The organism is Dissulfurimicrobium hydrothermale, assembly GCF_022026155.1.
Classification (GTDB): Bacteria; Desulfobacterota; Dissulfuribacteria; order Dissulfuribacterales; family Sh68; genus Dissulfurimicrobium; species Dissulfurimicrobium hydrothermale.
Genome location: NZ_CP085041.1, coordinates 1,841,643 through 1,899,313, shown reverse-complemented (window position 1 = coordinate 1,899,313; position 57,671 = coordinate 1,841,643). Strand labels below are relative to the sequence as shown.

Annotated in this window: 52 protein-coding genes and 1 tRNA gene (2 of these 53 cut by a window edge); 26 read left to right on the top strand and 27 right to left on the bottom strand. The window is 51.3% G+C overall.

What is annotated here, in order from left to right; all coding sequences use genetic code 11:
• Both LGS26_RS09030 and LGS26_RS09025 read left to right on the top strand, forming a co-directional pair.
• A protein-coding gene (locus LGS26_RS09030) for a sulfite exporter TauE/SafE family protein (protein WP_237888543.1) crosses the window boundary here: on the top strand, positions 1-1,064 show its 3' portion. It extends 31 nt beyond the left edge of the window; the window shows 1,064 of its 1,095 coding nt (coding positions 32-1,095); the start codon falls outside the window, past its left edge; the stop codon is at positions 1,062-1,064.
• Between the two features lie 63 nt (positions 1,065-1,127).
• Entirely contained in the window at positions 1,128-1,979 is an 852-nt protein-coding gene (locus LGS26_RS09025) for a universal stress protein (RefSeq protein WP_237888542.1), read from the top strand.
• A 235-nt stretch (positions 1,980-2,214) separates the two neighbouring features.
• Here LGS26_RS09025 and hypB read toward each other — a convergent pair whose 3' ends face one another.
• The 11 genes from hypB to mobB all read right to left on the bottom strand — a co-directional run bounded on the left by hypB (position 2,215) and on the right by mobB (position 12,936).
• Positions 2,215-2,916, bottom strand: coding sequence for a hydrogenase nickel incorporation protein HypB (hypB, locus tag LGS26_RS09020; RefSeq protein WP_237888541.1), 702 nt, complete (start codon positions 2,914-2,916; stop codon positions 2,215-2,217).
• Between the two features lie 259 nt (positions 2,917-3,175).
• On the bottom strand, positions 3,176-3,523 hold the full coding sequence (locus tag LGS26_RS09015) for a hydrogenase maturation nickel metallochaperone HypA/HybF (RefSeq protein WP_237888540.1): 348 nt from the start codon (positions 3,521-3,523) through the stop codon (positions 3,176-3,178).
• A complete protein-coding gene (locus LGS26_RS09010) occupies positions 3,511-4,047 on the bottom strand; it encodes a HyaD/HybD family hydrogenase maturation endopeptidase (protein ID WP_237888539.1) in 537 nt (178 codons plus the stop codon). Before LGS26_RS09010 ends, LGS26_RS09015 begins: the two co-directional genes overlap by 13 nt.
• Entirely contained in the window at positions 4,047-5,072 is a 1,026-nt protein-coding gene (gene hypE, locus LGS26_RS09005; protein WP_237888538.1) for a hydrogenase expression/formation protein HypE, read from the bottom strand. Before hypE ends, LGS26_RS09010 begins: the two co-directional genes overlap by 1 nt.
• On the bottom strand, positions 5,069-6,157 hold the full coding sequence (gene hypD, locus LGS26_RS09000; protein WP_237888537.1) for a hydrogenase formation protein HypD: 1,089 nt from the start codon (positions 6,155-6,157) through the stop codon (positions 5,069-5,071). Before hypD ends, hypE begins: the two co-directional genes overlap by 4 nt.
• 6 nt (positions 6,158-6,163) lie before the next feature.
• Complete coding sequence (locus LGS26_RS08995) at positions 6,164-6,409, bottom strand: HypC/HybG/HupF family hydrogenase formation chaperone (RefSeq protein ID WP_237888536.1); 246 nt, start codon at positions 6,407-6,409, stop codon at positions 6,164-6,166.
• Positions 6,378-8,726 carry a carbamoyltransferase HypF gene (hypF, locus tag LGS26_RS08990; protein WP_237888535.1) on the bottom strand — a complete coding sequence of 783 codons (2,349 nt, stop codon included), beginning with the start codon at positions 8,724-8,726 and terminating at the stop codon, positions 6,378-6,380. The genes LGS26_RS08995 and hypF overlap by 32 nt, the downstream gene beginning before the upstream one ends.
• The gene (cybH, locus tag LGS26_RS08985) at positions 8,726-9,379 is read right to left on the bottom strand and encodes a Ni/Fe-hydrogenase, b-type cytochrome subunit (RefSeq protein ID WP_237888534.1); all 654 of its coding nucleotides are present in this window, start codon (positions 9,377-9,379) and stop codon (positions 8,726-8,728) included. The genes hypF and cybH overlap by 1 nt, the downstream gene beginning before the upstream one ends.
• A 76-nt stretch (positions 9,380-9,455) precedes the next feature.
• Positions 9,456-11,156 carry a nickel-dependent hydrogenase large subunit gene (locus tag LGS26_RS08980; RefSeq protein ID WP_237888533.1) on the bottom strand — a complete coding sequence of 567 codons (1,701 nt, stop codon included), beginning with the start codon at positions 11,154-11,156 and terminating at the stop codon, positions 9,456-9,458.
• A 1-nt stretch (position 11,157) separates the two neighbouring features.
• Complete coding sequence (locus LGS26_RS08975; protein ID WP_237888532.1) at positions 11,158-12,267, bottom strand: hydrogenase small subunit; 1,110 nt, start codon at positions 12,265-12,267, stop codon at positions 11,158-11,160.
• A 168-nt stretch (positions 12,268-12,435) separates the two neighbouring features.
• Positions 12,436-12,936 (bottom strand): molybdopterin-guanine dinucleotide biosynthesis protein B, encoded by a 501-nt coding sequence (gene mobB / locus LGS26_RS08970; RefSeq protein WP_237888531.1) that lies wholly within the window; start codon positions 12,934-12,936, stop codon positions 12,436-12,438.
• 226 nt (positions 12,937-13,162) lie between these two features.
• Between mobB and LGS26_RS08965 the strand changes: the two genes are divergently transcribed.
• Both LGS26_RS08965 and LGS26_RS08960 read left to right on the top strand, forming a co-directional pair.
• Positions 13,163-13,642: a UvrD-helicase domain-containing protein gene (locus LGS26_RS08965; protein ID WP_237888530.1), complete on the top strand. Its 480-nt coding sequence runs from the start codon at positions 13,163-13,165 to the stop codon at positions 13,640-13,642.
• Positions 13,643-13,685: 43 nt separating this feature from the next.
• The gene (locus tag LGS26_RS08960; RefSeq protein ID WP_237888529.1) at positions 13,686-14,717 is read left to right on the top strand and encodes an ATP-dependent helicase; all 1,032 of its coding nucleotides are present in this window, start codon (positions 13,686-13,688) and stop codon (positions 14,715-14,717) included.
• 15 nt (positions 14,718-14,732) lie between these two features.
• Here the strand turns inward: LGS26_RS08960 and LGS26_RS09765 are convergent, their stop codons facing one another.
• Positions 14,733-15,536 (bottom strand): septal ring lytic transglycosylase RlpA family protein, encoded by an 804-nt coding sequence (locus LGS26_RS09765; protein ID WP_330873289.1) that lies wholly within the window; start codon positions 15,534-15,536, stop codon positions 14,733-14,735.
• A gap of 71 nt (positions 15,537-15,607) precedes the next feature.
• On the opposite strand from LGS26_RS09765, the gene LGS26_RS08945 reads away from it, so the two are divergent.
• The 8 genes from LGS26_RS08945 (at position 15,608) to LGS26_RS08910 (ending at position 24,315) form a co-directional block, all read left to right on the top strand.
• A complete protein-coding gene (locus tag LGS26_RS08945) occupies positions 15,608-16,750 on the top strand; it encodes a cysteine desulfurase family protein (RefSeq protein WP_237888528.1) in 1,143 nt (380 codons plus the stop codon).
• Between the two features lie 11 nt (positions 16,751-16,761).
• Positions 16,762-17,898 (top strand): DegT/DnrJ/EryC1/StrS family aminotransferase, encoded by a 1,137-nt coding sequence (locus LGS26_RS08940; RefSeq protein ID WP_237888527.1) that lies wholly within the window; start codon positions 16,762-16,764, stop codon positions 17,896-17,898.
• A gap of 48 nt (positions 17,899-17,946) precedes the next feature.
• On the top strand, positions 17,947-19,248 hold the full coding sequence (gene purB / locus LGS26_RS08935) for an adenylosuccinate lyase (RefSeq protein WP_237888526.1): 1,302 nt from the start codon (positions 17,947-17,949) through the stop codon (positions 19,246-19,248).
• Complete coding sequence (gene pyrE, locus LGS26_RS08930) at positions 19,245-19,817, top strand: orotate phosphoribosyltransferase (RefSeq protein WP_237888525.1); 573 nt, start codon at positions 19,245-19,247, stop codon at positions 19,815-19,817. Before purB ends, pyrE begins: the two co-directional genes overlap by 4 nt.
• 59 nt (positions 19,818-19,876) lie before the next feature.
• Positions 19,877-20,101, top strand: a complete 225-nt coding sequence (locus LGS26_RS08925; protein ID WP_237888524.1) for a NifU family protein — start codon at positions 19,877-19,879, stop codon at positions 20,099-20,101.
• A 191-nt stretch (positions 20,102-20,292) separates the two neighbouring features.
• The gene (gene selA, locus LGS26_RS08920) at positions 20,293-21,678 is read left to right on the top strand and encodes an L-seryl-tRNA(Sec) selenium transferase (RefSeq protein WP_237888523.1); all 1,386 of its coding nucleotides are present in this window, start codon (positions 20,293-20,295) and stop codon (positions 21,676-21,678) included.
• Positions 21,679-21,703: 25 nt separating this feature from the next.
• Positions 21,704-23,677 carry a tetratricopeptide repeat protein gene (locus LGS26_RS08915; protein WP_237888522.1) on the top strand — a complete coding sequence of 658 codons (1,974 nt, stop codon included), beginning with the start codon at positions 21,704-21,706 and terminating at the stop codon, positions 23,675-23,677.
• Between the two features lie 269 nt (positions 23,678-23,946).
• Positions 23,947-24,315, top strand: coding sequence for a hypothetical protein (locus LGS26_RS08910; protein ID WP_237888521.1), 369 nt, complete (start codon positions 23,947-23,949; stop codon positions 24,313-24,315).
• 84 nt (positions 24,316-24,399) lie between these two features.
• On the opposite strand, the gene LGS26_RS08905 is transcribed toward LGS26_RS08910, so the two are convergent.
• Genes LGS26_RS08905 through LGS26_RS08895 form a run of 3 tightly spaced genes read right to left on the bottom strand, consistent with a single transcriptional unit; the run spans position 24,400 to position 28,497 of the window.
• Positions 24,400-27,504, bottom strand: a complete 3,105-nt coding sequence (locus LGS26_RS08905; RefSeq protein WP_237888520.1) for a type I restriction endonuclease subunit R — start codon at positions 27,502-27,504, stop codon at positions 24,400-24,402.
• Complete coding sequence (locus tag LGS26_RS08900; protein ID WP_330873288.1) at positions 27,497-27,865, bottom strand: four helix bundle protein; 369 nt, start codon at positions 27,863-27,865, stop codon at positions 27,497-27,499. Before LGS26_RS08900 ends, LGS26_RS08905 begins: the two co-directional genes overlap by 8 nt.
• Entirely contained in the window at positions 27,862-28,497 is a 636-nt protein-coding gene (locus LGS26_RS08895; RefSeq protein WP_237888519.1) for a restriction endonuclease subunit S, read from the bottom strand. The genes LGS26_RS08900 and LGS26_RS08895 overlap by 4 nt, the downstream gene beginning before the upstream one ends.
• 33 nt (positions 28,498-28,530) lie before the next feature.
• On the opposite strand from LGS26_RS08895, the gene LGS26_RS08890 reads away from it, so the two are divergent.
• A complete protein-coding gene (locus LGS26_RS08890) occupies positions 28,531-28,779 on the top strand; it encodes a hypothetical protein (RefSeq protein ID WP_237888518.1) in 249 nt (82 codons plus the stop codon).
• A 536-nt stretch (positions 28,780-29,315) separates the two neighbouring features.
• Here LGS26_RS08890 and LGS26_RS08885 read toward each other — a convergent pair.
• The 3 genes from LGS26_RS08885 to LGS26_RS08875 form a co-directional block, all read right to left on the bottom strand.
• The gene (locus LGS26_RS08885; protein WP_237888517.1) at positions 29,316-32,117 is read right to left on the bottom strand and encodes a TrlF family AAA-like ATPase; all 2,802 of its coding nucleotides are present in this window, start codon (positions 32,115-32,117) and stop codon (positions 29,316-29,318) included.
• Entirely contained in the window at positions 32,110-34,245 is a 2,136-nt protein-coding gene (locus LGS26_RS08880; RefSeq protein ID WP_237888516.1) for a type I restriction-modification system subunit M, read from the bottom strand. The genes LGS26_RS08885 and LGS26_RS08880 overlap by 8 nt, the downstream gene beginning before the upstream one ends.
• A 267-nt stretch (positions 34,246-34,512) precedes the next feature.
• Positions 34,513-34,588: transfer RNA gene (locus LGS26_RS08875), tRNA-His, on the bottom strand.
• Between the two features lie 237 nt (positions 34,589-34,825).
• Here LGS26_RS08875 and LGS26_RS08870 point away from each other — a divergent pair.
• The 9 genes from LGS26_RS08870 to LGS26_RS08830 all read left to right on the top strand — a co-directional run bounded on the left by LGS26_RS08870 (position 34,826) and on the right by LGS26_RS08830 (position 45,374).
• The gene (locus tag LGS26_RS08870) at positions 34,826-35,545 is read left to right on the top strand and encodes a 4Fe-4S dicluster domain-containing protein (protein ID WP_237888515.1); all 720 of its coding nucleotides are present in this window, start codon (positions 34,826-34,828) and stop codon (positions 35,543-35,545) included.
• A 6-nt stretch (positions 35,546-35,551) separates the two neighbouring features.
• The gene (locus LGS26_RS08865) at positions 35,552-36,055 is read left to right on the top strand and encodes a (Fe-S)-binding protein (protein ID WP_237888514.1); all 504 of its coding nucleotides are present in this window, start codon (positions 35,552-35,554) and stop codon (positions 36,053-36,055) included.
• Positions 36,055-39,099 carry an FAD-dependent oxidoreductase gene (locus LGS26_RS08860; RefSeq protein WP_407932013.1) on the top strand — a complete coding sequence of 1,015 codons (3,045 nt, stop codon included), beginning with the start codon at positions 36,055-36,057 and terminating at the stop codon, positions 39,097-39,099. The genes LGS26_RS08865 and LGS26_RS08860 overlap by 1 nt, the downstream gene beginning before the upstream one ends.
• Before the next feature lie 66 nt (positions 39,100-39,165).
• Entirely contained in the window at positions 39,166-39,612 is a 447-nt protein-coding gene (locus LGS26_RS08855; protein ID WP_237889927.1) for a hydrogenase iron-sulfur subunit, read from the top strand.
• A gap of 6 nt (positions 39,613-39,618) precedes the next feature.
• On the top strand, positions 39,619-40,653 hold the full coding sequence (locus LGS26_RS08850; protein ID WP_237888512.1) for a 4Fe-4S dicluster domain-containing protein: 1,035 nt from the start codon (positions 39,619-39,621) through the stop codon (positions 40,651-40,653).
• Positions 40,650-41,699, top strand: a complete 1,050-nt coding sequence (locus tag LGS26_RS08845; RefSeq protein WP_237888511.1) for a 4Fe-4S dicluster domain-containing protein — start codon at positions 40,650-40,652, stop codon at positions 41,697-41,699. Before LGS26_RS08850 ends, LGS26_RS08845 begins: the two co-directional genes overlap by 4 nt.
• A gap of 3 nt (positions 41,700-41,702) precedes the next feature.
• Positions 41,703-42,542: an FAD/NAD(P)-binding protein gene (locus LGS26_RS08840; RefSeq protein ID WP_237888510.1), complete on the top strand. Its 840-nt coding sequence runs from the start codon at positions 41,703-41,705 to the stop codon at positions 42,540-42,542.
• Between the two features lie 163 nt (positions 42,543-42,705).
• The gene (locus LGS26_RS08835; RefSeq protein WP_237888509.1) at positions 42,706-43,662 is read left to right on the top strand and encodes a sigma-70 family RNA polymerase sigma factor; all 957 of its coding nucleotides are present in this window, start codon (positions 42,706-42,708) and stop codon (positions 43,660-43,662) included.
• Positions 43,659-45,374 carry a tetratricopeptide repeat protein gene (locus LGS26_RS08830; RefSeq protein WP_237888508.1) on the top strand — a complete coding sequence of 572 codons (1,716 nt, stop codon included), beginning with the start codon at positions 43,659-43,661 and terminating at the stop codon, positions 45,372-45,374. Before LGS26_RS08835 ends, LGS26_RS08830 begins: the two co-directional genes overlap by 4 nt.
• Positions 45,375-45,405: 31 nt before the next feature.
• Here the strand turns inward: LGS26_RS08830 and LGS26_RS08825 are convergent, their stop codons facing one another.
• From LGS26_RS08825 to LGS26_RS08785, 9 genes are all read right to left on the bottom strand, one after another.
• The gene (locus tag LGS26_RS08825; protein WP_237888507.1) at positions 45,406-45,774 is read right to left on the bottom strand and encodes a response regulator; all 369 of its coding nucleotides are present in this window, start codon (positions 45,772-45,774) and stop codon (positions 45,406-45,408) included.
• Positions 45,767-47,029: a sensor histidine kinase gene (locus LGS26_RS08820; RefSeq protein ID WP_237888506.1), complete on the bottom strand. Its 1,263-nt coding sequence runs from the start codon at positions 47,027-47,029 to the stop codon at positions 45,767-45,769. The genes LGS26_RS08825 and LGS26_RS08820 overlap by 8 nt, the downstream gene beginning before the upstream one ends.
• 160 nt (positions 47,030-47,189) lie before the next feature.
• On the bottom strand, positions 47,190-48,344 hold the full coding sequence (locus LGS26_RS08815) for a GspE/PulE/PilB domain-containing protein (RefSeq protein WP_237888505.1): 1,155 nt from the start codon (positions 48,342-48,344) through the stop codon (positions 47,190-47,192).
• A 56-nt stretch (positions 48,345-48,400) separates the two neighbouring features.
• Entirely contained in the window at positions 48,401-50,035 is a 1,635-nt protein-coding gene (locus LGS26_RS08810; protein ID WP_237888504.1) for a DUF202 domain-containing protein, read from the bottom strand.
• 17 nt (positions 50,036-50,052) lie between these two features.
• A complete protein-coding gene (locus LGS26_RS08805; RefSeq protein WP_237888503.1) occupies positions 50,053-50,793 on the bottom strand; it encodes an ATP-binding protein in 741 nt (246 codons plus the stop codon).
• Positions 50,794-50,863: 70 nt separating this feature from the next.
• The gene (locus tag LGS26_RS08800) at positions 50,864-51,208 is read right to left on the bottom strand and encodes a ComEA family DNA-binding protein (RefSeq protein WP_237888502.1); all 345 of its coding nucleotides are present in this window, start codon (positions 51,206-51,208) and stop codon (positions 50,864-50,866) included.
• 4 nt (positions 51,209-51,212) lie between these two features.
• Positions 51,213-52,805 carry a citramalate synthase gene (cimA, locus tag LGS26_RS08795; RefSeq protein WP_237888501.1) on the bottom strand — a complete coding sequence of 531 codons (1,593 nt, stop codon included), beginning with the start codon at positions 52,803-52,805 and terminating at the stop codon, positions 51,213-51,215.
• A gap of 16 nt (positions 52,806-52,821) precedes the next feature.
• Positions 52,822-54,051: an aspartate kinase gene (locus LGS26_RS08790; RefSeq protein ID WP_237888500.1), complete on the bottom strand. Its 1,230-nt coding sequence runs from the start codon at positions 54,049-54,051 to the stop codon at positions 52,822-52,824.
• Between the two features lie 3 nt (positions 54,052-54,054).
• Entirely contained in the window at positions 54,055-54,363 is a 309-nt protein-coding gene (locus tag LGS26_RS08785; protein ID WP_237888499.1) for a J domain-containing protein, read from the bottom strand.
• A gap of 352 nt (positions 54,364-54,715) precedes the next feature.
• Between LGS26_RS08785 and LGS26_RS08780 the strand changes: the two genes are divergently transcribed.
• The 4 genes in view from LGS26_RS08780 to LGS26_RS08765 are tightly spaced (at most 21 nt apart) and all read left to right on the top strand, a layout consistent with a single transcriptional unit that may run on beyond the window.
• A complete protein-coding gene (locus tag LGS26_RS08780) occupies positions 54,716-55,225 on the top strand; it encodes a hypothetical protein (RefSeq protein WP_237888498.1) in 510 nt (169 codons plus the stop codon).
• Positions 55,226-55,240: 15 nt separating this feature from the next.
• On the top strand, positions 55,241-56,188 hold the full coding sequence (locus tag LGS26_RS08775; RefSeq protein WP_237888497.1) for a sulfite exporter TauE/SafE family protein: 948 nt from the start codon (positions 55,241-55,243) through the stop codon (positions 56,186-56,188).
• Between the two features lies 1 nt (position 56,189).
• Positions 56,190-57,017, top strand: a complete 828-nt coding sequence (locus tag LGS26_RS08770; protein WP_237888496.1) for a TIGR02186 family protein — start codon at positions 56,190-56,192, stop codon at positions 57,015-57,017.
• Between the two features lie 21 nt (positions 57,018-57,038).
• Positions 57,039-57,671 carry the 5' portion of a PEP/pyruvate-binding domain-containing protein gene (locus tag LGS26_RS08765; protein WP_237888495.1) on the top strand. It continues 1,959 nt past the right edge of the window, so 633 of the gene's 2,592 nt are visible here — the first part of the coding sequence; the start codon lies at positions 57,039-57,041; its stop codon lies off the right edge, out of view.

Genomic DNA, 57,671 nt, shown 5'->3' with positions numbered 1-57,671 from the left:
TTATAGAGCTTAACTGGATAATCGTGACCTATCTGTTTTTTGTGGGGTTTGTCGGTGGTCTTGTAAGCGGTTTCATAGGATCTGGCGGCGCCTTTGTGCTTACGCCTGCGATGATGAGTCTGGGCGTCCCAGGGCTCGTCGCGGTTGCAAGCAACATGTGTCATAAATTCCCGAAGGCGCTTGTGGGTGCTATAAAGCGTGCCAAGTATGGTCAGGTGGATCTGAAGCTGGGACTCATCTTCGGTATATTTGCCGAGGCTGGCGTCATGTATGGCGCCCATGTGCAGGAGGTGATCAAGAATACCTTTGGCAACGATGGCTCAAACCTTTATGTCAGCGTGATATTTGTGCTGGTTCTTGGGATAGTCGGGACATACGTCTTGAAAGATGCATATGGCACCTACAGATCAGGGACTACTGAGGCGAAGGAAAAGACGACAAAGATCGCAAGGTGGGTTCAGTCTGTCAACATACCGATCCCGGGCACGATGATATATTTCAGGTCGCTCAATGCAAAGATATCGATATTATTTATCATACCTCTGGCGTTTGCAACCGGCCTGCTTGCAGCAACAATCGCGGTAGGCGGGTTTATTGGCGTGCCTTCAATGATCTATGTGCTCGGCGCGCCCAGCATCATGGCGTCTGCAACAGAGCTGGTTGTGGCATTTGTTATGGGGTTTGGTGGGTCTCTCAAGTATGCCATACACGGGCTTGTCGATATAAGGCTCGCCATGATCATACTTGCCGGCTCTCTTTTCGGTGTCCAGCTCGGAGCTATAGGAACAACCTATGTAAAGGCGTATATGATAAAGGTCGTCATGGGGCTAATAATGGTCATTGTCCTATTCAGCAGGGGCCTGATGGTCCCTGTCTATATGTCACATCTTGGCCTGATTCAACCCATAACGGAAGGCACGCAGAAGATATTGAAGAATACAAGCTTCGCTATAATGCTCTTTGCGTTGTTTCTTGGCGCCTTCATAGTTTTAAAGGCCATATGGCAGGGACTTCGCGAGGAAAGAATGGCTGCAAAAGAAGTGATGTCTCCCGGTAAGATCTAAGGATCTAAAAATCATTTTGTTATCCTTTTTTGCAGGCGAAGGGGCAGCAAGCAGGGGTGAGGTATGGGAACGTATAAAAAGATGCTTGTATGTTTAGATGGTTCGGAATCGGCCTTTCATGTCTTGAAAGAGTCTCTCGGGTTTGCCTCAGACGAGAAAAGCTGGATCACCGTGACATGTATTGCGCCGCCCCACGATGGAGACATCGGCCTTGCCATATTCGGCGATTTGACGGCCTCTATGAGGCGGTCGTGCGAAGATGCGCTTTTAAAGGCAAGGGAGATGGTTCAGGCTGAGAGGGTGTTGGCAAAGATGGTCCTCGAAGAGGGAGAGGCGCACGAGAAGATCATCGAGCTCGCAATATCTGAAAACTGCGAGCTGATCGTCATGGGAAGAAGAGGTCTGTCTGACCTCGAAAGGATGTTCGTGGGTAGCGTCACGGCGAGGGTCATTGGGCATAGCCCGATAGATGTCCTTGTTGTCCCTGAGGGGGCCAGGATAGGTTGGGGCAAGATCCTTGTGGCTGTTGACGGCTCAAAATACAGCAATGTTGCGGTCTTAAGGGCGATAAATTTTGCAAGGTCCTACGGAGGCGAATTGAAGGCCGTCTCCGTTGTCGATGTACCTCCTGAACTTTACGAAAGGGCACTTGGGGCCGTTGATGATCTGGTAAAAAAGGCGAGGACATATGTTGAAGGCGCTGTAAAACTTGCCGAAAATGAAGGTATAAAGGCCGAGGCTATTGTCAAAGAAGGCACGACCTATAAGGTAATACTTGAGACCGCAAGGGAGCTGGGTGTAGACGCTATAGTGATGGGCTCTCATGGAAGGACAGGGCTAAAGAGACTCCTTATGGGGAGCGTCACTGAAAAGGTCATTGGCTATTCAGACCGTCCAGTCCTCGTAGTAAAATAAATATAAAAAGATATTGGGTCTCTTTGATCCAGTGTATTGTGCTGCATCCTTTGTCAATGAGGCGTACAGGAAGTATGCCTCATTTGTCAGGCCCTGCAGCCTTGCATTTGACGATTTTCGCTTAGCATCGTATATAATTTTTACAAGACCATCAAATTTAAATCGTTTGATTTGATGCGTAACGGATCTAGTCTATAACCTTGGCCTGCTTAAATCCGCCTCAATGAGATTTATTTTATATTATATTTTTACGACGAATCCGTTGCAAATACATCATCCAATCGTCCATGCCGAGGCCAGTTACGGCCGAAAGGGAGATGATCTTTAGGTGGGGATTCAGCCGTAAGGCCTCTTTTTTTGCCTCTTCCTGGGAAAAATCAGGGAAATACGGCAGGAGGTCTGTTTTGGTGACCAAAAAGACCTGGGAGTTCAGAAAGACCGTCGGGTATTTGGCTGGTTTGTCTGAACCCTCGGGGACCGATAACAAAACGGCCCGTTCATGTTCCCCAAGGTTGAAGGCCGCAGGGCAGACGAGATTGCCTACGTTTTCTATGAAGATGATATCAAGGTGGGCCCCATCGAGCTGTTCCTCGAGCTCGTGGAGTCCGCGGTGTACAAGCGGGGCGTCGAGATGACACGCCCCGCTTGTAGTCAGTTGGATTGCAGGTATCCCTTTCGTCCTTATGCGCTCTGCATCCCGCTCGGTCTCTATGTCGCCTTCTATAACCCCGATTTTCATTACGCCGTCCAGCATATCTATTGTCTTTTCAAGGAGTGTGGTCTTGCCTGAGCCCGGGCTACTAATAAGATTTATAGCCACTGCGCCCATGGCCTCGATATGACGCCGGTTTATCCGAGCTTGGGCCTCGTTCGCCGCAAGAATGACCTTGTTCACATCCACTTTTTTTGCGCCTGGGCAGCCACAGGTCTCACACATGTCCTTTCCTCCTATCCCAAGTGTACTGTATTCATCGCTTCGCCTTCGCATCCTGTCTTCAAAATATCATTGCACATAATTCATTTATGGTCTGGTTACGCTTTGGTCCGGCTACCGTGTCTAATATGTCGATAAGGAGGCCATGGATGGTCTCGGCCTGGTTGTGGGCGCTATGTCCAACGTCAGAAAAAGGGATGCCGAATCTGGGTTTGGTCAGACCATTTATGTATGAGGCCTTAATCCTACATTGAAATTTAAACTATTCCATCTCAACCTGCATAAGGAGGAGCTCATCTCCGCCCTGCGGGAAAACATCTCTCGCGCCGCACCTAGGGCAGCAATCAGGGCGGCCGCCCTCGGTCTTGAACTCATGTCCACATCCAATGCATCTGTAAGGAACCGCCGGGGTCTCGATCACAAGTGCTGCGCCCTTTGTAATCTCATTGGTCATGGCCATGGCCTTGAAACCAAACGCAAAAGAGTCCTTAACCACGCCTGACAGGGCGCCGATCATTACCCTTACCTTCAAGACCTTGTCTGCCTTATGTTCCCTTGCAAGCTGTACGATCTCGTCGATCACCGCCTGGGCAAGGCTCAACTCGTGCATACCCGATGATCCTTCTGCACCGTAGCTCTCAGCCCAAGGTCGTCCAGATAATCAAGTACCATGGCTGCAACAACAGGGAGTCTCTCTTCAAGGACAGTGGATAGCCCTATCCCAGTGGATAGATCCAAAGGTACGACGCCTAGAAAATCCACATGCTCAGGGGCCCTTCCCCTGAGTTTGCATATTTCGAGTATTTCAAGCACACCTATCTGATGTGGTGACATCCTGAGCTGGGCCGATCGGGCCTTGAGCTCATCCTGGGTAAATCTTAGAATAGTGCCGGGCGGCTCATCAGATTTGATTATATCTACGGTGAGCACCTTATTGGTTTTTTCAAAAAAAGGGGAAAGGAATATGCCTGATGTGCCACCATCCACAAGCCTTACCGTGTCCGGAAAGACATACCTTGACTCGAGGTGACGGATGAGATGCACCCCAAAGCCCTCATCCCTTAAAAGGAGGTTTCCAACACCAAGCACACCTGCCTCGAGATGGCGGTCATCAAAGGTTGAGCTATATATCATCAGCATATCCTCGGGAGAGGTTCACCAGAGAGAGGCCTGAGTATCCGGCACCCGCCGATCTTTGTCCGCAGCACCACCTGCCCCGGCCTGCCATCTTTGATCCTGCCGATCAAAGCAGCATCCCGGCCTTCTGGCATGAGGCGCATGGAATAGACTGCAGACTCGGCGGCCTTTTCATCTACTATCGCCAGACATTTACCCTCGTTAGCCAGATAAAACGGGTCAAGACCCAGTATCTCGCAGGCCGTTTTGACCTCTGGCTTGACCGGCACATTGCCTTCGTCTATCTCGATCGCAACCCCTGCCGTCCTGGCGATCTCGTTCAGTGCGGTCGCTACGCCGCCCCTCGTCGGGTCCCGCATGGTATGTATCGCGTCTTTAGGAACTGCATTCATCAAGGCCTCGATCATTCTGTTGAGGGCCGTGACGTCGCTCTTTAGATTGCCTTCAAATGCAAGGCCATGTCGGCTGGCGAGGATGGTTGCACCATGATCCCCCATGGTCCCTGAAAGGATCACGGCATCCCCAACAGAAGCCTTTGATGAGGATATATCAGCCCCATTTTTTATGACACCGATCCCAGAGGTGTTTATGAATATCTTGTCCGCCTTACCCCTCGGTACCACCTTTGTGTCTCCGGTCACCACCTGGACCCCTGCGGAACAAGACGCCGCCTGGATGGATCCTATAACCTGCTCCAGGTCATCCATCGCAAGGCCTTCCTCAAGGATGAGTCCAAGGCTCAGGAATAAAGGCACAGCCCCACGCATGCAGAGGTCGTTTATCGTCCCGCTTACCGCCAGGGCCCCAATGTCCCCGCCTGGGAAGAAGATGGGATCAACTACGTAAGAGTCGGTTGTGAAGGCGATCCGCCCGGCTCCCCAGGGCCCCATATCGATTAGGGCGCTGTCTCCAAATTCCGAAAGGATCGGATTGTCAAGTCTGGGCAGAAAGACCTTTTCAACCAGCTCTTGCGTAAAGAGCCCGCCGCTTCCATGATCGAGGAGGATATTTTCCAGTCTCATATTACCCCTGTTTCGTATCTGAAATATGCTGCGCATGCCCCCTCTGACGAGACCATGCACGGGCCCACCGGAGAGACCGGTGTGCATATTGATGCAAAAAACGGGCAGTTGCTTGGGATGTCTAATCCTTTTATTATGTCGCCGCACAGGCAGCCCTTCGGTTCAGGTGTGTGTCTTGTCTCGATCCCGAACCTGTATTTTGCGTCAAATTTATTGTATTCAGGCTTTAGGGCAAGGCCGCTTTGTCTTATCGCGCCGAGGCCTCTCCACTCTGTATCGCACTGGAGGAAGACCTCGTTCATGATGCCCAAGGCCTTGCCGTTCCCCTCCCACGAGACCGCCCTTGGATAGGCGTTTTCAACCTCGGCCCTCCCTGCATTCACCTGTCTCGCCAAAAGGATCAGTGCAAAGAGTATTTCGGCCGGTTCAAAACCTGCAACTACGCACGGCATCCCAAAACCTTCTGCTATAGGTTTGTAAGCTGCGGCCCCTATGACAGCGCTTACATGGCCTGGACAGATTAGGCCGTCGATGCCAATGTCGGTTTCGAGTAAGGCCTCAAGTGCCGGTGGCATGAGCTTCAGGGCGGGTAGTATAGAAAAATTGCCTGTTCCATCGCGCGCCGCATCTTTTATGGTGGCGGCGATGCATGGGATGGTGGTCTCGAAGCCGACCGCCAGGAAGACCACCTCGCGTGATCTATCCTTTCTTGCGAGCTGAAGTGCATCCACGGGCGAGTAGACGACATCCACCTGTGCCCCTTTGGCCCGCCGTCCGGCCAGCGAGTCGCTTGATCCTGGGACCTTTAAGAGGTCTCCAAAGGTTGTAACCGTTATCCCAGGTATCTTGGCGGTCTCGATAAAGGCATCGATATCGCCCTGGGCCGTGACGCAGACAGGGCAGCCCGGACCTGAGATAAGCTCTATCTCCTTCGGGATTATGGAACGCAGCCCGGAACGGGATATGCTTACAGTATGTGTGCCGCAGACCTCCATGAACTTCATCGGCCTTTTGACAAGTCCTTTAAGCCTCAAGGCCAGGTCTTTTATAAGGTCCGGATCGGATATATCTTCAGACTGACCCATTACGCCTTATTCCCTCCATCCATCGGCCATTCGCCTGATAAGTGAGATACTCTCCTCGGCCTCGTCTTTTGTGAGGCTGTGTACGGCGAAACCTGCATGGACGATCACATAGTCGCCAATATGAGGGAGTCGGTCTACGATATCGAGCCTGATTTCGCGCCTTATCCCCCCCAGCTCCACCAGGGCGATCGGAGATGTCAGCTCATCGCCATCCTTTATTTCAACAACCTCCATTGGTACGGCCAGACACATACCTTGTGCCTCCAACAACAAGTTGACCTAGCGATAACCCGCCGTCATTCGCCGGGATCAATTCCCCAGCATATGGATCAAGACCTTTGCGAATCATGGCGGTCATCAAGCCCTCCAAAAGTATCTTGTTCTGCATGCACCCGCCGCTAAGGACTATCTCTTTTACGCCAGTCTCTTCAGATAGTTTTTTTACAATAAGGCATAACGCCTCGACAAGCCATCTGTGAAATGATATCCCTATCAAGGGGAGCGGTACCGCATCTTTAAGGTCTTTTAATACTGATTTTACGATGGTTGAAAGGTCAAGCACCAGCATTCCATCCTTTTTCGAGATCTCCATGGGATAACTCCTAGACACCTTTTCATCTTTTGCCTCCCATGAGACGGTTTCCAGCTGCATCGCTGCCTGTCCTTCATAGTCGGCCGTGAGACAGACCCCAAGGATGGCGGCTATCGCATCAAAGAGCCTGCCGCAGCTTGAGGTGAGCGGGATGTTGACGCCGTTCATCATCATGGAGGTCAGGACCATTCTTTTTTCTTTTGAGATTATGGAGAGCCCGGGTAGAATGGCGTTCTCCAACCCATCTGGCCCAAAAGCGGAAAAGATGGCTGACATGGCCATGCGCCAGGGCTCTCTTGCGGCTGCATCCCCGCCCGGGAGCAGGAGATGACCGAGCCGCCCGAGACGTCTGAAACCATAAAGGTCTGCAAGCAGCACCTCCCCGCCCCAGATCGTCAGGTCAGGCCCGAGTCCCGCGCCGTCAAGGATGACCGATATGCATGGCCCTTCAAGGCCGTATTCAGCCATGACCGCTGTCGTATGGGCGTAGTGATGTTGTACAGGATAGACGGGGAGCCCAAGGCTCATAGCATAGCGCGTGCCAGGATAGTCGGGGTGCAGATCGCAGGCGACTGCCTCCGGTTCGATCTCGAACAGATCCTTTAAATGCCCGACTGCCTCTTCAAAGAAATCAATGCTCTCAGGGGTTTCGAGATCGCCTATGTGCTGACTTAAAACAGCGCCCCGGCCTTTTGAGAGACAGAATGTGCTCTTGAGAAACCCTCCCATAGCGATCATCCTAGGGTATTCAATGCTGAGCGTAACTGGCTCTGGGGCATAACCCCTCGAGCGCCTGATGACCCTTATCTTTCCCCCAATCTGCCTGACGACTGAGTCGTCAAGCCTGTTTACTATCTCTCTGTCGTGGATAAGAAAAAAATCCGCTATCCCTGAAAGTCTGATCAGTGCCTCGTTATTGTCTTTCGCAATAGGTTCGCCGCCCGGATTCCCGCTGGTAAGCACGATCACCCTTGGTGCATCCGGAAAGGTGAAGATCAGGTGATGAAGGGGGGTGTACGGCAGCATGACTCCCACTTCCCTTATCCCTGGTGCAAGGTTTAATGCAAGTCCGGCATCCATGCGCCTTTTGAGCAGCACTATGGGGCGTCTCGGAGAGGTAAGGGCCGCGGCTTCGATGGCGTCTATTTCACAGATCAGCCTTGCGGTTTCAAGATTGGCGGCCATCACGGCAAGGGGTTTTGACGGGCGTCTCTTCCTGACCCTCAGTTCGGCCACTGCCTCTTCGTTTGATGCATCGGCTGCAAGGTGAAAGCCGCCCAGGCCCTTTATGGCGACGATTTTCCCCTGTCTTAACGCCGCTGCCGCCTCCCTGATCGGGTCATCGGTTTCGATTTTTTCGCCGTCTTTGCCATGCCAACCAAGACCTGGACCGCATCGCCGGCAGGCATTTGGTTCGGCATGAAACCTCCTGTCCCCTGGATTATGGTATTCGTTTTGGCAGTCATCGCACATCTGAAAGGCCTTCATCGAGGTCCTTTCCCTGTCATACGGGACCGACTCTATGATCGAGTACCTCGGGCCGCAGTCAGTGCAATTTATAAAGGGATATCTGTAACGTCTGTCTTCCGGGTCAGAAAGCTCGTGCAGGCACATTGGGCAGGTTGCCACATCAGGTGGGATGTGTACAAATACATCCCTGATCTTTTCACTTTCCAGGATAACGAAATTTTTGTATTCCAACCCTGCCTTGAATGGTCTTGATTCGATACTAGCTATCTTTGCGAGGAACGGGGCCTTTTCAATGACCGCCTGGATAAAGGCAGAGAGTGCATCTTTTGTGGCCATCGCCCTAATGACCACGCCGTATCCGTTGTTCGCCACGGAACCGAGGATCCCGAACCTCTTTGCCAGTCTATAGACGAACGGCCTGAATCCAACCCCCTGGACCTGCCCCCTGACAAGGAACTCAACCGCTTCCCTGTCAGGGGTTTTAAGGCCGTCCTTTCTTTCTTCCATCACGCCTTTTTAGGTTTGAATTTGCTGCCGTTGAAGATAGATGAGATGAGGCCTTCCGGTCTTTCTATATCGTTCCAAATAGTGATATAGATGTGCGTCATGGTAAATATTATAAAATACCACATAAGAAAATGATGAACGAGACGCGCCTCCTGCTGGGTACCGAAGAGACTGATGCCCATGTGTTGAACGGCTAAGTTTTCAGGAAATAGCAGATAAAGTCCGGTCAATACCTGTACCAATGTAAGAAACAGCGTGATGATGTAAAAGAGCATAAAAAGGGCGTTATGCCCAAGCCTTTCCTCATGATAGTCTGTAAGATACAGATAATAAACAATGGTGCCGAATAAATTTTTGATATTTCTTGGGGTTACAGGTGCAGAGTCCAGAAAACGCTCTTGCTTATTGCCGAAGAAGAAGAGATATATCCTTACAACAATCGCACCGATAAATGCATATCCTGCAACAAAATGGATATACCTGGTTGAGGCCATGGGAAATGATGCGCCTAGTTCGTGCGAGTTCAACCATGGCTCATATATATAATAGCCACTGATTACAAGAATAACTATTGTAATGGCATAGGCCCAGTGAAACAGCCTTAAAAGTACGCCCCAAGCCTTCTTTTTTTCATATGTAGCGGTCGCCCTCATGGCCACCCCCTCGCATTATTTTGTGTTACATAAATAGCGCCTATCCATTCCATATTGTTCAACTGGTTCAACCTGGCTAGAGTACCTTGACCTTAGACATTTCGCCTCCGTCAGGATCAAGGACATGGATTGCACAGGCGATGCACGGATCAAAGGAATGAACGGTCCTCAAGAGTTCAAGGGGCTTTTCAGGCACAGCCACAGGGTTTCCGACCAGGGAGGCCTCATATGGCCCTGGATTGCCCCTTTCGTCCCTTGGGCCTGCATTCCAGGTCGATGGGACGACACACTGGTAATTCTTGATCTTGCCGTCTTGGATAATGATCCAGTGGGATAGCGCACCCCTCGGGGCCTCATGGAAACCGAAACCACGCTGCTCGCCCCTTGGAAAGGTGGGTGAATTAAATATGGCTACATCTCCGCGGTTTATATTATCTACCAGGAGCCCCCAGTGTTTTATAGCCAGGTCGCAGAGGACCGCCGCCCTTATCGCCCTTGCCAGATGGCGGCCTGGAGTGGAGTGCAGGACTTCAGGACCTATCTGGGCCCCTGCAAGGCTGCTAACCTTGGAAAGTGTGTCGTCAACATATTTTTTTGTGGGTTCATGACCAAGGGCATATCCGACGAGCACCTGGGCGAGCGGGCCCACCTGCATGGGTCTCCCTTGGAATCTCGGGGCCTTTATCCATGAATACTTACCGGTCAGGTCAAAATCCGTGTACTGTGGGAGCGTGTCCTCTTCAAATGGGGAGCGTGTCCAGTCGCCCTTATACCAGGAGTGCTTGATGCACTCAACTACGTTATCCCTGAAATACGGGTCTTTGAAGTTGGTAAAGGCCTTTACCGTCTTGAGGTCGCCGTCAAGTATGGTGCCGCCAGGCAGATCAAAGTGTTCTGCCTTGGTGTCAAGCGGCATGTCAGGAACGGCAAGGTAATTTGTGACCCCTGCGCCAAATTTGAACCAGTCTTTATAGAACGCACCTATGGCTGTCACATCAGGCAGATAGACTTTTTTTACAAATCCGGAGACCTCCTCAACGAGTTGTTTTATCCAGTAAAGGCGCTCCATGTTGAGTGTGGTTTCGTTATTGAGGTTTATGGCGGTCGTAACCCCGCCTACAGAGAGATTTTGTATGTGTGGATTCTTTCCGCCGAGGATCGCATAGGCCGAGTCGGCCTTTCTCTGGTAATCAAGGGCCTCAAGATAGTGTGATACAGCCATGAGGTTCGCCTCTGGTGGGAGCTGCATGGCGGGATGGCCCCAGTAGGCATTGGCGAACGGGCCGAGCTGCCCGCTCTCTACCAGGGCCCTTATCTTTTCTTGTACGGCCTTAAAGCGTTCAGGGCTGTTGCCTGGCCAGTCTGAGAGGCTCTCTGCAAGGGAGGCTGTCTTTTGGGGATCGGCCTTTAAGGCCGAGACTACATCCACCCAGTCAAGTGCGGACAGGACATAAAAGTGGACTATGTGGTCATGGAGGGCGTGGATAGCGAGGATCAGGTTTCTGATATATTGGGCATTCAATGGGATTTCAAGATTAAGCGCGTTTTCGACCGCCCTTACACTCGCTATGGCATGAACCGTGGTGCACACGCCGCATATGCGTTGTGTAAATACCCAGGCGTCACGAGGGTCTCTGCCTTGGAGTATCACCTCGATGCCGCGCCACATCTGTCCTGACGACCAGGCGTCTTTGATCACGCCGCCTTCCACCTCGGCGTCTATCCTCAGGTGCCCCTCTATCCTCGTTATCGGATCAACCGTTATGCGCTGGGCCATCTCATCTCTCCTTTTTTATATCTTCCGGCTTCTGTGCGGCCTTGGCCTTGGCGAGCTTCTTCCCTATTCCGACTGCGGCATGTATACCTATGGCCGCTGCGGTGACACCGAGTATCTTCTTGCCGGCCGATTCGGCCCCTATCACCGCACCCTTTCCGGCAGGGATCTTTACGTTGGGCAGTCTCTCATAAAACGGTGTCATGGTATCCCAAAACCTGGGCTCGGTGCATCCGACACAGCCATGTCCTGCCGAGACCGGCCAGACCTCGACGTCATTAAAGCGCACTGCCGGGCAGTTTGAAAAGGTCTCGGGGCCCTTGCAGCCCACCTTGTAAAGGCAATAGCCCTCAAGATGCCCATCATCTCCGAAGTGCTCGGCATAGCGGCCTTCGTCAAAATGGGCGCGTCTCTCGCATTGGTCGTGGATCTTCCTGCCGTAGGCGAAGAGTGGCCTTCCAAGTTGGTCTGTGGCCGGCAGACGCTTGAAGGTAAGGAAATTGAGGACTGTTCCGAGAAAACTTATCGGGTTCGGCGGGCAGCCCGAGATGTTTATGATGGGTTTGCCGTGGATGATGTCTCTCACACCTACGGCCCCGGTCGGGTTGGGGCTGGCCGCTTGGATGCCGCCAAATGTGGCGCAGGTCCCGATGGCGATTATCGCCGCCGATCTCGGCGCTACGTCTTTAAGGATGGAAATGGCGGTACGGCCGCCTATCTTGCAATAAACACCACCATCTTTGGTCGGAATACCACCTTCAACCACGCAGATAAACTTCCCGTCATATTTCTTTATAGTCTCGTCAAGGACGTCTTCAGCCTGTTTCCCGGCAGCGGCCATGACCGTCTCATGGTAGTCGAGTGAGATGAGATTCAGGATCAGCCTGCCTATGTCCGGATGAGACGCCCTGAGCAAGGCCTCCGTGCAGCCGGTGCACTCCTGGAAATGGAGCCAGACAACAGGCGGCCTCTGAGGAGAGGACGCCGCCTCTACAAGATGCGGCACCATTTCATCTGAGAGTCCAAGGGCCGCGGCTGCCATGACGCAACCCTTCAGAAACCCTCTTCGCGTAAGCCTCGGATCGATATCCGCTAGATGCAGATTTCGTGACATGAGCCCTCCTCTCATAAAAAAACGGTTTTGATAATTATTCGGCCCCTCTAAATATCAGATCTTATCAAGTCGGGTAATTGCCTTTGAATTGATTTGAATTGAGCCTTTAATGAAAAATTATCCACCTTTTTTTAACCTTGTCAAGAAAAATAATTATTTTATAAAGATTCAGATCCGCCCCTCTATGAAATCGCACAATGCCCGGATATCATGGATTTCGAAGACCTTGACGTCCCTAGTTTCTTCGATTTCAGGGTTGTCGGTCACAACCGCTATTACACCGGTTACCATACCCTTCAACGCTCCTTCGTTCGAAACCCCTTTTCTCGCGACCTCTATCTTTGGGATCGCTGGGTCGTATTTAAAGCCTTCGCCCAACACGACGTCGAATACCTCACAGCCGCCCATCGTTGCACCAGTACCGCTATCCACCGTATCTCTTTCAAGGTGAACCATGCCCTTCGGGGTCATGACCGTGACCCTCTTCGCTCCGGCTTTAAGGAGTAATGCGCTGTCCGTCCCAGAGGCATTCATGTCCAGGAGCGTGTGTTTCGTGTGTTTCACTACCGCGACCTTTCGGCCTCTTCTTGAAAGTTCCTTGATCACGGCACAAAGGATCGTGGTCTTGCCGGCGTTGTGCCAGCCGATAAAGGTGATGTCAGGCATCATCTTAGCGTCGTCCTCCGATCAAAATGAATCTGAAATCGCCGATAGAAGTTGTCATCTTCTTGCAATTTGCAATTCCCATCGCTCTTCCCCTCTGATAGCCCCATCAGGGGTAAAGAGGATTATCAGCTCTGTCGTCAAATCAGTCAAATCATGAGATGAAATTTATCTACTACCAGATTTCTTATGTATTGATATATTTAATTCCTACGTCAAGCAAGGATATCCGATGGACGGGCGTTGGTTTGATGGATTGAACCAGGCGCAGCTCTCCGCTGTGACCTTCAATGAAGGGCCGCTTCTCGTGATAGCCGGCCCTGGGGCCGGCAAGACTAGGTTGCTCGCCCATAAGATTGTATACCTCATAACTGAACTTGGGGTGAGGCCTGATCAAATACTTGCCGTAACTTTCACAAACAAGGCCGCAAGAGAGATCAGGAACCGTGTAGGCTTGCTTCTGGCCCATCAGACAGATGCAGGTTCTGCCGCAGACAATTCCCTACCGAGGCTCTGTACCTTTCATTCGTGGGCCCTGGGTTTCCTGAGAGAGGAATTCGGGGCAGCTGCAGCAAGGCCTGTTGGTGAAGATGAGGCCTTTGAGGTCTTTGAAGAGGCTGCGGCTGCAGCCAGGTTCAGCACAGCCGGGCTCAGGGGGCTCTTCGAGGAGGTTATGAGGGCTAAGGAGGCCTATCCCCCCCCGATCTTTTGATGATAGGCGGTTAAGCGATGCGCTGATCGTCTATGAAGCTGCTATGCGCCAAATGGGGTTTTGGGACTATGCCGATCTCTTAGTTGAGTCTTTGCAGCTGCTTAAGCTGCCTGAGATAAGGTGGCGATTCAGGGAAAAGACCCGTTTCATACTTGTGGATGAATTTCAAGATATAAACGCGGTTCAATATGCCATTGTTAAAGAGATGGCCTGTCGCCCGGATGATAACGCCGGCGACTGCCCGAAGATTACGGCAATAGGCGACCCGAAACAGGCGATTTATGGTTTCAGGGGAGCGGATCCAGCCTTCATCGATATGTTTTTAAAGGATTTTGGCGTCCAAAAGACCATAACCCTTGATATCTCCTACAGATGCCCTCAAACCATCCTCGATGCTGCTGCATGTGTGATAGGAGGGTCTGTGCCGGTGCTCAGATCGGCCAAGGGCGATGGACCGAAATTGGTCCTCAAGACTTTTAAGGATGATATATCGGAGGCCAAATGGATAGCAAAGACTATTGAGGCCATGACAGGGGCTGTAAGCCTGGATTCGATAAATATGTCCATCGGAGCAGGCCAGATGAGGAGCCTTTCCGATGTTGCGGTGTTGTTCAGGGTTAACGCCCTTTCTGATGCAGTAGCCAGGGCTTTGAAAGAAAGGGGTATACCTTATAAATTCAAGGCCATGTCCGATGCCCCTGAGATAGGACGGGCTGATGTCAAGACCATTGCAGAGATATGGGAAGAGGCCGAAGGGGTATCTCTGCTCTCCATGCATGCATCAAAAGGCCTGGAATTCCCGATTGTTTTTATAATTGGTTGTGAAGAAGGTGTGCTTCCCTGGAGGAATGGGGATGTGGCCGAGGAAGAAAGGCTATTTTATGTTGGGATCACAAGGTCCTCAGAGAGGCTCTTTCTCTGTATCTCAGGGGAGCGTGCCCTGTATGCGAGGGGGGACAGGCTTATCCCGAGCCGTTTCTTATCCAGGATATCCGGCGGGCTTTTTGCGGAGCAAGAGCAAGGGAAAGACAGACCCAAAAAGGCCAGACGCCCCAGGCAAAAGGATCTTTTTTAGCCGTATCCACGTTTCTTATCTGGCCACCACAAATGCGCCAGGGGTGATAGTCCTTGAGGCCTTCGCCTCAAATATCTTCGCCTCATTGTAGTCATTTGCTGCAAAGATCTGCACCCTGTAGAAGACCTGGCCACCCACCATCCCGGTGGTTATTGTTACGTCTTTGTATGTGCCCTCAAGCCTTCGTTTCATATTCAGGGCGTTCGCCTGGTCGAGGAATGCCCCTACTTGGACATAGAAGACGCCCTTCTTGAAGTCGGGATGTTTTTTGAATTTTATAACGCCGCCGGAGGTGACGCTCCCTTCGCCAAGGGCCTCAACCCTGACCCTTGCCGTTCCGGTCCCTACAATACCGAGTATCTTTGCTGTGCCGTAACTGAGATCGATTATCCTATCCTTTACGAATGGACCTCTGTCGTTGATCCTGGCTATGACTTCTTTCCCGTTTTCAAGGTTTGTGACCCTTACATATGTATTGATCGGGAGTATCTTATGTGCAGCTGAGATATCGTACATGTTATATGTTTCGCCGCATGCGGTGGGCTTTCCATGAAAGTTGGGGCCATACCAGGATGCATAGCCTTCTTCTACAAAGCCCTCCGCCGAAGGTAGCGGGTAGTATGTGTGACCGTTTATTGTGTAAGGACGTTGTGTTGCAGGGACTTTTGCAGGCGGTGCATATCTTTGCCTGCCACCGACCTGCGGTGGAATATAGGTATATGTTTCAGGCGGCGGGGTTGTTTTTGCGCAACCTGCAAGGATAGATATAAGACATATGAGGACAAGGGCCGAATCGGATCGTCTAAAATTTTTCTTCAAACGAACGCCGTCCTCCAAGAAAAGGCTTTCTTTTTTTTCGGTTTTCGGTCATAAATACAAACGCTATGAAGATGGACTTAAAAAAAAATGGACTTTATCTTGATTACAACGCCACGACACCCATTGCAACCCCTGTTATCGAAGCGATTAACCACGCACTGAAAGATCTCTGGGGGAATCCAAGTAGCATCCATGGACTTGGCAGGGCTGCAAAGGAAGGTATAGAGGCGGCGAGGGCCAAGGTGGCTTCATTGATAAATGCAAGGCCTGAGGAGGTCTTTTTCACCAGCGGTGGCACAGAGTCCAACAATACGGTCATCTTAGGTGCGGCGAGGGCTGGTTCGCATGAAAAGAGGCACATCATAACCACTCAGATCGAACACCCATCGGTCCTGAACCCGGCTATTCACCTGATGGAAGAGGGATGGGACGTGTCATTCATAAGGGTGGACAGCCTTGGTCTTGTCGATCCGTCGGACATAAAGAAGGCCTTAAGACCCAATACGGCTATGGTCTCGGTTATGCTCGCCAACAATGAAACCGGCGCGGTTCAGCCTCTTGCCGAGATCGCAGGAATAGCGCATGAGTACGGTGTACCGGTGCATACAGATGCAGCCCAGGCGGTTGGCAAGATACCTGTGGATGTGCAGATGCTTGGCGTTGACTATCTCACTATAGCAGGGCATAAACTTTACGCACCTAAGGGCATAGGGGCCCTGTTTGTAAAGGATGGGGCGCCTTTTGATCAGATCATCTTTGGTGCAGGTCAGGAGATGGGGCGGAGGCCTGGAACTGAGCCGACACCCCTTGCCGTAGGTCTGGGCGCAGCCAGTGTCTTTGTGCAAGATGGTCTTGAAGATGAGATGAAACGTCAGTCTGAACTTAGGGAAAGGCTGTACGACGGCATATTATCCCTTGGGCGTCAGATAATAAGACACGGTCAGGTTGACAAGACACTACCGAATACCCTGAATATCAGCTTCGTCGGATTGAGCGGCGCCCGGATACTCCAGACGGCGCCGGGACTGATGGCATCTACCGGTGCCGCATGTCATGCAGGCTCGGCAGTAGTCTCGCACGTCCTTTCCGCGATGGGTGTAGAAAAGACCGTCGCCATGGGTGCCATACGTTTTTCGCTTGGGAGGTTCACGACGGACAGAGAAATAGACGACGCCGTATTTGCTATCAAAGAGGCCTTGAACCGCCTTAATTAAAGGAACAATCCATGAAATTCATCGATCTAAACAGACAATATGAGGCATATAAAGGCGAGATAGACGAGGCGGTCCACAGCGTCCTTGAAAGCGGCCAGTTTATCCTTGGTGAGGTGGTGGAAAGGCTTGAGGCCGTTCTTGCCGGATACGTAGGGGTACGCCATGCAATCGGCGTGAGCTCTGGTACCGATGCCCTTGTTTTGGCACTTATGGCCTGTGGCGTCGGTCCTGGGGATGAGGTCGTCACGACGCCTTTTTCATTCATAGCGACCGCAGAGGCCGTAAGTCTTGTAGGCGCAAGGCCGGTATTTGTCGATATCGACCCTATTACCTACAATATGGATCCGCAGGCCTTTAAAAAGATATTGGATGCCAGATCGCGCAGCGGGTCAATGCCTCGTTGCGTCATCCCTGTAAGTCTGTTCGGCCAATGTCCTGATATGGATGAAATAAATGACATTGCAAAGACTTATGGCCTGCATGTAATAGAAGATGCCTGCCAATCCTTCGGCGCCCGCTATAAAGGTCGCATGTCCTGTGCCGTATCAGAGATTGGCGTTACGTCCTTTTTTCCATCCAAGCCCCTTGGTGCCTATGGAGATGGCGGGATGCTCTTTACGGATGACGACGAGATTGCAAGGATGTGTATTTCGCTCCGAGTGCATGGGCAAAGCAGGCGTTATATACATGAAAAAATAGGTCTAAACGCCCGTCTGGATGCAATTCAGGCCGCTATACTTCTGGTAAAGTTCAGTCATCTCGAGGAAGAATTGAAAAAGAGGGAGGAGGCTGCCGGATTTTATACCGAAGGGCTCAAAGAGATCATGCCTTATATAACGCCTCCAAAGGTTGCAGGAGGCAGGACCTGCGTCTTTGCCCAGTACACCGTTCGGGTAAAGGGAAACTTAAGGGACGAAGTGGCCAGGTTCCTAGAGGTGCATGGCGTGCCGACCGCTGTCCATTATCCAAGACCAATTCATCTCCAACCTGCCTTCAAGTATATAGGGCTGCCTCAAGGACCTTTCCCGCATGCCGAAGAGGCTTCTAGAGAGGTGCTCTCTCTTCCTATGCACCCATTCATAAAAAGAGAGGAGCAGGAGACAGTGCTTGCTGCCCTCAGAGAGGCCTTAAGCAGCCTTGTTTTGTAAAAAGGGCGCTGCTATAGTCAGTATCAAAAACAGACAAGGAGTTTTTGCATGATCGAACGTTATTCAAGGCCCAGGATGGCGGCGCTTTGGAGCCAAGAAAACAGATACAAGACATGGCTTGAGGTTGAGGTATTGGCGGCTGAGGCCTGGGCGGAGATTGGGGTTGTTCCTGGGGAGGCGGCTAAGGAGATAAGGGAAAAGGCGGCTTTTGACCCAAAGCGGATTGAGGAGATCGAGAACGAGACCAGGCACGATGTCATAGCATTTTTGACTAATGTAGCTGAATATGTCGGTCCGGCTGGGCGTTATCTCCATTTGGGACTTACATCATCCGACATGCTCGATACAGCTTCAGCAGTTATCTATCGGCAGGCACTCAACATAATAATCGAAGACTTGGACCTCCTTATGGAGGCCATAAAAAGGCGCGCTATCGAACACAAATATACAGTTATGATAGGCAGATCCCACGGTATTCACGCCGAGCCTATCACCTTTGGGCTGAAGCTTGCGATCTGGTATGATGAAATGGTGCGGAATAGAAGGCGCCTTGAGAATGCCAGGGATGTTATCTCCTTCGGCAAGCTGTCGGGGGCGGTCGGCACCTTCGCAAATATTGATCCAAGGGTAGAGGCATATGTGTGTGAACGTCTCGGTCTGACACCTGCCCCGGCCTCGAATCAGATAATCCAAAGAGATAGGTATGCCGAGGTCTTCTGTGCCCTGGCCATACTTGCAAGTTCAGTTGAAAAGATGGCGACAGAGATACGCCATCTTCAGCGTACCGAGGTCCTTGAGGCCGAAGAATATTTCAGCAAGGGTCAAAAAGGTTCCTCGGCTATGCCCCACAAGAGAAATCCTATTCTTTCTGAAAACCTCTGCGGCCTTGCGCGTCTTGTCCGTTCCTACGCCTTGCCGGCGCTTGAAGATGTAGCCCTCTGGCATGAAAGGGACATCAGTCATTCCTCTGTCGAGCGGGTCATAGGCCCTGATGCATTCATTACGGCAGACTTCATGCTTGGCCGCATGACTGGTTTGATAGAAAAACTAGTGGTCTATCCGGAGAATATGCAGAAGAACCTTGATCTTCTGAAAGGCCTCATCTTCTCGCAAAGGGTTATGCTCGCCCTGGTCGAAAAGGGGATGGGCAGGGAAGAGGCCTACAAGGTCGTTCAGGCGCAGGCGATGGAGGTGTGGGCAGGTAGGGTTGAGTTCAAAGAGCTTCTTCTGAAAGACGACATGGTTTTAAAATATCTGGCACCGTCTGAGATAGAGGCCCTTTTTGACCTGGGCTATCATACAAAACACGTTGACGACATATTTGGCCGCGTATTCGGGGAAATAACATGAAGGACGAAAGAGAAAGGCTTTTGGAGATAATTGTTAGACATTCATATAAAGAGGGTATATTCAAACTTACATCCGGAAAGGAGAGTGCTTTTTATATAGATTGCAAACAGACGACCCTTTCGCCTGAAGGGGCGTATCTCTGCGGCAGGCTCATGTTCAGGCATATCGCAGGTTCAAAACCACCGATTTGTGGGGTCGGCGGCATGACCCTTGGGGCCGATCCACTCGTAACCGCGGTCTCGTTGGTGAGCTTTCTTGAGAAAAGACCCATCCCGGCCTTTATCATCCGCAAAGAGCCAAAGGGGCACGGGACTGGGTCATGGATAGAAGGCAAGGCCAACATACCCAGGGGTTCTATGGTGGCCCTGGTGGAAGATGTGGTAACAACAGGCGGTACGCTGATAAAGGCCATTGAAAGGACGCGCGGAGAGGGTTATGAAATCGGACAGGTTATAGCCATAATCGACAGGGAGGAAGGGGGCAGGGAGGCCCTTTTAAGGCTAGGTTTTAAGCTTTTATCCCTGTTCAACCGCAAAGAAATCATCGATGCAGCAAGGTCGATGAAATAATTTGTTAAATCCAGCGATTTGTCATTCGTTGGAGATAAAAATCATACGAGGTGGAACCTATGAAAGAAAAGGTCAAGGCTGCAATGGATAAGGTGCGCCCAATGCTTCAAAGAGACGGTGGTGATGTAGAGCTTGTAGAGATAGATGAGGCAAGTGGAGTGGTAAAAGTGAGGCTCACAGGGGCATGTAAGGGCTGCCCGATGAGCCAGATGACGCTCAAGGCCGGAATAGAGCGTTTCCTTAAGGGCGAGGTGCCTGAGATATCATCGGTTCAGGCCGTTTAGGCCTAGCGGTGATGGGGCAAGCTGGCCATGGGCAGTGTCCTTTTAGGGCCGTTCTTAAGGAGTAAATTTTGCCGAGTGATAGGTGAAGGTTAAACCCTTGTTTTGTCGGTCTGTATAAGCGTGAGTTTGAAATGGTTTATTCTGGTGTCCAAAAGAAACTGTTGAAGCAACTCCCCAAGGTGGACATGTTGATGGATGATTTGCCTGTCGGCGCACCGCACGGTCTGAAACTGAGGGCGGCGAGGGAGACGGCTGCAAGCCTTAGAGAGGTTATTCTTGCAGGAGGTTTTACAGACGGGCAGGACATCCTTGATCCGGAACATATAAAACGGCTCCTGTATTTAAAATTCGATGCACTAAATAGGCCATCTCTTCGTCCGGTTGTAAACGCCACAGGCGTGGTCGTGCATACAAATCTAGGTAGATCGCTCCTGCCGCGGTGCATATTCAAAGATCTCCTTGAAATAGCTGGCCGTTATTCAAATCTAGAATATAATCTCGACAGCGGCGGGCGTGGAAATAGATACAGCCATGTGGAAGACCTGCTCTGTGAATTGACAGGGGCTGAGGCCGCTCTCGTTGTAAACAACAATGCGGCAGCGGTATTGATCATCCTTGAAACGCTTGCCAAGGGAAAGGAAGTGGTCGTCTCCAGAGGGGAACTGGTGGAGATAGGCGGCTCTTTCAGGATCCCTGATGTCATGTCCAGAAGCGGGGCCATCTTAAAAGAGGTCGGTACGACCAATAAGACCCACCTTAAGGACTACGAATCAGCCATAGGGCCGGACACGGCTTTGCTGTTGAAGGTCCACCAGAGCAATTTCAGCATCATCGGCTTTACAAAATCTGTTCCAATTACTGAGTTAACTGAGCTTGGCAGTAGATGCGGGATCTCGGTCTATGAAGACCTCGGGAGCGGCGTCTTGATAGACCTTTCACGATACGGACTCATGCACGAACCAACCGTTCAGGAGGCGCTTAAGGCCGGTGTATCTGTGGTGAGCTTCAGCGGGGATAAGCTCCTTGGAGGCCCGCAGGCCGGGATCATCGTAGGCAGGAAGGAAATAATAGAGAAGATAAAGGCGAATCCGTTGAATAGGGCGGTAAGGATAGATAAGCTCACGCTTTGCGCCCTTGAAGGCGTTTTAAGGCTCTATCGTGACCCAGAAAAGGCCGTAAAGACTATTCCAACACTTGATTTTCTTACCCAGGACCTGCGTGCGATACAGACCAGGGCAAAAAGGCTCCTTGCCAGCCTGAAGGCACTGAAGATAGACGGCCTTGGTTTGGGCTTGAAGGAGACTATTTCAATGGCCGGTGGAGGGTCGCTACCGCTTGAAAGGCTGAGGTCTGTGGCGGTGACAGTCAAGACTTCGATGGGCCTTGCCTCAATTGCGGATATGGAGAGGCTTTTGAGAAAAAACGACCCGCCTGTCATTGTGCGGACGGAAGACGATGCCATACTCATGGATGCAAGGACCATCCTGCCCGATGACATTCCTATCATAACAACTGCTGTCAGCAAGGCATGCTGCGCAGCGGCGGATGATGTGCCGTTAGGTGTAGCCGAGGCTTAGAAGATCCAAAGGCTGAAAAGGGGTGATGTACAATGGACATACCCATGGGAGGCCGGTCATGATCTCCGGCCATGATTTTGCATGTCTTGCCCCCTTACTTATTGAGGAACTCAAGACAAAATTTCCATTTGCCAGCGGAAGGGCCGTTGTCATACAGTTAGATGCAGATTGCCCATATGACGAGGCGTTGAATGTCGAGGCCCTTTCCGGACGACAGCTTTCAAGGGCCAGGGAGGCCATTGAAAAGGCCGATGCCTTTTTGGACAGGGTGGGGCTCAAGATGTTCATCCCTGTACCGTGTGAAGGTCGGCTATCAGGCCTTTTGGTCCTTTCCGGGATACCAAGGGCGGTCGGCCCTGAAGAAGACGGGCGTATCCTGTCTCTTTTGAAGGCATATGCCAAGGAAAGGATGAGGACGCTTCGTATCGAGACCTCGATCGCCCCTCCCGGGGAGCCGCCGCAATACCTCGTCTTATTTCTCAAACACCTGTTTCAGTCTGAGAAGGAGGCGGAGTCGTCGTTTTTGCATCTAGTATGGGCAAAGACCCATAGAAGTGTGGGCAGGTCTTCTCGGTCCAGAAAGGCCAACGCCGGAAAGATATACGACAAAGAAGCCATACTTGGGCTTTGCGCCAGGGTTTGGACTGATTCGACGTTTGAGTGGGCGGGGGGCAACCGTTATGAGGCCTGGATATGCCTGCCTCACATGGATGGTTCAAAATTGTCCCTTGGGTTGAGAGATATTGTAGCCAAGGGGAGGGGGTTGGGCCTCTTTTTCTTTAACGTTTATGGGCATAGCTTTGCCGGCGGGACCGACCCTCAGCTGTGTCTGGAGCATATCAAGGAGACCGAGGCGGCTGCCGAGGCACTCGGTATATCGGTTATCTCTTCCAGAGATCTTGAGATCTTTAAAAAAAGGATAGGGATACAGGATGTCACCGGATGTCTCGCCATCGCAAGCGATATCTGTAGAAAGGCGAGGAACACCATAGTGGCGTTTGCAAGGCCTGTATCTCAGCGCCTAAAAGACGTGCATACGGAAGGGCTTGAATTTATAGAGGCAGGGCCTGACAGTGTATTTATCATTCAAAAATCGTCTGATTCGGATCAACATCAGGCCATCACTAAGGATTTGGCAGACAGGCTCCTGAAGCCTAACTTGTTAAAGAACGGCGTGTCTATTACGCTTGGTGTGTATAAAGTCAGCAGCAGGGCCACCTCGCCGTTGCCAGCTTTATATGCCTATTTGCATGCCGTCCTTCTTGGTCAAGGGACATCAGCTGTATTCGACGCCGTGACGTTAAATGTGTGGGGTGATGAACTCTTTTCGTGGGGTGACCTCGTTGGCGCATGCAGGGCTTATAGAGAAGGGCTCAAGATGGATCCCTCAAGCTCCAACTTGTTGAACAGCCTCGGCGTATCCCTTGCAAGGCTTGGGAAGATCAAGGAGGCCTCGGATGCCTTTTCAAGGGCCATAAAGTCTTCTCCAGATGAGTTCATGGCATACTACAACCTTGGTGGATTACTCCTTGACATGGGTAGGGCTGAAGAGGCCGAAGAGGCCCTTGGTGAGGCTTATAGACTTAAACCGGATGATATACGGACGGCTGTGCGGTTTGCAGAGGTCCTGCTTGACGCCGGCAAGACGGATGAGGCCGAAAGGGTGCTCAGACCGTTTACCAATATTTATGCGCGGCAGATAGGACAGGAGGACATCCCGGCCGCTGTGTTTAGGGTCATTGGCAGGATGGCTTATAACAGGCAGGGCGGATGGCGGAAGGCGAAAGAGGCATGGTCTGAGGCGGTGAAGCGCAATCCGGCAGATATTCAATCCCTTGCCTTTCTTGCCTTTGGTTATCTCGAAGTGGAAGGCGACAAGGATACAGCCAGGCGTTTTCTGAGACAGGTAAAGGCCGTTGATATCGGCGGTCGTCAGATGAAGAGGCTTATATCTACCATAGAAAAGGGGATTATAGATGCATCCATAGTGAAAAGATAAACTGATCAGAGATATGGCTGATATCATGTCTATACATTAGATATTTGACAGCAAGATTTAGCACAATTCTTAATATTTCAATTTCAATAAAATATTTTCTTATTTCTTTCATATTTTTTCCATTTTTACCGCGCATATTTATTTCCAAAAACAGGAAATAATCAGACTAAAGCTCTGAAGAATACTTGCAAGGCATTAATAGGTAAAAATTATATTAAATATTATTAAAAAAGATAATATATTAAAAAGATAATAAAGGAGGAAGAATATTGAAAAAACAATTAAAAAAGAAGTTCGTCGTTACAACATTGACTGTTGTACTGCTTATAGTAGGTGTCTTATTGATTGCAGATAATACCAAAAGTATAAATGATAGGCCACTAGGAATTTCGGCAAAAGATGTACAGCAATTTGATATGTATAATGGGCAATACCAATACTTTGTAAAATGGTTGCAAGATCTTGATTTCAGCGGCAGCCGACAACTCAGGATAAATGCCCTTGCTCAGACAAGAGATCAAGACAATAGTCCATTCTGGAAACGGCTTGCCGATGATGACGAACTCGAGAGAATCGAGGACGAGCTCGACAAGATCCGCAAAGAAAAACGATATACAACGGCTACTACAACTTGCTGAAAATGCGGGGGATGTCGCTCTTTATGGGTTACAATACCGTATATTTCGAATAAATTATAGAGCGACATCGATTCGCGCCTACTGCTACCCCGCGGTGCCAGGTTCGGTGTAGGTCAATGCGAATACCGTATCAATCAGCCAGCGACGGAACGACTCATTGTCGCTAAACTGCTTAAACAGCTCGGTGTCATCCTTGAGTAGGGCGGTGATGACCCGAGCAAGGGCCCTGTCGTGCTCGATACGGGCATTCTGCTTGTCAGAATACTTACATGCGTTCTGGTAGGCGGTGTCGGCTGCGACGCGTGCGGGAATCTCCTCGGTGATCAGTTTGCGCACCCGGTCGGCGTCGGTCCAGACAATGTTGCCAAACAGGTCGTTAAAGGTCTGGATGATGTTCGAAAGCCGGTCCAGCTCCGGCTCGGCTTTGTGTCCACCACCCACAGTGGGCACCGGTTCGATCTCGGCATTCGCATCGGGAAGCGCGATCCTTATAGTCGCCTGCTTTTCGACCCGGTAGCTGTCCATGTCGATCGCCTCGAGGATACCTTTGGAGAGGTCTTTCTCTTTGGGTGCCGGCAGCTTGGGCACCAGGAACTCGAGGAAGATCGATAGCTTCTCCCACGCGGCGTTAGTGTAGGGGAGAATCGAAGCCAGAAAATTATAGGTGCGCAGAAACGCCTTGGCTTTGCCCTTGAAGTCGATTTGACCGTCCTTGTCGAGCTGCTCCAGGTAGGCGGCGACGCAGGCGTCAAGGATCGGGTCGAGCTGGTCGCGGTCGGCGTCGCTCAGGTAGAGCCGCACCAGTTCATCGACTTGCTCAGGCGCGTACACCTGATAGCCGTCAAGGTCGGCCTTAAGATCGTGTAGCTTGTTGGGGTCGGTTTCGTCGGCGAGGATGGTGGTCCGGTAGTAGGGCTCGAAGTCCTTCCGGATCGTCTCCGGGTCGTTGACGAAATCGAGGACGAAGGTGTCGTGCTTCTGAGGGTGGGCGCGGTTGAGGCGCGAAAGGGTCTGCACCGCCTTGACCCCGGAGAGCACCTTGTCCACGTACATCGTGTGCAGGAGCGGCTCGTCATAGCCGGTCTGGAACTTGTCGGCGCAGATCAAAAACCGGTACGGGTCCTCCCGGATCTTGTCGGCGATCTGGTTCGATGGAAAGCCGTTAAGGCTGGCCTCGGTGACCTGTTGACCGCCATACTCGTGCTCACCCGAGAAGGCCACGATGGCACGGTAGGGGCTTTTACGCTCCTTGAGATAGTCCTGGATCGCATCGAAGTACTGGATCGCGCGCTCGATGCCGCCGGTCACCACCATGGCCAGCGCCTGGCCGCCGATCTTGCCTTTGGCGATCACCTGCTCATGAAAGTGGTCTACCATGATCTCAGCCTTGAGCCGGATGGCGTACTCGTGCCCCTCGACGAAGCGGCACAGCTTCTTCTGCGCCTTTTTGACGTCGAATTCGGGATCGTCCTCGATTTTCTTGATGAGCTTGTAGTAGCTCTTGACCGGTGTATAGTGGGCCAGCACATCCAGGATGAACCCTTCTTGAATGGCCTGTTTCATGGTGTAGCTATGAAACGGCCGGTGCTTCACCGTGCCGTCGGGCTGCGGGTCGGGTTCACCAAACATCTCCAACGTTTTGTTCTTCGGGGTGGCGGTGAAGGCAAAGTAGCTGGCGTTCGGCAGCAGCTTTCGGGCCTCCATCAGCCGGTTGATCTGGTCTTCGAAGGTCTCGTCTTCCTCGTCGTCCATCCCTGCCAGCGCCTGGTGCATCTTCGCTGCCGTGCGGCCACCCTGGCTCGAATGCGCCTCGTCAATGATGATCGCAAAACGGCGCCCGCAGTGCTCGTTGCCAATTTCGTCGAGGATGAACGGGAACTTCTGCAGCGTCGTGATGATGATCTTCTTGCCGCCCTCGATGAAGCGCCGCAGGTCGCCGGAATGCTCAGCGTGCCCCACCGTGGCGCTCACCTGGGCAAACTGCTTGACCGTGTCCCGGATCTGCTGGTCCAGGATGCGCCGGTCGGTCACTACGATAATGGAATCGAAAATGAAGTGTGAAGTGTGAGGGGTGATGGGTGAATGCTCGGTTTTTTTCACACTTCCCACTTCACCCTTCACACTTCTTACGAACTGATGCGCCAGCCAGGCGATGGAGTTGGACTTGCCGCTGCCGGCGGAATGCTGGATGAGATACCGCCGCCCTGCGCCGTGCGCCGCCGCGTCCGCCAAAAGTTTTCGCACCACGTCGAGCTGGTGATAGCGGGGGAAGATCTGCCGTCGCCGTTTCTTGCCGGTCTTGAGGTCTTTCTCCTCAACGAGTTGGGCGTAGTTTTCAAGGATGTCGGTCAGGCTCTCGCGGGTGAGTATCTCCCGCCAGAGGTAATCGGTCTTGAGCCCCTGCGGATTGGGAGGATTGCCCGCGCCGTCGTTCCATCCCTTGTTAAAAGGCAGAAACCAAGACGCCTTGCCCGCAAGGTGCGTACAGAACCACACCTCGTTTTCGTCCACGGCGAAGTGCGCCACGCAGCGGCCCAATTCAAATAGCTTCTCGCGCGGGTTGCGGTCGCGCCTGTACTGCTCGATGGCGTCATGCACCGTCTGTTTGGTGAGGCGGTTTTTGAGCTCGAAGGTGAAAACCGGTAAGCCGTTGATAAAGAGCACCAAATCCAGCGCCCGCTGCGTCTCGTCGCGGCTATAGCGGAGCTGGCGCGTGACGGTGAAGCGGTTCTGCTCATAGAGCGCCCGCGCTTGCTCGTTTCCGGGGGAAGGCGTGCCGTAGAAGAGCTCGATGCGGTAAGGCCCGTGCTGAATCCCATTGCGCAATACGTCCACCACCCCGCGCTTGCTCACCTCGCCCTGGAGGCGCGCCAGAAACTTGCGCCGCGTGGGGCTGTCGTTGTTGAGATCGAGCGCATCGGCAACCTCCGGTTGCGTCGAACGCAGAAAGGCCGTAAGCTGAACCAGATCGACGCAGTACTCCCGGTCGTAATCGGACGGATCGCCGGGGAGCCAACCCACACCCCCGTAGGACGCCGTCGCCTCGGCCAGGACCGCCGAGGAACCGGCAGGCCGGGGCGTGCAGTCACTGCCCGTGAGCGTCCGGCAGATCAGGGTTTCAAGCCCGGCTTCGCTGGTTTCCGAAAAGTGTGAAGTGTGCGGTGTGAAGTGTGAAGTGTGATTAGCCATGGCGCCGCTCCTTTAGATGTTTGGCCGTCGCCGTAAGAATGGCGACGAGTTGATTGCATTCATCGGTGATTCCAGCCAGACGGTCCTGCGGCACGATCTCTGTTGCGGCCAGCAACTTGAGCCAGAAGAGCGTTTCGCGGGCCTCTTTGCAGGCGATGGAGACTTTGGTCAGATAGTCTGCTTCGGATTGAGCGCCGATGCCTTCTTCCAGATTTGCGCCAATTGCGGTTCCCGAGCGCAACAACTGGTTTGACAGGGTTCGCGGAACACCGGGTTGACCGTCCAAGTGGATGCACAGCTTCACCACACGCACCGCGAAATCAAACGCTCGTTCCTGAATGTTCGTGGGCTTTTCCATCATACCCCCTCGTCCGTGTCAGCCTCGCGCATCTCTCCTTCGAGTTCATCCTCCGCTTCGTCATCCTCATTTTGCGATTCCCACTCCATCTCTCCTTGCTCATTTTCCTCATTCACACTTCCCCCTTCACACTTCACACTTCTCGCATCCACCTTGCCGGTGACCACATCGGCAATCAAGCGCTCGCGGTATTCGCGCAGAAGTTCGATTTCGCGGCGAGCGGCGGCAATGGCGCTCCTAATCCGCGACGTGGCGAACATGGCATATTCAGCAATGCGCCTTTGCTCTTCAGCAGGCGGTACTGGTGCCCAGAGATTCAGAACACGCTCAACTGAAAGTCCGGGTTGCGCAGCCGCCATCGAATATTGATTCAAGTTCATGGCCTGGAGTAATCCAGCAAACCACTGAAGGTCGTGACCACCATAGGGTGAAACAACGACAGCGTGCTCAGAAGCCCAAAATCGCCCTTGGACCAGATGGACATTGCCACACAGCGCCCCCTGGCGACCAATCAATATGAATTCACCTTGATGAGTGAAGCCAGACGTGTAACCTCGAATTCCATTACCGCCGTAAACTGGGAAATCGCCTGATGGTTCGATTGACTGGTTAGTGATGTTTTCTCCAGCCTTCATTCTGCATATCGTTTTCAGCCGTCGCACCTCCCAATGCGCCGGCACCTGGCCCAGCCACTCCACGCCGGAGGGCTTGTAGGCCGGATAGGGCCTGCCGGTGCGGACATCGATCTGCCCGGTGACGGCGCGGTGGATGAGGGCCTGCTTGTACTCCTCCAGCAGTTTGATCAGTTTCTGCCTGGCGCGGATGTAGCGCCGAACCCGCCGGTCCATGTAATCGAGGAAGCGGACGATGGCGGTTTGTTCGGAGAGGGGGGGGAAGTGAGAAGTAGATACACTTGAATTCTTCTGCTCGCAGACTCCACTGATCCGAAGTGATGCCATACGACCATCGCTCGGCCTCCGAAGCGAAAAGGGGTGTACGAAGAAGAAAGTGCATGTAGCGGGGCAAGTTCTCGGCGCTCCTTAGCCGCTGGACGATGTAAGCCGGGCTCACGATCCCCCGGTAAGCCGAGACGCCCACCGCCCCCTGCCAGGCACGCATTTTGTTGTACACCAGGTCACCCGGTTGAACGAGTTTGTAGTTGGACTTGTCCTCGTTCGAGGAGTCTTTCTTGGAACTGTCCGCGAGCAAGTCTGCCTGACGCAGTACGCCGCGTGTGATGGTTACCGACAGCATCTGCTCGTCAGGATGACCACGGTCATTGATTTGACGAAACACCGTACGCCCGGCCACCACCTCCCAATGCTCCGGCACCTGGCCGAGCCACTCCACGCCGGAGTCTTTGTAGGCGGGGTAGGGCTTCAGGCCAGTGTTTCTTGGTAGTCCCTCTAGAGAGGGGTTTTTGTCGATCAATTCTCTGGGTGTCGTAAACATTTCACACCCTCCTTCCCAGGCGCTTCCAGCGCCGCTCGAAGGCGTCGCGCCCGCCTTCCATCACGCGGCAGACCTCTTCGCGTACCGAGTTCTCCTGAAGTGCACCGCGCTCGACCACACGGCATTGCCCGCCTCGAAAGTCGAGCACGTGCACCAGCTCAGCGTCGCCGTTGACAACGATATTGGGATTGTGAGTTACGATGACGAGTTGCCGGCGCAGCTTGCTTTCGCGGATTTGGCGGACGATGAGGTCGTAAATCAAATGATTGTCCAGATCGTCCTCGGGCTGGTCAAGAACCAAAGGTTCCTCGCCGAACGCGAGCAAGAAAGCAAGCAGTGCCGCCGAGCGCTGGCCCTGCGATCCCTGGGTGAGGGCCGCCCAGTCGGTGCCGTCGGCCCTGCGACTGTACTGGATGCGCAGATCGTCTTCGGGGAACCAGCATTGGATGTGGTCGGCAAACTCAGGCCTCTCCAGTTTCTTTTTGAGGTAGTTCTTGAAGTGGCCGCCAAATGCATCTGCGATTGTCTGCAGTTGTTTCTTTGAACTATCCAGAGCTGCCTTGCGGTCATCTGCTTGGGCGATCTTGAAGGCCAGGCCACCCGTGGGATTGCCCGCCGCGGCCATCGCCAAGATGTCGTTTTCGAACCGATCATCCGTGGCCTCGAGAAGCTCGCGCAGGCTGCGCTCGATTACACGCGCGTCGAAGCCGAAAGGCACGACTTCGATGCGCACGTAGGGATTGCCGTCCAGCGTTTTCTTGACGAATTCTGCTCGCGTTGACGTGATGGCCTCGCGCGCTTCCACGACTTTTTGCCATTGCGCGGCGATCGCCTCTTCGAGCGTGTCCCGCTCTGCCTTGATCTGATCGAGGCGCTTGAGCTGTGCCTCGAGGTACTGACGCTCCTGCACCAGCTGTCCGAAGGCTTGTGGGTCGTTCACGCCTTGCGCGGCCAAGGATTTCTGCAAGTCTTCGAAATCTGCCTGAGCCTTGTCGGTGCGCTTACGCCAGACGGCGAGCAGTGGGTCTTGTTCGAGCAGTCGCGCATTTTCGGCCAAGGCACTGCTTGCTTGCTCAAGGGCTTGCCGCACTTGCTGCACGGCGTCATCTGCCTTCTTGCGCCACTCAAGTACGTCCGCATCACTCGCGTCATCAAAAACGCCAGAAGACCAGTCGTCAAGGATGAGGTCTCGCGCGACATCTTCAATCCGCTCAGGCAGCGCGTGCATTTGTTTAAGGAGTTGCTCGACCTCTCTTCGCTGATTCTGGGCATGCGCATGGGCCTTCAGGACCTCGGCATGATGTGCCTGGGCAAAAGCGTCGAGTTTCCTAACCACCTCATGTAACCTTCGTTCTACCTCGTGACGGTCGGCAAGCTTTCCTTCCAGCTCGCGAAGGCGCGCCCGCTGGGTGAGAAAGCTGCGTTTTTCCTCTTCAAATTCTCGTTTGAGTTTTCCGACCTGGGCTGCCTCGTCGATCACGGACAGGAGCGCTTGACGGCTTTCACCCGCCATGGCCGCAATCTGGCCCTGGGAGAAAAGGCGGATTGGGAAGCGCTCGGGATTAACAGCCTGGCTTCCTGACTCGCACCAAGTCCCGTTCGCGTCCTTCTCTTCGACTATGATTTGTGGTGATCCGGGGTTCTGCCAGCGTAGCCTGGACAGTTGCCCTTCGCGCATTAGCTCCGCACAAATCTCGGTCTCCACACGTAGCGCACCTTCGTCATCGCGCGCTTTAGGCACCTTGCGGAAGGATTCGAATTGACGCAAAGGCTCTGCATTGCCGCTTAGGCTGTTCAGCTCGTCGTTGCGTCCATAGGCCAGGCGCAAGGCGTGAACGAAGCTGGATTTTCCGGTTCCACGCCCACCGATCAGGGCGTTGTAGAAAGGTGTAAGCTCGATCCGCTCGGCCTGACCGTTTCCCATATAGCGGGCACTGCCAATCTCAATAGCAGTGATGAAATGAGCGGGTGTCTTGAAGGGGTCGAACGTGCCCTCGTCACTGCGGCGGATCGAAACGCCGTTCCCATCCAGCAGCGCAAGCCTTAGGCCATCCAGCGTGGGCTTGGCCATCTTGACCCAGGTGTAGCGGCTGCCGGGGACTGCGTTGCCATGAAAGGTGTGGCAGTCGCTACCGAGTATTCTCGTGAGTTTCTTGGCTTGTTTTTTTACGCAAGTGAGATAGTCCTTCTTATTCGAATCGACCCATTCCACAGCGAGAACGCCCTCTACATCCAGCGCTTGGCGAACGGTGTTTGCATCAATGCGACTTTTCTGGGTGCCAGGTCTAACAGCCAGCAAACCCTTGTCTGCATCTGCATGTGCAGGGATGGGAATAGCTCCACTTTCTAAAATGGCTTCTAAAACCGCTGCGATACCTTTCCTGGTAACGCCGTCGCTGTCGCCTTTGGAACCATTGTAGTCCACTTTGCCAAGCAATGTATCGATGTCGCCGGTCTTGGCGTCAGGTTCGAAAATCGCCAATAGATGAATGCCGCCCTGTACTGAGATTTCCACTCCTGGGAAGATTGTCAACTTGCGGAAGCCTTCGGGCGGGTTGCCGGCTTCGGCTTGCGCCTTCATATTCGCATAGGCCTTTTTGAGATCGTCGATCCACGCCCCGCTATTATGATCCGTAACGGCCACGCAATCGATCTCGGCGCGCATGTACTCGAGTAACCACTCTTCTGGCGACAGATTAATGTTGTTTCTCGCCCAGTACGTATCTCTTGATGCCGGCGTATGGGTGTGGAAGTCGAACTTCCACCAGCGCGAGCCGGGATAGGGCCAGATCGGCTTATTCATGTTTCGTTCCCCCCAAAATCTCCACCAACAACCCTTCCGCCTCCTGCTCCACCGCCAGAAGATCCGCGCGGATTTCTTTCAGAGACCGCAGGGCCTTTGGCTTGTAAAAGTAGCGGTTGAAGCTGATCTCGTAGCCGATCCTGACGCTCGCTGGGTCGTACCAGGCACCTGCCTGCCGCGGCGAGCACGGCGCAGGCAGGTCCGCCGCATAGGGCAGGACCTTGCGGCGCAGGAAGGTCTCGATGGCCGTGCGCTGGTCTTCCAGGCTCGGCAAGTAGCCCGGTTGATGGCAGGCCGGGCATTCGAGGAAGGGGATCTGCTCGGTATCGCGCAGTTCGGTGTCCGGCTCGTACTCCACCACGCGCGGCTTGCCGTGAATGGTAACCTCGAACAGGCCGCGCAGCGGATCGGGCGCGGTGCCAGGTTTGTGGATTTTCTTGATCACCGGCGGCGCATCTTCGGCGCGCTCGGCCGTTTCCCGAAGCGCCTTGATCTCCTTGGGGGTGTAGGCGCGCTCGGGGGCGATGCCTTTCAGGCGCAGGGGGCGCTCCACCGTCACCTTCCAGTAACCAAAGGCCGCGTTGGGAAAGATCTTGGACTGCCCTGCCTGCGCTGCGCTATCGGCTTGCGCGGCAGGCAGGTCGGTCTCCTCGAATTTGAGGAAGGTATCAACAATGCGGCGGATGTCCTCTTCGGACAGCTCGCAGTTCTTCTTGCCCAGGTTTTTGCGCAGGGGCTTGTACCACTGCGTGGCGTCGATGAGCTGCACGCGGCCTTTGCGGTGCTCGGGCTTGCGGTTCGTGAGCACCCAGACGTAGGTGGCGATACCGGTGTTGTAGAACATGTTGAGCGGCAGGGCGACGATCGCCTCGAGCCAGTCGTTCTCGATGATCCAGCGGCGGATGTTGCTCTCGCCCTGGCCGGCGTCCCCCGTAAACAGCGACGAGCCGTTGTGCACCTCGGCGATGCGACTGCCGAGCGGGGTGTCGTGCTTCATCTTGGAGAGCATGTTCACCAGGAACAGCATCTGGCCGTCGCTCACGCGGGTGACGAGCGAGAGCTCCTCGCCCCTGCCTGCGCCGTGCTCTGCGCGGCAGGCAGGCCGGTGCTGCACGACAAAGCGCGGGTCCCTGATGCCAGCCTTGCCGCCCATGCGTTCCAGGTCGCTCTTCCAACTCTTCCCGTAGGGCGGATTGGAGAGCATGAAGTCGAAGGTGCGGCCGGGGAAGGCGTCGTTGGAGAGGGTCGAATGCTCCGGTCCGCCGACGATGTTGTCAGCAGCATCGCCCTCGCCCTTGAGCAAAAGGTCGGCTTTGCAGATGGCGTAGGTCTCGGCGTTGATCTCCTGGCCGAAAAGATGCACCGAGACCTGTTTGCCACGCTCTTTCGCCAGTTGCAACAGGGTTTCCTCGGCCACCGTGAGCATCCCGCCGGTGCCGCAGGCGCCGTCGTAGAGCAGGTAGGTGCCGGATTCGATCTGGTTGGCGATTGGCTCAAAGATCAGGCGGGCCATCAGCCTCACGGCGTCCCGTGGGGTCCAGTGTTCGCCGGCCTCCTCGTTGTTCTCTTCGTTGAAGCGGCGCACCAGCTCCTCGAAGATGGTGCCCATGGCATGATTGTCGAGGCCGGGTAGCCGGACGGTGCCGTCGCTGCCCCGCACAGGGTAGGGACTTAGGTTGATGGACGGGTCGAGGAACTTCTCGATGAGCGTGCCCAGGGCGTCGGCTTTGGCCAGGCGGGGGATTTGGTTGCGGAACTCGAAGTTGTCGATGATCTCCTGCACGTTGGGCGAGAAGCCATCCAGGTAGGCGCGAAAATCCGCCTCCAGTTGCTGGCGGCTGGCACGCGCCTTGAGGTCGCGTAGCGTGAAGGGGGAGGTGTTATAGAAGGCTTGACCGGCGGCCTGTCGCAGGGCAGCTTCCTGGTGCACGATCCCTGACTTGTCGAGCGATGCCTTCATGTCGAGCACCGCCTGCTTGGTGGGCTCCAGCACCGCATCGAGACGCCGCAGCACCGTCATCGGGAGAATGACGTCACGGTACTTGCCGCGCACGTAGAGGTCGCGCAGCACATCGTTGGCGATGCCCCAGATGAAATTGGTGATCCAAGTCAATTGGCCGTTTTCCATGTCAAACCTTCCTCCGGGGGTTTCACCTTTCTGTGGTATGAGACCTTAGGCGCTTCTGTTCAGTTCAGTGAGCAGAGAGCGACCATGTTGCGCTATTTTCGTCTCATTCTGCACTGTAGGCCCGCAGGTACAATCATATAGTTGTAGTGGGTTTAAAACTGGAGCTTATAAAGAAGGCATTGTAATGCAAAAATGGATTTTATCCATGCAAGAATAATGAATGAATGAAGAAAGCTCTTTTCTTGAAAAAAACTGTTTGGTCTTGTTTGGGGTGAGCGATGGGATTCGAACCCATAGCCTTCGGGGCCACAACCCGACGCTCTAACCGTTGAACTACGCCCACCACAGAGGTCTTTAAAAGTGGTTTATTCTTACTGGTCTTGAGGTTTTGTGTCAAGTGGTGTTTGGTCTTGTGCAATATATCAATATTAAAGAAATAAAATATATCTTTGGCCTGATTTTGATAAAAATCTAGCCTAATCCGCCGATATCAGGCATTGAAAGAATTGACAATATGTAGGACAAAGAAGTAGTAAAAACAAATACAATAGTCTTTGCAGCGCTTAAAAGAGGATGATTTATGCCGGACGAGAAACCGTTGGATATTGTTAGGCTCAGGGCCTGGGTCAAGGGGCGGATAGAGCGCTCAGTTCCGGACGCCAGGATCGATTACTGCTTGACGTGCGGTCTTTGTGCGAGCGGTTGTCCTGCAACCGGCATCGATGGTCTTGACCCACGGAAATTCCTGCGGCTTCTGGTCCTAGGCCAGGATGATGAAATTTTAAAGACCAATTGGATATATACCTGCACCATGTGTCAGAGGTGCAGGTATGTGTGTCCGATGGGCATAGATGTTGGACGCATAGTCTATGAGATCCGCGGCATGAGGCCGAGGGATGAGCGGCCCAGAAACCTACAGCGTTCATGCGATCTTCAAAAGGAAACCAATAGCACGGGTATCCCCAATGAAGATTTTGTCTGGGTGGTGAGGGATGTGCTTGAAGAGGTGCGCCAGAATGAGCCTGAATGGGCGGATATCAATGCGCCGATAGACAAGGCGGGCGCTGAATATTACCTCAATCAGAACGCAAAGGAGCCGACGGTCGAGCCAGAAGAGATGGTCCCTCTCTGGAAGATATTGCATGCCGCAGGGATCGATTGGACCTATTCCTCAAAGTGGTGGGATGGGGCAAACTACTGCCTTTTTACTGGTGACGCCAAGGACTGGGAGATGACGGTACGCAAGCAGGCCGAGGTGGTCGACGCCCTCGGGTGCCGATATTACATAAACACCGAGTGAGGCCATATGTTTTATGCGACCCTGGAGGGGTTGCGCAGGTTCAACATCTCGCACAGGTTTGAATTTTTGAGCATTATAAGCCTTTACGCCAAATGGATAAGGGAGGGGAGGCTCAAAGTAGATTCGTCATGGAACAAAGATGGTCTTAAGTTTACAGTGCAAGACCCATGTAAGCTCGTCAGGCAGGGCCTTGGAGATGCAGTGGCCGATGACCTTAGATTTGTCGTGAAGCAGGTTGCAGGCGAGGCAAATTTCATAGAGGTATGGCCCAACAGATCCAACAACTACTGCTGCGGCGGGGGAGGCGGGGCGCTTCAGTCCGGGTTTGCAAAGAACCGTAGGGAGTACGGCAAGGTCAAGTTCGAGCAGCTGAAAAAGACTGGGGCTGATGTGGTAATAACGCCGTGCCATAACTGTCACACCCAAATAAAAGATATCTGCGATTTTTATGGCGGCGGCTGGCAAACTACCCATCTTTGGAACTGGATAGTAAGGGCGCTTAAGAGGTGATGCTGATGAATCCCAGGGGATCTGTGCTTGTGGTTGGCGGGGGGATTGCAGGGGTTCAGGCCGCGCTGGATCTTGCGGAGAGCGGCTATTATGTGCATCTGGTTGAGCGGCGTCCTGCGATAGGCGGGGCTATGGCCAAGCTTGACAAGACATTTCCTACAAACGACTGCTCGGCCTGCATACTATCTCCAAAGCTCGTTGAGTGCGGGCGCAATCTGAATATCAATCTCCTTACGCTTTCCGAACTTATAAGTCTAGATGGCGAGCCAGGGGATTTCAAGGCCGTTGTCCGGCAACATCCAAGATATGTGGATACAACCAAGTGCATAGCATGTGGGCTGTGTGCTGAAAAATGCCCCAAAAAGACAAAAAATGGGTTTAATATGGGCCTTTCCGAGAGAAAGGCTGTGTATCTCATGTATCCGCAGGCCGTGCCACTCAAATACGCCATTGATCCGGATGAATGCATCTGGCTCAAGAGGCCTGGCCGTTGCGGGGCGTGTGCAAATGTATGTCCGGCAGGGGCGATCAATTTTGATGACGTCCCGAAAGATCATGTGTTTGAAGTGGGCTCTGTGGTCTTGGCCCTTGGGTTTTCCCTGTTTGATCCGTCAGGACTTGATTTTACAGGTTATAGGCGTATTCCAAACGTGGTCACGGCCATGGAGTTTGAACGACTACTAAGTCCTTCCGGGCCATGTTTGGGGCGCATGGAACGGCCTTCTGACGGGAAAGAACCAAGGCGCATAGCCTGGCTTCAGTGTGTTGGTTCTAGGGATACGAACAGGGCCTGTCGCGGCTACTGTTCGTCCGTCTGCTGCATGTACGCCATAAAACAGGCGCTTATCGCAAGGGAACATGCTGGCGGTGCACTAGATGCACATATATTTTTCATGGACATACGTACCCACGGCAAGGGTTTTGAGGCCTATTACAATCGCGCTGTACAAGAAGGGGTTAGATTCCACAGATCAAAGGTGCACAGCGTTATACCTGCAGACGAAGGCACTCTATTGATCCGCTATGCCGATGAGGCCGGCAGGATGTGCGAGGAGGAATTTGACCTTGTGGTTTTGTCTGTGGGGATGGAATTGAATCATGAGGCCGTCGCCCTCATAGACAGGCTCGGGGTTGGGTTCAATAAAGACGGCTTTGTGCTTACTTCGCCGTTCTCCCCTGTCTCTACGAGCCGTCCAGGGGTCTTTGTGTGCGGGGCCGCCCAGGAGCCAAAGGATATCCCCCAGTCGGTCATGGAGGCAAGCGCCGCCGCACTTGAGGCAGGAAGGCTTCTTTCGCCCGCTAGATGGACTGAGACAAAGGCAAAGGAATTTCCGCCCGAGCGTAATGTGCGCCCTGAACCGCCAAGGATCGGGGTCTTTGTCTGCCACTGTGGTATTAATATAGCAAGCGTCGTGGACGTGAAGGCCGTTACCGAGTATGCCCGCGGGCTTCCCGGCGTTGTATTCGCACAGGACAACCTCTTTACCTGCTCGCAGGACACCATAAACCAGATGGCGGAGACTATCCGCAGGGAGCGCCTGAACCGCGTGGTGGTGGCGTCGTGCAGCCCTCGAACCCATGAACCCCTCTTTCAGGAGACCCTGAGGGAGGCAGGGATCAACAAGCACCTCTTTGAGATGGCCAACATCCGTGACCAGGATTCGTGGGTTCACAGGGATGAACCTCAAAAGGCCACACGAAAGGCCATGGACCTCGTCCGGATGGCGGTTGCAAAGGTGAGGGGGGATGGGCCCTTGCCTTATAGCAGCGTTCCGGTTACAAAATCGGCGCTAGTGGTGGGTGCAGGCGTAGCGGGCATGACTGCAGCCGTTGCGATCGCGGACCAAGGTTTCAAGGTCTTTATAGTCGAGCGTAAAGACAGGCTTGGGGGTCATGCAAGGAAGTTTTATCGCACATGGCAGGGATTTGAGGTCCAGCCCTATCTTGAGGAGCTTGCAAAGACTGTCTCTTCTCACCCCAATATAGAACTTCATCTTAAATCTACTGTAACAGAGGCGTTCGGCTCTGTGGGCAGGTTCAAGACGAGCCTTTCCGACGGAAGCGTCATTGAGCACGGCGTGGCCATAATTGCAATCGGCGGAGAGTCCTTTAAGCCAAGGGAGGGCAAATGGAATTACCTTTATGGCAGGCATCCTGCGGTGCATACGCTCCTGGAGCTTGACAGGCGTTTTATAGCAGCTGATGAGGGCTTGAATGGGCTTTCGCAGGCCGTTTTCATACACTGTGTGGGTTCAAGGGTGCCTGAGCGTCCCTATTGCAGCCGTGTCTGTTGCACGCATGCCATAGATCAGGCGTTGAAACTCAAAGAGCTGAACCCTGAGATGGCAATATTCATGCTCTATCGCGATATCCGCACCTATGGGATGCGCGAGCGATTGTATGAAGAGGCCAGGGCAAAGGGGATCATTTTTGTCCGCTACGACCTCGATCACCTCCCAGAGGTGAGTGATGACGGCGGAAGGCTTGTGGTCAAGGCCCATGACATGATCCTTGATAGGCCCGTGATGTTCCATCCTGATCTCCTGGTGCTTGCCTCCGGCGTGGTCCCGCGTGATGACGCGGGCGGGCTTGCCGGGTTTTTTAAATGCGCCATGGATCAGGATGGGTTTTTGCTTGAGGCGCACATGAAACTGAGGCCCGTGGACTTTGCCACAGAAGGGGTCTTTCTTGCAGGTCTTTGCCACTATCCAAAGCCGATGGATGAATCCATCGCCCAGGCAAAGGCCGCTGCAGCCCGTGCCGTTACTATACTTTCGAGAGACGCCGTGTCGGTTGAGTCCATGACCGCATATGTGGATACGGCTAAGTGTACTGGATGCGCGGTCTGTACCCAGATCTGTCCGTATGCGGCTATCAATATAGACCAAGATACAGGTAGGGCTGTGGTCGATATCGGATTGTGCAAGGGCTGCGGGGCGTGTGCGGCCTCTTGCCGTTCTGGTGCCGTAAGCGTTAAAAATCTAGGCAACGAGCAGATAATGGCCGCGATAGAATCCGCGATGGATATGGCGGATGTTTGGTAAGATGCTTGTCACTGCCGATATGGAAGGTGCTTATCATTCATGGGATATGAGCTTTTAAAGCCGACGATGGCCTGCAGGGAGATAGCATCTGTAGATTGGGAGCCAAGGATCGTCGCCTTTTTGTGCAACTGGTGCAGCTATGCAGGGGCTGATCTTGCCGGGGTAAGCCGGTTTCAGTATCCGCCTAGCATCAGGATAATTAGGGTTCCATGTTCGGGGTGCATCTCGCCGAATATGATCCTCGATGCCCTGAAGGCCGGTGCCGACGGGGTGTTGGTGTCCGGTTGTCACCCAGGCGACTGCCACTATATAAGTGGCAACTTATATGCGAGGCGCCGTTTTGCCCTGTTTAAGAATTTTCTTGAATTTATCGGCATAGAGCCTGGCAGGGTCAATTTCTCATGGGTCTCCGCCTCTGAAGGCGGGCAGTTCGCTGATGTGGTGAAGGAGGTGACCGGGCTCGTGAAGGCCCTCGGGCCTCAAAAGAGGTTAGTGAAAGGAATTGGTGGGTAGGCGGCCATGTCTCATACAAACGCGGAAATTACAGAAGGAATCAGGGCTAAGGCCGCTGAACTCCTCTCATCCGGCGAGGTAGCGGTCTTCCTGGGATTTATTGAAGGAAGCATCCCTATGACTTTGAGGCCTTTTGTTGCAAGGAGGCCTGAGGATGCAGAAAGGTTCGTTTGGAACAGCTTTTGTGTCATGAACCTTGCAAACTACCTGCCAAGCCTTTTAAAGTCCCTTGAGCCGCCGAGGGGCCTCAGAGACCCTGTACCTGCCGGCCCGCTTCCAAAGGTCGGGGTGGTGGCTACAGGCTGCTGGTCTAGAAATATCGTGGTCCAGATGCAGGAAAGGCAGGTGGACCGCAAAAGGCTTGTGATCCTTGGGGTCTCAAGCCGCGGTATGGTGGACAGAAAGAAGGTCATGGCCATGACCGGTGGCCGCGAGATCTTTAAGGTTGAGGAAGGTGAACATACGCTTAAGATCTCAGGCAGCGATTATGGGCTTGAAATAGACCGCTGGTCAGTGGTACGGGACAATTGCAAGAGCTGTGTTCATCCCGATCCAGTAATATTCGACTATAAGATAGGGCCTGATTCAAACAGAAAGGCCGATGACCGCTTCGCCCAGATAGAAGTGATTGAGGCCATGACAGTGGATGAGCGCTGGGCCTGGTTTAAAAACGAGATAGCCTCATGTATCCGCTGCTATGCCTGCAGAAACGCCTGTCCGCTCTGTTATTGCCCGACATGCTTTGTGGACGATTCAAGGCCCCAGTGGGTTGGAAAGTCGATAGATCCCACGGATACCGCGCTCTTTCACATACTTAGAGCCTTTCACTGCGCAGGGCGCTGCACCGACTGTGGGGCGTGTGAGAGCGCCTGTCCCATGGGCATAAAAATGAGGCTCTTTACCAAGAAGCTCGAAAAAGATGTATTTGAACTCTTTGGCGTCGAGGCCGGGCTTGATCCGTTGATTCAGCCCCCGCTTGTCACCTACAGGCCTGATGACCCGCAGGGGTTTGTGATAATCAAGGAGAAGAACAAGGCATGAGGGCTGTTAAGATTGATAGAGACGGGCTTTCTGGCTGGCTTTTGGCCTGGGCGAGTGAATTTGAGTCCTATGGCCTGATTAAAGATGAAGCAAAAGGGCAAAAGACATGGTTGCGTATCAATAAAGCAAATATTTCCGATGCGCTTGAGATACCTGCCGGCGCGCCGAAGACCCCGATAAAGACCTTTTTCTTTCCCCAGCCCGAGATTATCCTCACCTTTTCTGCCAGACATACGGACCAGGATGCGTGGTTGCCGAGGGCTGAAACGATCGATGTCGACGGGCGGCGGGTGCTTTTCGGGGTGAGGCCGTGCGATGCCAGAAGTATTATGTTGAATGCCATGCCGTTTGAGGGGGATCCATATTTCAGGGCGCTTCTTGAACGGACCGTGATAGTCGGGTTTTCTTGCGGGACTCAGTGTAGCACCTGTTTTTGCAGATTGGTAGGTGGTTCACCATATGGGACCGATGGCCTGGATATACTTATCACAGAGATGGATGACGGCCTTGTCGCCGAGGTGCTAACACACAAGGGGGAAGACCTTTTATTAAAGGCGGCTGATGGGAAAGGGGATGCAACCAATGAAGACATTGCCTGCTTAAGGGCGTTAAGATCTGCTGTCGATACGGCCGAAGGGCAGATCTCAAGGCTGGATGAGGTCCTGAGGTCCAAAGACATGACGTCCCTATATAATAGAGATATATGGCAGCCTCTCTCCGAATCCTGTATAAACTGCGGGGCCTGTACCTTCCTCTGTCCCACCTGTTATTGCTTTGATATCCAGGATGAGATAATCTGCGGGCAGGGACGCCGTATTCGTTGTTGGGATTCATGTATGTTTCCGCTTTTTACCCTCCATGCCTCTGGTCACAACCCAAGGGGTGAGGCGCTAAAGAGGGTGAGAAACCGCTTCATGCACAAGCTCAAATACTTCCCTGACCGCTTTGGTTTTGTCTCTTGCGTGGGATGTGGGCGCTGCATTCGCGAGTGTCCGGTTAATATCGATATCCGCGAGGTCATCCATGACCTTGTGGGTATGGAGTAAGAGATGACAAAAAATCCGTATATTCCATATGCTGCGCGCATAGACGATATAAAGATCGAGACCGAGGATGGAAACCTGAAGACATTCAGGCTCGTGCTTGAAGACGAGCTGGCAAGGGCCGTTTGGCACCATATCCCGGGTCAATTCGCAATGCTCTCCATCGCCGGGAAGGGCGAGATACCTATCGGTATCGCCTCATCGCCCACCGAGAAAGATGCGCTTCTTTTTACAGTGAACAGGGCTGGTGTGGTCACCACCGTCCTTCACCAGCTTGACAAGGGGGCAAGGATAGGCATCCGCGGTCCGCTTGGGAACGGGTTTCCGGTGGATAGCTTGCTAAAGGGCAGGAATATACTCATTATAGCGGGCGGTTTTGCATTTACGACCCTTCGGGCCACACTTGTTTACCTGCTTGAGCACAGAGATGACTATGGTAAGATCACGGTCATCTATGGGGCGCGGACCCCTGGGATGCTCCTGTACCGTGACGAACTCGCTCTCTGGGCCGATCGGGATGATCTGGATCTATATGTGACGATCGATCGGGAGGCCCCAGGGTGGACAGGGCTTGTAGGTTTTGTTCCGACCATAACGGAGAAGGTGGCGCCTTCGCCTCAAAACGCCGCGGCGCTCATCTGCGGCCCGCCTATAATGATCAAGTTTACTATGCCGCCCCTTGAAAAGATCGGCTGGCAAGACGAACAGGTCTATCTATCGCTTGAAAACCGCATGAAGTGCGGCCTTGGCGTATGTGGTCACTGCAATATAGGCCCTGTTTATGTCTGTAAGGACGGGCCCGTCTTCACCCGGGCCAGGGTAAAGGGGCTCCCCGCCGAGTTTTAGCTCAATCTGGTTTAGATAGGCAGGGCTTGTATCCCTTTTCTTTTACGGCCGTTTCCCTTGTCTTTTTAGTAGTATTGTTTTTTAGCAGGTGCATTTTATTTCTTTTGGAGAATCCAGGTCTTTGTTGTAAAATAATTTTAAATAAATTTTATGGCTGGTAGCAATGGTTGATAAGACAAAGACATCAGACACTAAGGGTGACAGAACGAATTTGCCGGCGCTGAGGTTCGATGTTCAAGGCAGCGTTGTGGCGTCGGATGAGATGGACCCGCTTCAGATGTATCTCGGCGAGATAAGCCGCTATCCCCTTTTGACCAGGGAGGAGGAGGAAAAACTCACCAAATTATATTATGAGACCCGCGACCCGCATATTGCATCAAGGATTATAACTGCGAATCTAAGATTGGTGGTAAAGATAGCCCTGGACTTTCAGAAGTTTTGGATGCAAAATTTCATGGACCTGATCCAGGAAGGAAGCATAGGGCTTATGCAGGCGGTCAGGAAATTCGATCCCTACAAGGGTGTAAAGTTTTCATATTATTCATCCTTCTGGATCAAGGCCTATATATTGAAATTTATCATGGACAATTGGCGTCTTGTGAAGATTGGGACGACGCAGGCACAGAGGAAGCTGTTCTATAACCTGAATAAAGAAAGGGAGCGTATCTCCGCCCTTGGTTTTGAGCCGGTACCGAAACTCATCTCGGAGGGTCTTGGCGTCTCGGAGCAGGAGGTCATAGACATGGAGCAGCGGATGGGTTCATGGGAGGTGTCTCTTGATGCGCCGGTCCAGGACGATTCGGACGACAGTCATCTTGATTTTCTGCCTAGCCGTGACGCTTCAGTCGAATCTAGACTTGCGAGAGAGGAGATGTTAGGACACCTGAGAAAACACCTGGCAGATCTGAAGGATACGCTGAAGGGCAAAGAAAGGATAATCTTCGAGAGACGTATGCTTACCGACGAGCCGGCTACATTGCAGGAGCTCGGGGAGAAGTTTGGTGTTTCAAGGGAAAGGGTGAGGCAGATAGAGTCGAGGTTGAAGAAAAAGGTGCAGCAATATCTAAAAGATAGGGTGAAAGATATCGAATCTTACCCTGAAGGGATAGGCGAGGCGTGAATCTACATAAAATGATCTTATATTGTCTGATTTTGCCTGCCATGGCCCTGTTTTTCTCCGCTGACGCAATGGGCGGCGAGAGGGCTACATTGAAAGAGGCGGCTTATGCATCTTATATGCAGGCCACCATTGAAAGGCAGGAGGGGCGTTTTGACGCGGCAGTAAATCATCTCGAGCAGGCCCTTAAAATGGACCCTGGATCTGTGGCTATAGTCAAGGAGTTGGCCGAGACTGTTTTTCAAATGGGTGATTTTGATCGATGCAAGAAATGGGCTGAAAAGGCGATAGATATGGATCCAGATGATCTCGGGCTGAAGGTTATGCTGGCGCGTTGTCATGCGGCACAGGGCGATTATGATGCCGCCTTGTCTATCCTTGACGGGGTTTTGAAGACCGATCCAGGCTATCAGGACGCCCTATTTCTCCAAGGGTCGATTTACGCGCAGTCGAATGATCTTGTAAAGGCCGAAGAGGCATTCAAAAAATTGGCCCAGACGGGCGGGACTAGGTCGTTTCTTGCATATTATTACCTCGGTGCACTTTACAGAGACGAGAAGGATTATTCCAAGGCCATTGAATACTTAAAGAAGGGTCTTAATCTGAACAAGCAGTTTGCCGCCTTTTATCTTGAATTGGCCTATGCCTACGAGCAGATGGGTTCTTTTTCCGATGCCATAGAGTGTTACAAGGCGTTTCTTGAGCAGGAACCAGGTGATGCAAATGCGAGAGAGAGGCTCATCGACCTCTTGGTCAGGGAGAAGAGATATGAAGAGGCCCTTGATGGGTTGAAGCAGCTCGATGCCTTGGTCAAGAACGACCCGCGGATAAAGCTCAGGATCGCTGTCCTGCTGATTCAGCTTGAAAGATACGACGATGCGCTTTCCGTTCTTAAAGGGCTTGAAAGAGATTATCCTGAAAGCGGTCAGGTGCTTTTTTATATGGCTCTGGCTGACGAGCAGAAGGGTGATGTGGATGCAGCCATAAGCATTTTAGATAAGATAAAACAGGGCGAAGATAATTTTGTAGAGGCGAAGTCTCATCTCGCCTTTCTCTTGAAGAAAGAGGGCAAGATTGATCAGGCCATCGGGCTTCTGGAGCGCCTTCTTAAAGAACGACCTGGCACCGTCCCTTGGGTCATGGCGCTCTCGTCGCTTTATGAAGATGCCGGCAGGTCTGCTGATGCAGAGTCTCTGCTTGAAAATGCGCTTAAGATTAAGACTAATGTAGATAATACAAATATAATCTTCGCGCTGGTTATGTTGAAAGACAAGCTTGGCAAGAGGGACGAGGCCGTCAAGCTTGCCAAAAAGGTTATAGAATTGGAGCCGGATAATGTCTCTGCCCTCAATTATCTCGGCTATACATATGCAGAAGAGGGTATAAAGCTTGACGAGGCAGAAGATCTCATCAAGAAGGCGCTCACAAAAGAGCCTGACGATGGCTATATAATCGACAGTTTAGGCTGGGTGTATTATAAAAAAGGTGTTTATAAAAAGGCCATAGAGTATCTTGAGAAGGCCAATGCCCTTGTCCCTGACGACCCCATTATAATCGAACACCTTGGCGACGCATACGCCGCTGGACATAACTATAAAAAGGCAATTTCGATGCTCGAAAAGGCACTTTTATCAGCTAAGGATGAGAAGGACAAGGCGAGACTAAAGAAAAAGATAGAAAAACTTGAATTGAGAAACAGTATCATGATGGAGTAAAAATTCCCTGCCCTCCTCTCTGTCCAGGTTTTTATTTACCGCTCAGCGCCCGTTCTATAGAGGCCTTTAACTCTTTTATCTTTACCGGTTTTGGGAAAAAGTCATGTACATCAGCCCTCAGTGCCTCTATGGCCGTTTCGAGATTCGCGAAGGCGGTTATCATTATGACTTTTGTCTCGGGATAGAGATTTTTCACGGTTTTCAAAACGTCCATCCCATCCATGCCTTTCATTTTGTAATCAGTGACAACTACATCGAATTTTTTTTCTTTCAGCCTCTCGAGTGCCGGTTCTGCACTTAGAAAAGTTTCGACCTCATATCCTGCCTGTTCAAGCGATAGTTTTGACATGTCACAAACTATCTTTTCATCATCGATAACCATTATCCTTGGTTTATCCATTTGTCTTATCCTCTTCTCCATTATAAATTGGTAATCTTATAGTAAATGTTGTGCCTTTTCCTACTTTACTTTCAACTGATATATCGCCTTTGTGATTTTTTATTATTCCATAACTTACAGATAATCCAAGACCTGTACCGCCTTCCCCTTTTGTGGTGAAGAATGGGTCAAATATATGTGGAAGTAACTCGGGCGGTATACCTTTTCCTGTATCTGTTATATATATTTCTATATAATTTTTATTTTTGTCTAAACTTGATTTAATATGGAGTTTTCCATTTTTTGTCATTGCCTGAGCTGCATTTGTAATAAGATTTACAAGGACTTGTTGTATTTGATTTTCATCAATAAAGATTTTAGGTAAAGATTCATCAAGTTCAAGCTGTGTATCTATATTTGATATATATAGCATATTTTGCATAAGCTTGTAAGCCTTTTGTATAACTAAATTGATGTCAGTTTGTTTAAGATGTGGTTCTTTAGGCTTAGAAAAATCAAGGAAATTTTTTACAATTTCCTTCATTCTATCAGTTTCACTTTCTACTTTATTCATAAATTCTATTCTATCATTTCTACTTAAATTATCATAGAGTTCTAGATATGTTTGAGCAATCATTGAAATATTATTCAGTGGATTCGTTAATTCATGTGCAACTCCAGCTGTCATTACGCCTATTGATGCTAATTTTTTTGATTGTATAAGTTGTTCTTCACGATTTCTAAGCTCATTTGCCATAAAATTAAGTGCTTTGATTACAGATCCACACTCGTCATTTGATTTTATATCCTTTAGTGTCTTGAAATTCCCTTCTGATATTGATAGTGTCATTTTTTCTATTAGTTTTAATGATTGTAATATTTTTCTTGAAATTAAATGACTTATTATTATACTTGAAAGTAGAATAATCCAGAATGAATGTAACAATATTCTTTTTGAATTTAAAATGAGTTCATTTACGTGAATTCTTTCAAGATGTGTTATTGTACTTGAAAATTCCCTTAACCTTCTACCTGATTCTCTTAGTTTAGTTTCTAATTTTGCATTCTCAGTATTATTTTTTTGTATTTGTGAAATAATTTCGCTATAATCTTTTAAATATGCTTCAAGCTTAGTGAAATTATCTTCATTGATAGCTTTAATTATGTCTTTTTTTACGCTGTTTATAGAAGAATTTGTTTCATCTATCTTAAGTATTATATCATCAATAGCAAGTTTATCTTTATATAAGAAATAATTTTTTTCTGCCAGCCTCATCTCTAAAAAAGATGCATTCAAGTCGTCAGCTATCTCAACAAATCTTAATTTCGTCAGGACAAGATTCAGGTTTTGAAAGGCAAAAAAAACTACCACGACAATCAAGCTGAGATTGAAGATATTGGACAGTACAATTCGATGTTCTACTTTCATAATTATTTTAGTAATCGGGCACTACGCATCTTGGGATCTCGGACTGTTCTTTCCTAACAGGAAGATACCATAACAGGCCATCTGTCACCATCAATATTCCAGCGACAACAAGCATGGCATCGTAGATACTCAACAGGCTGAAGCCGAAATACTTGATAAGACCCAACCCTAGGCTCGTGAAAGAAACGCCTGTCCTTATAAATGCCAACCCTGTACGCGCGCGGGCATATATGGTGCGATAGCAACCGGCGATGGTCCTCTGGCTGGCAAGGACGTTCCTCTCGCGTGCCAGGTGGGTCCTTTCCCTGCTCGCAGGAGAGGGATAGATAATAGTGGAATGGCCAGCAAGAAAGTCGCCGAGGCGCGCTAGCATGCTCTTCTTTATAGATGGCTTCGTACTGATACCTTCGATAAAATGATAGTTCTCAAGAAAATGCAGGGTCGCTGCGGTTACCTCCACGAGTGTCTGGTGTTCGGGTGGCTTCATTCTCGTCTTTCTTATTTTCAGATAACCGGTAAGTCCGAAGGCGCCGAGCAGTAGACCGACGGCCATCAGTGAGAAATAAAAATAATATATTGACCTTGATTTATGTGTGCGCATGAGCGCGTTTGATATAGCTACAAGCCCCAATCCCCATCTCAAGAATGCCAGGTCGGTCCTTGCCTTGGCCATGTCCGTCCGGTAGCATGCAAGCCTTGTCCTCCAATGTGCCATGGTGTTCCGCCAATATGCAAGCCCTGTCCTTTCGGTCCCTATGAGTTGGCCGGGCGGTGCATGCAGAAAGTCCTGGATGAACCAGCCGATGTCTTCCTTGAGTGCCACCCAGAATTCATATTTTTTGGCCTTGATAAACCTGGTGACCTCGTCCAACACCTCAGGGTCTTTTGGATTATTGGTCGCTATGATGACCGTGTCACCATCTTTTATGACCGGAAACCACTTGGTTATGGAAGGCCTTTCTTCATTCAGTCCTGATAGAAGTTCGGGCGGTATGGGGGTCCTCTCATCGTATTCTATGAAAGGACAATTGTAATAGTTTGAGAGGGCCTTTAGAAGTACATGGCGAGGCAGACCATATTCACGTATAAGTATGACTTCCATGTCTATGCCGCGGGCCTGGGCGGCAAACTCTGCGGCGTGCAATTCCTCTGCGGTCAGCATGTTACTGTCCACAAGTGACAAAAATTTTTCTGTATCTCTTGTAAGAGCGGGATTTTTCATTGGCTGAAGACTATTTTTTTCCAAAATCGCGCCGGTGTTCCATAATCAGGGATGGTGATCTCCATCCCCCCAAAACAGTACGGAAACATCTTTTTTATCTTTTCTGCCGGTAAGTACCAATAAAGCCCGTCCGCAATGGAGATCAGACCGATGATTATCAACGCAAGGTTCAGCATGCTCCAGGCAATACTGTTGATTCCGAAATACACCATAAGCCCTAGTCCGACGGACGCCACGCTCATGCCGGTCCTTATGAAAGCCAAGCCGGTTCTCGAGCGGGCCATGATGGTGCGCAGCCTTGCCATCACACCCCTTCTGTCTGCAAGGAGCGTCCTTTCGAGGGCGAGTCCTGTGGTGGCCCATATACCAGGTGAGTAGGATGGTTTGACAGGCGGGATGGGCGCATATTCGGTATCAGTATGTTTGAATACGGGTAATGGGAAGACAAAATCCCAGATCGTCGTTTTGCCGCCCGCCTTTTTAACCGATTCAAAACCCTCTACGCCGGCCTGCCGGCCAGGAAGATACCAGTAGAAGCCTTCTATGGCCATTATGACACCCGTAAAGATTAAGGCGAGATCAAAGGCCGTCCAAGGGCCGACATGAAACTGTCTGAAAAGGGCGATGCCGAGTCCTGTGAATGCGATCCCTGTGCGTGCAAAGGCAAGCCCTGTACGAGCCCGTGCCATGATTGTTCTGTAGCAGGCAAGGACCGTACGTTCCTCTGCCATGTCCGTCCTGTCGCTGGCGAGGAATCTGCGTCTCATCACTGGCGAGAGATTTCTCCACGCAGCCCTGAGCCTGTCGGCACCTTTGATTGGTGCGGTACGGGTGAATATCGGATTATCCCCTGGATTTGATACCTCAAGCAGTGTTGTCCCCCATGTGGGTTCAGTGGCTGAGCAGTAGAGCATCTTCCTGCCGATATTGTGGGCGGGCAGATGCCACTTGAGGCCGTCTATGATCATTGCGCAACCGGTTATTAAAAGCGGGGCCTCGATTATCAAGAGAGGTCTAATGCCGAATATCCTTAGAAGCGTCAGGCTTATGACAATGAATGAGATACCGGTCCTGAGAAAGGCGAGCCCTGTTCTGCCTCTTGCCAGTGAAGTCCTGTAACAGGAGAGAAATGAGCGCCTGTCGGCAAGAAACGTCCTGACCTTTGCTAAAGGGGTCCTGCCCGCTGTTTGCGGAAAACCTGGGTTTACATCAAAGCTATTTTCAATGATCCGTATGATATCAGAGGGCAGGGCGATCATGGGTTCTATTTTTTCGACCTTCAGCGTCTTTTTTATCTCTTCAGTTATAGACGGCCTGTCCGGATCATATATAACTACCTTTGCCGTGTCTCCATTTAAGGCGATCGGAAACCAAAGTGCCTTTTTGTGCCTTTCCATGTCGAGATGGAGTGTGATGAAATAAGATGCAGCAACCTTTTCATCATATTCAATAAATGGATAGCCATAGTGTTCAGCCAGGGAAAAGAGGATCTCGTGTTTAGGCAGACCCCTTTCAATCAGCAATTCTTCAGGATATCCACCGGAGCGCCTCGACTCCTCTATGATCTCATTCAGCGCCTCAGGCGTTATTAATTTTCTGTTGACGAGCCTTTCAAATTTTTTGATAGACATTGCATCAGTCTTTATGTTCAATCTATGAATTTTTCAAATATCCTGTCTGTTTCCCTTATCGCCTCTGCATCATCCCGGAGTCCAAGAAGCGGCATCTGTTTGGTCTCGTATTCGAAAAGGTCCTGACTGAATGGCACATAGCCCCCGAGTATGAGGTCTGTTTCTTCGACCGCCTTTCTTATTTGGGCTTCCAGTTCCGCAGGCATTGATATCGGCGTCCGATTCACTATAAGCACTTTCCGTCCTACCTCGACACCTAGACTCCTGGTGAGGTCTGCGATCCTCTTCGCCGTTAGGACCCCCCTTGAAGATGGATCGGATATAACAAAAAGGGTATATATCTGCCTGAGATTCAGACGACTCAGGTGTTCCATGCCAGCCTCATTGTCAACAATGAGATATCGATAACCGCGAGCGAGTCTTTCCATCACTTGAGCAAGTATGGAGTTGGCCATGCAATAACAGCCTGGCCCCTCAGGTTGCCCCATAACTATAAGATCAAAACCATCGGCCTCTATGATGGCCTTGTTTATCTCCATCTCCATAAAATTGCTCTTTGTCATGCCGGCAGGGGTATCTGTCTTCATGCTGTCCCTTATCTCTCCAAGACTTTTGTATAGCTTCAGACCGAGCAATTCATTGAGATTTGCATTGGCATCCGCATCAACGGCAAGTATTGGGGTGAGGCCTTTTTTGACCATATGCCTTATCAAGAGGGCCGTGATGGTGGTTTTACCTGTCCCACCCTTTCCAGCCATTGCTATTATCCTTGCCATATTTGAATGTTTTGTCCCGGTTTCCGTCATGGTTTTTGTCAATTGATATTTTTTAATCACCCGCCTTGATATAGGGGGTTATTGACATTGCAAGCCTTGGGCTTATCGGTCCACCCAGCAGGCAGATCTCGTCTCTTGAGAAGAAGAATCCGACAGATGCCCGGAGTGTGAGAATCCCCTCTGCCCTCTTTTCCCCTATACCCGGCAGAACGGTGAGCTCCTCAAGAGAAGCAGAGTTTATGTCCAGGGGGCCGAAAAAAAGGTGGGCATAGCCCGTCTTGGGCTCAAACGTTCGTTCCAGATATGGTTCATCTGGTAAATAAGGCGGAGTCGACTGTTTTATAAGGAGGATGATCCCTATCGCCGATGCGAGGAATACGACATGACGTATCTTCATTACGTTATCCCGTCCTTCGCTTCCCCTCTGATTTGATAAGCTTGTAGCATATGCCATCTACCAGTGCCTGCCAACTTGCCTCTATAATGTCGTGGGAGACACCTACGGTACCCCATTTCTCTTTTTGATCCCTTGATTCTATCAAGACCCTCACCTTTGCCTCCGTGCCAGGCCGTCCAGGAAGGACCCTTACTTTATAGTCTTCAAGCCTCATTTCTTTGATTTGTGGGAAAAATTTCTCGATGGCCTTTCTGAGGGCGTTATCCAGGGCATTTACAGGGCCGTTGCCAGTGGCCGCAGTGTGCTCCACCTGGCCCCCTACGCGCACCATGATTGTGGCCTCAGATTGAGGCGGACCATCTTCCTTCAGTTTTTGGTCGATGACTCTAAAGCCTATGAGCTCAAAATACCTGCGCATGGCGCCAGTGGCCTTGCGCATAAGTATCTCGAAAGAGGCCTCTGCGCCCTCAAATTGAAACCCCTGGGCCTCAAGCTCTTTTAGTTGCGAGACGATGGCCATCACTGCAGGATCGCGACTGTCTAGGTCTAGGCCGAATTGCCTTGCCTTGGCGAGTATGTTGCTTTTACCGGCCAGATCTGAGACGAGTATGCGCTGGACATTCCCTATAAGTTCAGGCCTTACATGTTCATAGGTCTCAGGGTTTCTCTGTACTGCGCTTACATGGACCCCACCCTTGTGTGCGAATGCGCTGGTCCCGACGTATGGCTGATATTTGTTATGCGGGAGGTTTGCTATCTCGCTTACAAAACGGGATGCGCCTGTAAGCTGCGAAAGGTTTTCACCAGCGGTGCATTTAAAGCCCATCTTGAGCGTCAGCGCCGGGATTATGGAGCAGAGGTTTGCATTGCCGCAGCGCTCGCCGAAACCGTTCATGGTACCCTGTATTTGGACGACACCTGACATTGCTGCCATGAGGGAGTTTGCAACCGCTACATCTGAATCGTTGTGGCAGTGGATGCCGAGTTTTATATCACTGCCCATCTGCGATTTTACCTGGTCTATGATCTGTGTGAGCTCGTGAGGGAGTGTCCCGCCATTCGTATCGCAGAGCACAAGGCATTTTGCCCCGCCCTTTACAGCCCTTTTAAGGGTCTGGATGGCGTAGGCTTGGTTCGCCTTGTAGCCGTCGAAGAAGTGTTCGGCGTCATAAAAGACCGTTTCCACCTTAGATGTCAACCACGAAACGGAGTCTTCTATGAGCTCCAGGTTCCTTTCAAGCGAAATCCTTAACGCATCTCTAACATGTACGTCCCAGGTCTTGCCAAAGATGGTGACCGCCGGCGTGCGTGCCTCTATCAATGCCTTAAGATTTGGGTCTTCATGGGCCTGGAACCTTGCCTGGTGGGTGCTCCCGAATGCCACGATCTTACTGTGTTTTAACGAGTAATTCTGTATCTCCTGAAAGAATTGGCCATCCTTCGGGTTTGAGCCTGGCCAACCGCCTTCGATATAATCCATGCCTAATTCATCAAGCCTTATGGCTATCCTGATCTTATCCTCGACTGAAAGGTTGAAGTCCTCGGCCTGGGTCCCATCCCTCAGTGTGGTGTCATATATTTCAATTCTGACGGGCATTGCGTTATCCTGAAGGTCACGACGCCGGCTGGGATTGGTCAAGGCCGAAGCCTTCATGCAGGGCGCGGACAGCAAGTTCGGTGTATTTTTCTTCTATCACACAGGAGACCTTTATCTCGGATGTGCTTATCATGAGGATATTGATCCCATGCCTTGCCAGTATGTCGAACATCTTTGTCGCGACGCCGGCATGGTTCCGCATGCCTACGCCGACTATGGATACCTTTGCCATGTTGTCGTCCCCTGTGACCTTTTCCGCACCGATGTCGGATGCCACCTTCTTAACGATCTCCATGGCCTGATCGTAGTCGTTTCTTGAAACAGTGAATGTTATATCGGTAAGGTCGCCCGACCTGGTGTTTTGGATGATCATGTCAACCACGATGTTTGCATCTGATATAGGGGTAAATATCTTGGATGCGATGCCTGGCTTGTCTGGCACCTTGCTCAATGTGATGCGGGCCTCATTTCTGCTGTATGTAACCCCTGATACCAAGATATCTTCCATATTTTCATCCTCCTTGACCACGAGCGTGCCGGGTGTGTCTGTAAAGGTTGATCTCACATGGATGGGTATTCCATATCTCATTGCAAACTCAACTGACCTTATCTCCAAGACCTTTGCCCCAAGGCTCGCCATCTCCATCATTTCTTCGTAAGAAATCCTCTCGATCTTTCTGGCTCTTGGACATATATTAGGATCGGTTGTGTAGACGCCCTCGACATCTGTATATATCTCACACAGATCGGCATGTAAGGCCGCCGCAATGGCCACTGCAGTTGTATCTGAGCCGCCGCGTCCTAGCGTGGTTATGTCACCATGCCTGGTTACGCCCTGGAAGCCTGCCACGACAGGGATTATGCCCGCTCTGAGCGCGGCCAGAAGGTTTTCCGCGGGTATTTTTTCTATCCTGGCCTTGTTGAATGAAGGGGTTGTTACGATCGGGACCTGGGAGCCTAAAAACGACTTGGATTCAAAACCTCTCTTTTTGACCGCGATGGCAAAAAGGGCGATCGTAACCTGCTCCCCTGTCGCCATCAGTACATCAAGTTCCCTTTGGTCAGGTCTTGGGTCTATCTTCTTGGCAAGGGCTATCAGTCTGTTTGTCTCGCCAGCCATGGCGGATAATACAGCAACTACATCGTTGCCCTGACGTTTGCAGAATATTACCCGCTCAGCCACTTTTTCGATCTTTTTGCAGTCAGCAACCGATGTCCCGCCATATTTTTGAATTATTAACGCCATTTTTTATTTTTCCTCATCATTCCTGGTCCAGATCGGGTCATGCCCGAAGTGGTGCATCCACCACTCTTCATCACTCATACCTTCTTCCGTGGGGCATAGCCTTATCTTATAATTATCGGCATATTCCATGAGGAGTTTGTATGCCTTGTTGAGCCTTGCCATTTCGTCCGAGACGCAATCCTGGTTTTTGTCAGGGTGTATCTCCTTTGATCTCGCCCGGTATGCATCTCGGATCTCCTTTTTTGTCACCTCATCCGGAAGACCGAGCAGTTTTTTGGCTGATTCTATATCGCGCCATTTGGTACTTTCCATAAGTTAACAAAATAACAAATTTATCAATTTAGTTCAAAATTGGCAAGGTCAATTTAAAAACGGTCTTTGTTTCTCTTGCAATCAAAGATTGCCTTTTTATTTTTTTAAACGTTTGAATAGCTATTGTTTAAAAATGAAATGAATTGTACAAATAAAAAATATAATGATTATAGTCAATTCGATAGTTATTTTTTCATTTTAAAACAATTTTGTGAATTTATTTATCAGGTAAGAATTTTTTAAATCAATAAAAACAACTAGTTAGCGCTAGTGGCACTTTAATTGCTTTATTTCTATAATAGACTTATCCGGCGGTATAATATTGTAAAGATAAAGAGAGGGCGGTTAAAAAATGGGCAAAGGAATAGCCCTTCTTCTGGATGGCGGCAGTGCGGATCTCTACTCCAGCCTTTGCGCCATTGAGCTTGCAAAGAGGGTTTCGTCGGATATACATGCGGCGGCGTTACATATTGACGAATCTTTTTTGGAGATAGGCGGATTAGAGTCCGTCCCGGCACCAAGAAGGTTTTCCGCGGATCCGAACGAGTCGTTAAAGATGGTGATCCGTCTTGGTGATTACAGGGGCATCAATATCTTTTCTTATGCGATTGATGCCGGCAATGAGGATTCATTGATCGATTTTTTGATTCATACACGCGTCTCATGCCTTGTTGTGGGGGCTGTCGATAGTGAGACCTCACTGGAAAAAGAGAAATGGCTCGGCAGACTCAGGAGACGGTTATACCAGGGGGGTAGATGGTACTTTGGGCCATTTTGGACATTGATCGCCAGACCCTGGGAAGACGAGGTCTATAAGAACATGCTTGAGATTATGGGATCATATAAACAGAAGTTTAATTAAAGGAGGGTTTGTAAAATGTATCTTTACTTGCCGATCGCACTAACGAGTGTAAACATCTTAGTGCCTGTGGGTTTGGGGCTTTTGGTGGGGCTTTTGTCAGGCCTTTTTGGCGTGGGCGGCGGTTTTTTGATGACGCCCCTTCTTATGATGGCCGGTATACCGCCGACGGTTGCAGCGGCTACGGATGCCAATCAAATCGTGGCTGCATCCGCTACAGGGACTCTGGCGCACTGGCGCCTTGGGAATGTGGATTTCAAGATGGGCTTTCTGCTCCTTGTCGGCGGTTTTACTGGTGGCGCGCTTGGCGTTCAATTGATCAAGGTGCTCAGGGCTACCGGGGGGGCCGATTTTCTCATAAAGATGACATATGTCGTGATGTTGGGTCTTGTCGGGACGTTTATGTTTTTTGAGAGCCTAAATGCCCTGATGAAGGGTAAGGCGGCTGGCAAGAAGACGCATCATCCCCATTCCCAACCGGAGAAGCAGGGGTCAGGCAAACCAGCCAAGGGTTTCATGGGTACCCTCCCTATGCAGATATACTTTGAAAAATCCGGTGTTACCCATTCGGCGTTGGTGCCCGTCGGGCTCGGGGCGTTCGTCGGTATACTTGCGGCTATCATGGGCGTGGGCGGCGGTTTTTTGATGGTGCCAGTAATGATATATCTCCTGCGTATGCCAATGCATGTGGTGGTAGGAACGAGCCTCTTCCAGATTATGTTTACATGTGTGGAGGTGACATTCCTTCAGGCATATACAAACCATACGGTCGATTTCGTGCTTGCCATCCTGCTTCTCCTTGGTTCCACTTTCGGGGCGCAGATCGGCACAAAGCTTGGAAGAAAGCTTCATGGTGATCAACTCAAGATACTGCTTGCCATCATAGTGTTGGCGGTAACCGTAAAGATAGTTTTTGAACTCCTCATGGAACCGTCTTTATTGTTGGCTTACAAAGGAGGGCACTAATATGAGAGGGTATCTTTGCATCAAGATATTTTGTCTGGTCCTAATATGTTTGTTTAGTGGTTTCGCCTTGGCGGGTGCACAGACCGATATGGATGCGTCGGCCCAGATAAATCCCAAGCCAGGCCATGCGATTCAGGGTCCTATTACTTGTGAAGTCATCCCGGACGTCGTATCTATCAACTCATTCTATCATGGGGCTATGCTTATAATCACTGGCAAGAGCGATCCGAAGGATGAGATCGTCATAAAGATATCATCGCCGCCAGTTGAAAGTGGATTGAAGTATTATGGCAAGGCCGCTGGGCTTTTCTGGATGAAGGTCGGGGATATGGAATTCAAGCCCGTGTCAAATGTGTATCTGGTCTATACCACTGGGAGGCTTGAAAAGATCACAAGCCCTGATGAACGGATGAAGAGGCGGCTCGGATACGACGCCCTCAAGTCACAGGTAGAGATCACGAGCTCCAAAGGGCCGGTTGACAAAGATCGTTGGTTTAAGGAGTTTATAAAATTCAAGGAAAAAGATAGATTATATGGGATCAATGAAGGGTCTATTGTAAGAGACGGCAGCGGCGGATATATCCTAAAAGTGAACTGGCCGTATCAAGCGCCTCCCGATAAATACACTATAGAGGCGCTGGCGGTCAAGGACGGCGTTGCATACGCCAAAGCTACCCAGGAACTGATAGTAAAAAAGACGGGTATGGTGAATTTATTATCAGATCTTGCATTTCAAAATGCCGCCATATATGGTCTTATAGCGATCGTTATAGCCATGGCCGCCGGCCTTGTCGTGGGATTAATATTTAAGGGCGGTGGAGGCCACTAGTATAAGGGGTCTGTGCCTTTGTTGGATGTTTTTAAAGGTATCAAGAAGTTCATTGAAGATAGAATGGCAGGTGGCGGGGCCAAAACCCCGTTTCCTGCCTCTGTTGTGTTTGAGCGCTTCAGAGAAGTCCTTAATTGCAACAATAAGGCCCTTGAGATCATTGCAGACCTCGGCGAAAAGTTAAGCGGAGATTATATCTTCGACAAGCAGTATATCAATGACAGCATGAAGACCTTGGAAGAAGCGGTCCTTCAGTCTGTGCATGCGTTAAATTCCCTGTCCAGCGGCCGCTATCAGGAATTGTATGCTGTCTATGACCGGTTAACCAGTCGCCTCCACACCGTTATGGCCGGCAGAGAAGATAGAACTGGCCCAATCATCCTTGATTTAAAAGACATAACTAGACCCCATGCTGTGATAGTAGGGGGGAAGAATTCCCATCTTGCCCAGATAGCTCAGAATCTTGGATTAAAGGTCCCGGATGGTTTTGTGATCACCACAAGGGCATATCATGACCTTGTCGATCATAACGGCCTCCGGCGGGATGTAGACGCCATCGAGGCCATGATGGATGACCCCGATGTAGATGTAGACGCCATTGAGCCCTTGAGGATTAAGCTGGAAACCAGCATAGCAGCTGCCAAGCCACCCCCT

Excerpts from the sequence above, each read along its gene's own strand:
- LGS26_RS09025 (WP_237888542.1), top strand. The coding sequence starts at position 1,128 with ATGGGAACGTATAAAAAGATGCTTGTATGTTTAGATGGTTCGGAATCG.
- hypB (WP_237888541.1), bottom strand. The coding sequence starts at position 2,916 with ATGTGTGAGACCTGTGGCTGCCCAGGCGCAAAAAAAGTGGATGTGAAC.
- LGS26_RS09015 (WP_237888540.1), bottom strand. The coding sequence starts at position 3,523 with ATGCACGAGTTGAGCCTTGCCCAGGCGGTGATCGACGAGATCGTACAG.
- LGS26_RS09010 (WP_237888539.1), bottom strand. The coding sequence starts at position 4,047 with ATGATATATAGCTCAACCTTTGATGACCGCCATCTCGAGGCAGGTGTG.
- hypE (WP_237888538.1), bottom strand. The coding sequence starts at position 5,072 with ATGAGACTGGAAAATATCCTCCTCGATCATGGAAGCGGCGGGCTCTTT.
- hypD (WP_237888537.1), bottom strand. The coding sequence starts at position 6,157 with ATGGGTCAGTCTGAAGATATATCCGATCCGGACCTTATAAAAGACCTG.
- LGS26_RS08995 (WP_237888536.1), bottom strand. The coding sequence starts at position 6,409 with ATGTGTCTGGCCGTACCAATGGAGGTTGTTGAAATAAAGGATGGCGAT.
- hypF (WP_237888535.1), bottom strand. The coding sequence starts at position 8,726 with ATGGAAGAAAGAAAGGACGGCCTTAAAACCCCTGACAGGGAAGCGGTT.
- cybH (WP_237888534.1), bottom strand. The coding sequence starts at position 9,379 with ATGAGGGCGACCGCTACATATGAAAAAAAGAAGGCTTGGGGCGTACTT.
- LGS26_RS08980 (WP_237888533.1), bottom strand. The coding sequence starts at position 11,156 with ATGGCCCAGCGCATAACGGTTGATCCGATAACGAGGATAGAGGGGCAC.
- LGS26_RS08975 (WP_237888532.1), bottom strand. The coding sequence starts at position 12,267 with ATGTCACGAAATCTGCATCTAGCGGATATCGATCCGAGGCTTACGCGA.
- mobB (WP_237888531.1), bottom strand. The coding sequence starts at position 12,936 with ATGATGCCTGACATCACCTTTATCGGCTGGCACAACGCCGGCAAGACC.
- LGS26_RS08965 (WP_237888530.1), top strand. The coding sequence starts at position 13,163 with ATGGACGGGCGTTGGTTTGATGGATTGAACCAGGCGCAGCTCTCCGCT.
- LGS26_RS08960 (WP_237888529.1), top strand. The coding sequence starts at position 13,686 with ATGCGCCAAATGGGGTTTTGGGACTATGCCGATCTCTTAGTTGAGTCT.
- LGS26_RS08945 (WP_237888528.1), top strand. The coding sequence starts at position 15,608 with ATGGACTTAAAAAAAAATGGACTTTATCTTGATTACAACGCCACGACA.
- LGS26_RS08940 (WP_237888527.1), top strand. The coding sequence starts at position 16,762 with ATGAAATTCATCGATCTAAACAGACAATATGAGGCATATAAAGGCGAG.
- purB (WP_237888526.1), top strand. The coding sequence starts at position 17,947 with ATGATCGAACGTTATTCAAGGCCCAGGATGGCGGCGCTTTGGAGCCAA.
- pyrE (WP_237888525.1), top strand. The coding sequence starts at position 19,245 with ATGAAGGACGAAAGAGAAAGGCTTTTGGAGATAATTGTTAGACATTCA.
- LGS26_RS08925 (WP_237888524.1), top strand. The coding sequence starts at position 19,877 with ATGAAAGAAAAGGTCAAGGCTGCAATGGATAAGGTGCGCCCAATGCTT.
- selA (WP_237888523.1), top strand. The coding sequence starts at position 20,293 with ATGGATGATTTGCCTGTCGGCGCACCGCACGGTCTGAAACTGAGGGCG.
- LGS26_RS08915 (WP_237888522.1), top strand. The coding sequence starts at position 21,704 with ATGTACAATGGACATACCCATGGGAGGCCGGTCATGATCTCCGGCCAT.
- LGS26_RS08905 (WP_237888520.1), bottom strand. The coding sequence starts at position 27,504 with ATGGCTAATCACACTTCACACTTCACACCGCACACTTCACACTTTTCG.
- LGS26_RS08900 (WP_330873288.1), bottom strand. The coding sequence starts at position 27,865 with ATGATGGAAAAGCCCACGAACATTCAGGAACGAGCGTTTGATTTCGCG.
- LGS26_RS08895 (WP_237888519.1), bottom strand. The coding sequence starts at position 28,497 with ATGAAGGCTGGAGAAAACATCACTAACCAGTCAATCGAACCATCAGGC.
- LGS26_RS08890 (WP_237888518.1), top strand. The coding sequence starts at position 28,531 with ATGCGCCGGCACCTGGCCCAGCCACTCCACGCCGGAGGGCTTGTAGGC.
- LGS26_RS08885 (WP_237888517.1), bottom strand. The coding sequence starts at position 32,117 with ATGAATAAGCCGATCTGGCCCTATCCCGGCTCGCGCTGGTGGAAGTTC.
- LGS26_RS08880 (WP_237888516.1), bottom strand. The coding sequence starts at position 34,245 with ATGGAAAACGGCCAATTGACTTGGATCACCAATTTCATCTGGGGCATC.
- LGS26_RS08870 (WP_237888515.1), top strand. The coding sequence starts at position 34,826 with ATGCCGGACGAGAAACCGTTGGATATTGTTAGGCTCAGGGCCTGGGTC.
- LGS26_RS08865 (WP_237888514.1), top strand. The coding sequence starts at position 35,552 with ATGTTTTATGCGACCCTGGAGGGGTTGCGCAGGTTCAACATCTCGCAC.
- LGS26_RS08860 (WP_407932013.1), top strand. The coding sequence starts at position 36,055 with ATGCTGATGAATCCCAGGGGATCTGTGCTTGTGGTTGGCGGGGGGATT.
- LGS26_RS08855 (WP_237889927.1), top strand. The coding sequence starts at position 39,166 with ATGGCCTGCAGGGAGATAGCATCTGTAGATTGGGAGCCAAGGATCGTC.
- LGS26_RS08850 (WP_237888512.1), top strand. The coding sequence starts at position 39,619 with ATGTCTCATACAAACGCGGAAATTACAGAAGGAATCAGGGCTAAGGCC.
- LGS26_RS08845 (WP_237888511.1), top strand. The coding sequence starts at position 40,650 with ATGAGGGCTGTTAAGATTGATAGAGACGGGCTTTCTGGCTGGCTTTTG.
- LGS26_RS08840 (WP_237888510.1), top strand. The coding sequence starts at position 41,703 with ATGACAAAAAATCCGTATATTCCATATGCTGCGCGCATAGACGATATA.
- LGS26_RS08835 (WP_237888509.1), top strand. The coding sequence starts at position 42,706 with ATGGTTGATAAGACAAAGACATCAGACACTAAGGGTGACAGAACGAAT.
- LGS26_RS08825 (WP_237888507.1), bottom strand. The coding sequence starts at position 45,774 with ATGGATAAACCAAGGATAATGGTTATCGATGATGAAAAGATAGTTTGT.
- LGS26_RS08820 (WP_237888506.1), bottom strand. The coding sequence starts at position 47,029 with ATGAGGCTGGCAGAAAAAAATTATTTCTTATATAAAGATAAACTTGCT.
- LGS26_RS08815 (WP_237888505.1), bottom strand. The coding sequence starts at position 48,344 with ATGCTGACCGCAGAGGAATTGCACGCCGCAGAGTTTGCCGCCCAGGCC.
- LGS26_RS08810 (WP_237888504.1), bottom strand. The coding sequence starts at position 50,035 with ATGTCTATCAAAAAATTTGAAAGGCTCGTCAACAGAAAATTAATAACG.
- LGS26_RS08805 (WP_237888503.1), bottom strand. The coding sequence starts at position 50,793 with ATGGCTGGAAAGGGTGGGACAGGTAAAACCACCATCACGGCCCTCTTG.
- LGS26_RS08800 (WP_237888502.1), bottom strand. The coding sequence starts at position 51,208 with ATGAAGATACGTCATGTCGTATTCCTCGCATCGGCGATAGGGATCATC.
- cimA (WP_237888501.1), bottom strand. The coding sequence starts at position 52,805 with ATGCCCGTCAGAATTGAAATATATGACACCACACTGAGGGATGGGACC.
- LGS26_RS08790 (WP_237888500.1), bottom strand. The coding sequence starts at position 54,051 with ATGGCGTTAATAATTCAAAAATATGGCGGGACATCGGTTGCTGACTGC.
- LGS26_RS08785 (WP_237888499.1), bottom strand. The coding sequence starts at position 54,363 with ATGGAAAGTACCAAATGGCGCGATATAGAATCAGCCAAAAAACTGCTC.
- LGS26_RS08780 (WP_237888498.1), top strand. The coding sequence starts at position 54,716 with ATGGGCAAAGGAATAGCCCTTCTTCTGGATGGCGGCAGTGCGGATCTC.
- LGS26_RS08775 (WP_237888497.1), top strand. The coding sequence starts at position 55,241 with ATGTATCTTTACTTGCCGATCGCACTAACGAGTGTAAACATCTTAGTG.
- LGS26_RS08770 (WP_237888496.1), top strand. The coding sequence starts at position 56,190 with ATGAGAGGGTATCTTTGCATCAAGATATTTTGTCTGGTCCTAATATGT.